Source organism: Nocardioides sp. Root122, from assembly GCF_001425025.1.
In the GTDB taxonomy this organism is placed as follows: Bacteria; Actinomycetota; Actinomycetes; order Propionibacteriales; family Nocardioidaceae; genus Nocardioides.
Genome location: NZ_LMDE01000004.1, coordinates 54,686 through 112,356 on the forward strand (window position 1 = coordinate 54,686; position 57,671 = coordinate 112,356).

The window sequence follows — 57,671 nt, forward strand, 5'->3', positions numbered from 1 at the left end:
CCGCTACCTCCACGTCTTCGTGCCGTGCCCGCTCGGCTGGGGCGCCGACTCCGCGGACACGGTGAGGCTCGCACGGCTCGCCAAGGAGACCGGCCTGTTCCCCGTCTTCGAGGCCGAGGGCGGGACCCTCACCGAGGTGTCCAGGATCCGCACGCAGGTGCCCGTCGAGGACTACCTCCGTCCCCAGCGGCGCTATGCCCACCTCTTCGGCGACCACCCGCGCCCGGACATCGTGGCGCGGCTCCAGGCGAAGGCGGACCGCAACATCGTGCGGTTCGGTCTGCTCCCGGAAGGGGACGAGTGATGGACAAGCCGTTCGCGATCACGCTCGACATCGGCACCAGCCGCGCCAACAAGACCGGCTCGTGGCGCACCGAACGAGCCGTCTACACCAACCGGATGCCGCCCTGCAACGACTCCTGCCCGGCCGGGGAGAACGTGCAGGCCTGGCTCTACGACGCCGAGGCGGGCGGCGAGGGGTACGAGCGCGCGTGGCGCACGATCATGGAGGACAACCCGTTCCCGGCCGTCATGGGCCGGGTCTGCTACCACCCGTGCGAGACCGCCTGCAACCGCGGCCAGCTCGACGAGGCCGTCGGGATCAACTCGGTCGAGCGCTTCGTGGGCGACGAGGCCATCCGCCAGGGCTGGACCGTCTCCGTGGACGTGGCACCGACCGGCAAGCGCGTCCTGGTCGTCGGCGCCGGCCCGTCGGGCCTGGCCGCGGCCTACCACCTGGCGCGGCGGGGCCACTCCGTGACGATCAAGGAAGCCGGGCCGATGGCCGGGGGGATGATGCGGTTCGGCATCCCGCGCTACCGGCTCGCCCGCGACGTCCTCGACGCCGAGGTGCAGCGCATCCTCGACCTGGGCGTCACCTTGGAGCTCGACACCAAGGTCTCCGACCTGGAGTCGCTGCGCCGGGACTACGACGCGGTCTTCCTCGCCGTGGGCGCCCAGCTGGGCAAGCGGGCCTACATCCCGGCGGGCGAGGCCGCCCACGTGCTCGACGCCGTGAGCATGCTGCGCGACCTCGAGGCGGGGGAGAAGCCGCTGCTCGGCCGGCGGGTCGCGGTGTACGGCGGTGGCAACACCGCGATGGACGCGGCGCGGACCGCGAAGCGGCTCGGCGCCTCCGAGGCCGTCGTGGTCTACCGCCGGACCCAGGACCGGATGCCGGCCCACGAGTCCGAGCTGCGAGAGGCCGAGGACGAGGGCGTGCTCTTCAAGTGGCTCACCACCATCAAGCAGGTTGACTCGGGCAGGCTGCTGGTCGAGCGGATGGAGCTCGACGACTCCGGCTTCCCGCAGCCGACCGGGGAGGTCGAGGAGCTCGACGCCGACTCGCTGGTCCTCGCGCTCGGCCAGGAGACGGACCTGACGCTGCTGGACGGCGTGCCCGGGCTGGTGGTCGAGGACGGCGTGGTCGCGGTCGGCGGCGACATGATGACGGGCTGCGCGGGCGTCTTCGCCGGCGGCGACATGGTGCCGTACGAGCGCTCGGTGACCGTCGCGGTCGGGCACGGCAAGCGGGCCGCGCGCCAGATCGACGCCTGGCTCTCCTCCGAGGCGCCCGAGCCCGCCGTGCGGCCGGCGCTGGCGACCTTCGACACCCTCAACACCTGGTACTACTCCGACGCGCCCCGCGCGCACCGTCCGGTGCTGGACCGGGCCCGCCGTGAGTCGACCTTCGACGAGGTCGTGCTCGGCCACGACGAGACCACGGCCCTGCTGGAGGCGCGGCGCTGCCTGTCGTGCGGCAACTGCTTCGAGTGCGACAACTGCTACGGCGTTTGCCCGGACAACGCCGTCATCAAGCTCGGGACCGGCGAGAAGTACCTGATCGACCTCGACTACTGCAAGGGGTGCGGTCTCTGCGTGGCGGAGTGCCCCTCCGGCGCGATCCAGATGGTGCCGGAGCAGATCTGAGCCTCCGGCTGCTTCGCCGCGTGGCGCCAGCGAACCCCTGACAAGTTGGGGCTCACGCGGTCGAGCCCCCCATCGTCGGCGACCAGTCGTCCCAGGCGGACCACCAGTGCTCGTCCCGGTCGAGCAGGGCCTCGACGTGGGCAGCGGCCGCAAGGACGTCGAGGACCGTCTGCGGCGAGATCCGCCCCTCCGTGCGCTGGTGGTGGAGGTCGGAGACGTCCTTCCAGCGTCGCTGGCCGTCGGGATCGATGACGAGGTCGAGCCCGTAGTCGTCGGTGTCGAAGTGCCCCGGGCCGCGCTTCACCGGTACCTCGAAGTTGACGTACCAGTGGCGGAACGCCCCGTTCGGCTCGAAGAACTTCCAGACGCTGTAGAGGTCGCCGGCGCGGTGGATCTGCAGGACGATCGGGCCGGACCACTCGGAGTGCCGGGCCCAGGGATGGACGCCGAAGGAGTGGGCGGGGAAGGTGAACGCGGAGCCCGGGTCGAGCCGGACCGCCAGCAGGTCGCCGTCGTCGTGGACCACGGTCACCGGCGACGTCATCCAGGTCGCGCCCTGGAGCACCTCGCGCCGCTCGACCACGTCACCGGCCCGGAACACGTTCATGCCCGGCAGCCTAGGGGGCGCGTCCAGCCTCAGGTGAAGGCGCTGACCCCGGTCTCCGCACGGCCGATGAGCAGCTTCTGGATCTGCGAGGTGCCTTCGTAGAGGGTCATCACGCGGGCGTCGCGGAGGTACTTCGCGACCGGGAAGTCGTCGACGTAGCCGGCCCCGCCGTGGACCTGGACCGCGTTGTTGGCAGCACGGACGGCGGCCTCGGAGGCGAAGAGCTTGGCCTTGGAGGCCGCCACGCCGTAGGGCTCGCCGCGGTCGATCAGGTCGGCGCAGCGCCAGGCCAGCAGGCGGGCGGCGTCGGCGTCCACGGACATGTCGGCGATCAGGTCCTGCACGAGCTGGAAGGCCGCGATGGGCCGGCCGAACTGCGTGCGCTGGGTGGCGTAGGCCACCGAGGCCTCGAGGCAGCCCTGCACGATGCCGACGCAGCTCGACGCGACCGCCAGCCGGCCCTTGTCGAGGGTTCCCATGGCGATCTTGAAGCCCTGCCCGACCTCGCCGAGCCGGGCGCCGTCCGGGACGCGTACGTCGTGGAGGAACAGCTCGGCGGTCGCCTGGCCGCGCAGGCCGAGCTTGCCGCGGATCTCGCGCGCCTCGAAGCCCGGGGTGTCGGTCGGCACCAGGAACGCCGTGATGCCACGCGGGCCGTCGTCGCTGGTGCGCGCGAAGACGAGGGCGACGTCGGCCCAGGTCCCGTTGGTGATGAAGAGCTTCTGGCCGTTGAGCACCCAGCCGGAGCCGTCGCGGGTCGCTCGCGAGGTGAGGTTGCCGGCGTCGGAGCCGGTGCCGGGCTCGGTGAGGCCGAAGCACCCGAGCTTCGTCGCGGTCGCGAGCTGCGGCAGCCACTCCTGCTTCTGCTCCTCGGTGCCGTGGACCAGGATCGACTTGCCGACCAGTCCGCTGCTCACCGAGACGATGCCGCGCAGCGCGGAGTCGGCCCGGCCGAGCTCCTCCATGGCGAGGGAGTAGGTGACGTAGTCGCCGCCCACCCCGCCGTGCTCCTCGGGGATGGTCAGGCCGAAGAAGCCGAGCTCTGCCATCTTCGGCACGATCGCGAGGTCGATCGACTCGTCGTGGTCCCACTGCATCCGGTGCGGCACCGCCTCGCGCTCGAGGAAGTCGCGGGCGAGGGAGCGGAAGGCCTGCTGGTCGTCGGTGAGCGAGAGGTCCATCAGCGCGGCCTCACGACAGCGCGTCGACGAGGTCGTGGTCGTCGACGCGGGACGCGAGCCGGGCCAGGTGGTGCCCGCGGTTGCCGAGCCACTGGTCGAGCACCTCGAGGTGGGCGGTGCCGACGCCGACGGCGTACTCGGCCGTCATGCCGATGCCGCCGTGCAGCTGGATCGCCTCCTGGCCGATGTGGCGGCCGGCGCGGCTGATCGTCAGGCCGACCCGGTCGGCGGCGTCGGCCACCGCGCCCGGGTCGCCACCGGCGATCGTCATCGTCGCCCAGTCGACCATGCTCTGTGCCAGCTCGAGCGAGACGTACATGTCCGCGGCGCGGAAGGTGAGCGCCTGGAACGTGTTGAGGGTGACGCCGAACTGCTTGCGGCTCTTCAGGTAGTCCGTGGTGGCGCGGACCTGGCTCTGCATGACGCCGAGCGCCTGGTTGGCGCCCATGATGCGGGTCAGGTCGCTGATGGTCGCGATGCTCGGGGCGAGGTCGCGGCCGGGCTCGCCGAGCGGCGTCGCGGCGGTGCCGTCGAGGCGGACGGTCGCGGCGCGCGTGAGGTCGGCGGCGACGTAGCCGGTGCGGTCGACGTCATCACCTGCGACGAGGAAGACGCCGGTGCCGCCGTCGGGCAGGGCCGCCGTCACGACGAGGTGGTCGGCACGCGCGCCACCGACGACCGGGTCGGCGACCCCGTCCAGGGTCCAGGCGTCGCCCGACACCGAGGCGCGTACGCCGTCCGTGCCCGACGACCAGCGCGCCCCGGGGGAGGTGTCGGCCGCGGCGAGCACGATCTCCCCGGAGCTGAGCCGGCCGAGCAGGTCGGCCTTCTGCTCGGGCGTGCCGACGGCCGCGACCAGCCCGCCGGCGTGCACGACGCTGGCGAGGTAGGGCTCGGGGGCCAGCACCCGGCCGAGCTCCTGGCACACGACGCCGATCTCGACCGGGCCGGCGCCCACGCCGCCGTCGTCCTCGCTGAACGGAAGACCCAGCACGCCCATGTCCGCCAGCCGGCCCCACAGGGCCTCGTCGAAGCCGGGGTCGTCGGCCACGGTGCGCCGCCGCGCCTCGTGGTCGGCGTACGTCGTCGCGAGGAGGCCGCGCACGGCCTCGCGGAGTGCCTGCTGCTCGTCGTCGTAGGTGAAGTCCATGGTCAGCTCCTCACAGTCCCAGGATCGTGCGGCTGATGATCTGGCGCTGGATCTCGTTGGACCCGCCGTAGATCGAGGCCTTGCGGAGGTTGAGGTAGGTCGGTGCGGCCCGTCGGGCCCAGCCGGCCTGGGGTGAGTCGTCGTCGGCGCGCGCGGCCAGCGACGCCGGTCCGGCCAGGTCGAGCGCGAGCTCGCTGACCGCCTGCTGCAGCTCGGTGCCGCGCAGCTTGAGCACCGACGAGGCGGGGTGCGGGGCACCGTCGGAGGAGTGCGCGACCACGCGGAGCGCGGTCAGCTCGAGGGCGAGCAGGTCGTTCTCCAGCTCCGCGATGCGCGCGCGCACCAGCGGGTCGTCGAGCAGGTCGCCTGCGTTGGCCTTGAGCGCGGACAGCGCCCGCTTGGTCGCACCGACCGGAGCCACGCCGACGCGCTCGTTGCCGAGCAGGAACTTGGCGATCGTCCAGCCGCCGTTGAGCTCACCGACCAGCAGGTCGCCAGGCACGCGGACGTCGGAGAACCACACCTCGTTGACCTCGTGGCCACCGTCGATGAGCTCGATCGGGCGCACCTCGACGCCGGGGGAGGTCATGTCGATGAGGAGCATCGAGATGCCGGCCTGCTTCTTCACCTCGGGGTCGGTGCGCACGAGCGTGAAGATCCAGTCGCCGTGCTGGCCGAGCGTGGTCCACGTCTTCTGCCCGTTCACGACCCAGTCGTCGCCGTCGCGGACCGCAGCGGTCCGCAGGCTCGCGAGGTCGGAGCCTGCGTCGGGCTCGGAGAACCCCTGCGACCACCAGATGTCGAGGTTGGCGGTGGCCGGGAGGAAGCGCTCCTTCTGCTCCTGCGTGCCGAAGTGCGCGATGACCGGGCCGATCATGGAGGCGTTGAACGCCAGCGGGATCGGCACGCCGGCGCGCTGCATCTCCTCGTGCCACAGGTGCCGCTGGAGGTCGGTCCAGTCCTGCCCACCCCACTCCGTCGGCCAGTGCGGCACGGCCAGGCCCTCGGCGTTGAGGGTGCGCTGCGCCTCGATGATCTGGTCCTTGGTGAGGTGGCGCCCCTCCAGCACGGTGTCCCGGATCTGCTGGGGGACCTTGGTGGTGAAGAACTCCCGCATGCGGTCGCGGAACTCGGCGTCGGTGGGGCTCAGCTCCAGCTGCATGTGACTCCTCGGCGGGGAACGGCGGGTGGATCCGGGTGACCTGGCGCCGACACCATCAGGCCGGCCGCACCATCATGGCGCGGCCGGCCTGATCACCACGAGAACGACGCGGCCGTGGGGCGTGTCAGCCGTTCGTGGCGTCGCTGTCCAGCACGAGCTGCGCGTTCTGCTCCTTGCCGTTGCTCGTCCACGTCACGCTGACCGTGTCGCCGGGACGGTAGGACCGGATCGTGGCGACCAGCGAGTTGGCGTCGGAGATGCGCTGGTCGTCGATCTTGGTGATCAGGTCTCCCGTGGTCAGCCCGGCCTTGTCGGCGGTCGACCCGGAGGTCACCTCGCGCACCACGGCGCCGGCCTCCTCGGGCGTCTGCGGGTTGCCGACCTGGATGCCGAGGCGGGCGTGGGTCGGGGTCTCGCCCTTCGCCATCTGGTCGACGATCGGCATGACCTCGTCGATCGGGATGGCAAAGCCCAGGCCGATCGACCCGGCCTCCCCGGAGGAGCCGTAGGGCGACTGGGAGGCCGCGGTCCGGATCGAGGAGTTGATCCCGATCACGGCGCCCGTCATGTCGACCAGCGGCCCACCGGAGTTGCCGGGGTTGATCGCCGCGTCGGTCTGGATGGCGGGGTACGTGGTGGAGTTGCCCTGGTCGTCGGAGCCCACGTTGACCGGTCGGTCGAGCGCGCTGACGATGCCGCTGGTCACGGTCGCGTCGAGGCCGAACGGCGACCCGATGGCGACGACGCCCTCGCCGACGCCCAGGTTGGCCGACTTGCCGATGGTGGCCGGCGTCAGCCCGGAGACGTCCTGGGCCTTGATGACGGCGGTGTSCGTGAGCGGGTCGGTGCCGAGGATCTCGGCGTCGGCGCTGGACCCGTCGGTGAAGGAGACCTTGAGCGAGCCGCCGCCCTCGGCCATCTCCACGACGTGGTTGTTGGTCAGGATGGTGCCGTCGGCGGTCAGGACGATGCCGGAGCCCGAGGCGCTGCCCTGGCTACCGGTGACGTCGATCTTCACCACGCTGGGCAGCACCTTCTGTGCGACCGACTCGACCGAGCCGTCCGCGGCGGGCGTCTGCGTCTGGCTGACCGTGGAGGTCGTCGGGGTCTGCGTGCTCGCCGCGCTGGAGGGATCGTCGTGGGTGGCGTCCCAGAAGGCCGCGCCGCCGACACCGGCACCTCCGCCGACGAGGAGCGAGGTGGCGACGACCGCGGCAGCCAGGCCCGTACGCCGCCGGCGCGGTGCCGGCTGCGGCGCCGGCGGGTCCTGGGTCCAGCCGTAGGGGTGGGGGCCGGCGGGCTGGTGCGCCGCGCCTCCGGGCTGCTGGGGGGTCTGTCCGTCGCTCATGTCCCCGAGCGTGCTCCGCGACCCTGTGGATGCCCTGAGAACCCGCTGGGAAGGTGCAGAGACCTCGCCGCACCTGGGCGCGGGGATGCCGGCGTGGATCATCGCGGCAGGCCCGGCAGGGCCAGCCACTGTGCCCACGACAGGTCGCGGCCGACGTAGCGGGGTCGGTCGAGCGGCCACTCGTCCTCGATCCAGCGCGGGACCAGCGCGTCGAGCGCCTGCTCGAGCTCGGTGCCGACGCACTCGTCGACGACCCACCACGAGATCTCGGCGTCCGCTCCCGGCTTCTCGGGCGGGTCGATGTAGACGCACCCGAGCAGGGCGGTCTCGTCGGTGTCGAAGAGGGCGTAGTTGAAGGACTCGTGCGTCTCCATCTCGGCGGCGTGGCGAGCCAGGTCGGCGCGGTCGGCCTCGGGCGTCATGTCCGCGGGCGGCCAGCCCCACGCGTCGCCGTAGATGCTCCAGAGCCGCTCACGCGAGCCCATCACCGCGACCATGTCGAGGTCCGTGTCGTCGGGGCTGATCGGCCGCAGGTGGTGGCCGAACGGCACCTCGACGCGTGTCGGGTGGCGGAAGTCGGCAGGCAGCCAGGTGGTGGCGGTCTCGTGGGACATGGGGTTCCTCCCGTGCGGTGTCGTGGGGTCAGCCGGCCAGTGCCGTGTCGGTGGCGAGGCGTCGGAGCGCGGCGAGCCCGCGGCTGGTGTTGGACTTCACGGTGCCGGCCGAGCAGCCGAGCGCCGCGGCGGTCTCGGCGACGCTGAGCCCTTCGTAGAACCTCAGCGTCACGGCGGCCCGCTGCTGGGCGGGCAGGGCCAGGACGAGGGACCACAGCCCCTCGTCGCCGTGCGGCGCGGCATCGGGCAGCCCGCGCGGCTCGGGCACTGCGTCGGTGGGCCGCTCGTCGCGGCGCCACGGCTGGCGCTGCCAGCTGACGTACTGCCGGGTGATGGTGCGGCGGACGTAGGCGTCGGCGGCGGCCTCCTCGCGCAGCTCGCCCCAGCGGGGGAGCACGCGCACCAGCGACGCCTGCAGCAGGTCCTCGGCGGTGTGCGGGTCCCCGGCCACCGCCCACGCCCAGCGGAGCAGTGCGGGCCGGCGCTCGGCGACGTACGACGCGAAGCAGCGGACGGTGTCGTCGTCCGGGTCCGCGACCACCCGCAGTGCCGCGCCCTGGGTCGTCACCTCAGGCCTCGCGGGCGGTGCGCAGCAGCCCGAGCGAGACCACGACCAGCCACACCGGGCCGGTCATGCCCGCCATGTACTGCAGCGGGCTGACCAGGAACAGCGCGGTGATCCCGCCCAGCACCAGGCTGGTGATGCCCAGCCACCGCGCGTAGGCGCCCTGCCTCGCGGCGCGCGCCAGTGCGAGACCGGCCAGGCCGGCGCCGCCCCACAGCCACGGGATGGTGCCGATCCAGTGGTTGAAGAACACCGCGCTCTCCGGCACCACGAGCCCCGGGTCCTCGCTGAGCGCGAAGGCGAACTCGGTGGTGAGCCCGGCGCCGAGCAGCTGGGCGGCGGCCACCAGGCCCAGGCCGGCAGCCGCGACGCTGGGCACCAGGCTGTCGGGACCGGTGCGCCTCTGCAGCTGGCGGTGCAGGCCCGCTGCGAAGACCACGAGCAGGACGCAGGACAGCATGGTCGCGGTGTGGAAGACGAGGATCTCCGGGACCTGGTCGGCGAGCCGCGCGGTGATGGCCTCGGGGTCGCCCGAGGCGTCCGGGCGGTAGACCGCGTCGACCATCCCGCTGGCGATGCCGCCGACGAGGCCGAGGACGCCGGCGGCGGTGCCCGCGAGCACCCAGCCGCGGCCCGCGGGTCGTTCGTGCGGGACGCCGGTCCCCGCGCTGGTCGTGGTGGGGTCGTACGTCGTGCTCATGGCGGCTCCTGCGGTGGTGGCCCGGGCGGGCGAGGTCTGCTGGCATCGGGTGGCACGGTCGTGTGCCGTGCCACCACCCTCGCCACGGGCGCAGGTCCACACCACGCACAGGCGCAGGTGTACGAGTGGTGTGCGGGTGCCGGCTCAGCCGTCCGCGGGCCGCGCACCCAGGAGGGCGGCGGCCTCGTCGGTGGTGAAGCCGCGTCCGGTGTCGAGGGCGTCGTCGTAGCGGTCCTGGCCCAGGTGGGCGCGGGCGTCCGTCGCGGCCGCCTCGATCGCCGTCGGGTCCGGCCGGTAGTAGCCGTAGCCGCGGGCGCCCAGGGCCTCGCGGATGGCCTGGGCAGCGCCCAGCAGGAGCGGCACGCGGGCGTGCTGCCCGGAGGCCGCCGCCAGCACGGCTCCGGCGTCGAGCAGGTAGGCCAGGTTGGCCTGGTCGCCGGTCTCCAGCGAGAGCCGCGTGCTCTCCTCGAGGTGGCGCCGCGCGGCGGCGTGGTCGCCCCGGCCGACCTCGACCTGGAAGAGGTTGTAGAGCGCGATGTAGGACGTGAGCCGGTCCTCGCGGCGACGCGCGGAGTCCAGGCCCGCCTCGATCCACCGCACCGCCTCGTCGGCGTCGCCGCTGAGCAGGGCGACGGTGCCGAGCCAGATGTGGGCGAGCGCCCAGGTCCACTCGACCTCGGCGCCTGCCGCCTCCGCGTGCACGATCGCCTCGTCGAACCACGTCCGGGCGGCCGGCAGGTCGCCGTCCACCAGCGCGACCAGGCCGTGCCCGGCGACCGCGTTGGACAGCGTCACCGGGTCGTCGGCCCCGTGCTCGTGAGCACGGTCCCACCACCCGGCGGCGCCGGCCACGTCGTCCATCGCGAACGCCATCGTCGCGGCGGCCAGCGCCGCGCGGCCGTGCACCTGCGTGGGGAGCCGGTCGGCGTGCTGGAGCACGCCCTCGGCGAAGCGGCGGCCGTGCTCGTGGTGACCGCGCAGCCACCAGTAGAGCCACAGCTCCCACGCCATCCAGGCAGGCGTCTCCACGTCGCCGTGGGCCAGCGACCGCTCGGCGGCCGCCGTGAGGTTGGCGTGCTCGAGGTCGATGCGGGCGAGGGCCTCGACCTGCCCGCCGTACTTGTAGCTCGAGCTGTTGTCCGTCGCCACGGCCAGGTAGTGGGCTGCGTGGGCGCGGGCGGCGTCCTCCCACTCGCCGGCCTCGCGCAGGAGGCCCCGTGCGTACTGGGCGACAGGTTCGAGCAGGCGCACCCGTCCGGATGCCTCGGCGACGACGAGCGAGTGCTCGACGAGCGACTCGAGGCTGGCCACCACGTCCTGCAGCCCCGTGCCGGCCCGGCCGGCGACCGCCTCGAGGTCGGGCAGGGTGGTGCCGCCCACGAAGACGCCCATCAGGCGCAGCAGCCGGCGCCCGTCCTCGTCGAGCAGGCCGTGGCTCCAGTCGAGGGTGGCGCGGATGGTGCGCTGGCGGGGCGGCAGGTCGCGCGGTCCGGCCTGCAGGGCGGTGTCGAGCCTCTCCAGCAGCGCGGTCGGGTCGAGCAGCCGGGAGCGGGCCGCCGCGAGCTCGAGCGCCAGCGGCAGGCCGGCGAGCCGCTCGCAGGTGGCGGCCACCGCGGCGGCGTCTCCCGGGTCGGCACCCCAGCCGGGGGCGACGCGCTGGGCGCGGTCGAGGAGGAGCCGTGCGGCGGGGGAGGGCGAGCCGTCGGGGAGGTCGTGCACCTCCAGCGGCTCGACGGCGTACTCGGTCTCCCCGCGCACCTTCAGCGGTGCCCGGCTCGTCGTCAGCACGGTCAGGTCCGGCAGCGCCTCGACCAGGGCGGCGACCGCCGGGGCGGCGTCGAGCACGTGCTCGGCGTTGTCGAGGACCAGCAGCAGGTGCTGACCGCGCAGCCGCTCGGCCACGTCCTGGGCGACCGGGCGGGACGGGTCGCGGGGTGCGTCGACCGCGTCGGCGATGGCCGGGAGCACCTGCTCGGCCTCGATCAGCGAGGCCAGCTCCACGAGCCGTACGCCGTCGGCGTAGCGCTGCCGCACGGCGGTCGCCGCGGCCAGGGCGAGGCGGGTCTTCCCCACGCCGCCGAGGCCGCTGAGGGTCACCAGCCGGCTGGTGCGGAGCAGGTCACCGACCCGGGCCACGTCGTCGTCACGACCCACGAGCGGGGTGGCGGGCACCGGCAGGTCGCGCGGCGCGAGCGTCTGCGCCGCGCCCGCCGACGCGCGGGCGGACCGCGGCCGCACGGCGGCCAGCAGCTCCGCGCGCCGGTCGTCGTCGAGGTCGAGCGCGGTGGCGAGCGAGCGGAGCGTGTGCGGGTAGGGGCGGGTGCGGGTCCCGCGCTCCAGCGCGCTGATCGCGTGGGGGCTCAGCCCGGCCCGCTCGGCGAGCTCCTCCTGGGAGAGCCCGGCGGCCTCGCGCAGGGCGCGCAGCAGCACGGCGAGCGTGCCCGTGCCGTCGGTCCCCACCGCACCTCCCGTGTTCCCCGCGCCGGAGTGTAGTGAGCCGCGCCCTGTGCGGTCTGCAAGAACGGAGGGGCGCCACGCGTGGAACGGGATGAAAGATCTTGCAGTCATTGCAAGACCTCTCAGCAGCGACCTACTGTGACTCACGCCACATCAGGTCGTGGCCCCTGTCGTCCCCTCGCACACCTCTCGGGAGTCCCCGTGCGCCGCACCCCTCGCCTGGCCCGTCCTGCCCACCCGCGCCGTCCCTCCGGACGCCGGGCCCTGCTCGCCCTGACCGGGCTGGCCACGCTCCTGGGCGGTCTCGTGCCGCTCGCACCGGCCCACGCGGACCACCGGGAGGACCCGCCGGCGTCCGTCACCGTGGTCGGCAGCCTGCAGAGCGAGCTGGGCTGCGCCGCGGACTGGACGCCCGACTGCCCCCAGTCGGGGCTCGCGCGCCAGGACGACGGCACCTGGGCGCTCGTCGCCGACGTCCCGGCGGGGTCCTATGCGCTCAAGGTGACGATCAACGGGTCGTGGGACGAGAACTACGGGGCAGGCGGCACTGCGGGCGGGGCCGACATCCCCCTGGTGCTGCAGCAACCCGCCCGCCTCCGGTTCTCCTACGACGACGCCTCCCACCGGATCGCCGTCGCCCCCGCCGACCAGCCCTCACCCCGGCCGACGGCGGAGGACCGCCGCCTGGCCACGACGTCGGTGCGCGCACCCCTGACCAGCGAGAACTTCTACTTCGTGATGGCCGACCGGTTCGCCAACGGCGACGCCTCCAACGACGCCGGCGGACTCGCGGGCGACCGCATGGCCACCGGGCTCGACCCGACCCACAAGGGCTTCTTCCACGGCGGCGACATCAAGGGCCTCTCCGATCGGCTGGACTACGTCGCCGGGCTCGGCACCACCGCCATCTGGCTCACCCCGAGCTTCAAGAACCGCCCCGTCCAGGGCACCGGGGACCAGGCGAGCGCCGGCTACCACGGCTACTGGGTCACCGACTTCACCCGCATCGACCCCCACTTCGGCACCAACGCCGAGCTGAAGGCGTTCATCGACAAGGCCCACGCACGCGGGATCAAGGTCTTCTTCGACATCATCACCAACCACACCGCCGACGTCATCGACTACGCGGAGGTCCAGCCGGGGGGACCGCACCCCTACATCAGCAAGGAGACCGAGCCGTTCCGGGACGCGTCCGACCAGCCGTTCGACGACCGCGACTTCGCCGGGGGCGACACCTTCCCGGAGCTCGACGCGGCGACGTCGTTCCCCTACACGCCGGTCTTCCGCACCGAGGCCGACCGGACGGTCAAGGTCCCGGCGTGGCTCAACGACCCGACGAACTACCACAACCGCGGCGACTCGACCTTCGCCGGTGAGTCCTCCACCTACGGCGACTTCTCCGGCCTGGACGACCTGTTCACCGAGCAGCCCGACGTGGTCGAGGGGATGACCGACATCTACGAGTCGTGGGTCGACTTCGGCATCGACGGCTTCCGCATCGACACCGTCAAGCACGTCAACCTCGAGTTCTGGCAGCAGTTCGCCCCGGCGATCCGCGACCACGCCGCCTCGATCGGGAACCCCGACTTCTTCGCCTTCGGTGAGGTGTACGACGCCGACCCGGCGTACCTGTCGACGTTCAGCACCGCGGGCCGGCTCGACGCCACGCTCGACTTCGGCTTCCAGGACGCCGGCACCGGCTTCGCCAAGGGCGGCGCGACGACCCGGCTGCGCGACTTCTTCGCCGGCGACGACTGGTACACCGACGCCGACTCCAACGCCTACGCGTCACCGACGTTCCTGGGCAACCACGACATGGGCCGCATCGGGACGTTCCTGAAGGGCACCGACTCCGTGCTCGAGCGCGACCGGCTCGCCCACGCGCTGATGTACCTCACCCGGGGCCAGCCGGTCGTCTACTACGGCGACGAGCAGGGTTTCGCCGGCGACGGGGGCGACCAGGACGCGCGCGAGGACATGTTCGCCAGCCGTGTCGACACCTACAACGACAACGACCTGATCGGCACCGACTCCACCACGGCGGTCGCCAACTACGACACCGCGCACCCGCTCTACCGGACCATCCGCGACCTCGCCCGGCTGCGACGCACCTACCCCGCGCTGGCCGACGGGGCTCAGCTCCACCGCTACGCGTCGAGCAGCGCGGGGGTCTACGCGTTCAGCCGGATCGACGCGGGGGAGCGGCGCGAGTTCCTCGTCGCCCTGAACAACGCCACGACCGCGAAGACGGTGACGGTCGCGACCGAGGAGCCGCGCGGCAGGTTCACCCGGGTCTGGCCGGCCGGCGGCGCGACGATGCGCGCGGACGAGGAGGCCCGCACCACCATCACCGTGCCGCCGCTGTCGGCCGTCGTGTGGCGCGCCGACCGCCGGATCCCGGGTCGCGGGACGGCGCCCGCCATCCACCTCGAGAAGCCGTCGGCAGGAGGCACGGTCGGAGGTCGCTCGCCGATCACGGTCGGCGTGCCCGACGGCGGCTTCAACCAGGTGACCGTGGCCTGGCGGCCCGTCGGCGCCACGCAGTGGACCGCGCTCGGCACCGACGACAATGCGCCCTACCGGGTGTTCCACGACGTCAGTGCGATGCCGAAGGGCTCGCTCCTGGAGTACCGCGCGGTGCTGCGCGACAGCAGCGGCAACCTGTCGGTCGCGTCGTCGTACGCCACGGTGGGCGACCCGGAGACCGAGCCGACCCCCGGCGGCGGCGGTGGCGGCGGGCCGGTGACGCAGCCCGGGGCCGTGTCGATGCCGGGCAGCCACAACAGCGAGATCGGCTGCCCGGGCGACTGGCAGCCCGACTGCGCCGAGGCGCAGATGTCGCTCGACGCCGACGACCTCGTGTGGCGTCGTACGGTCTCGCTGCCGGCCGGCACCTACGAGTACAAGGCGGCGATCGAGAAGGGCTGGGACGAGAACTACGGCGTCGGTGGCGTGCGCGGCGGAGGCAACATCCCGCTCGACCTGAGCACCCCGCGCGACGTGACGTTCTACTACGACCACGCCTCGCACTGGATCACCACCGACGCGGAGGACCCGATCGCGACGCTCGCGGGCAGCTTCCAGTCCGAGCTCGGCTGCCCGGCGGACTGGTCGCCGGGGTGCATGCGCAGCTGGCTCAAGGACCTCGACGGCGACGGGACCTACACCTTCACGGCCACCCTCCCGGCCGGGAGCTACGAGACCAAGGTCGCCCACGGCCTGTCGTGGGACGAGAGCTACGGGCAGGACGGCGCCCGCGACGGCGCCAACATCCCGTTCGACGTCCCCGCGGGAGGGGTGGAGGTGCTCTTCACTTACGACGTGACCACCCACCGGCTGCAGATCGCCACGCGTGCCGCCGGTGCGTCACCCGACCTGGCCAAGGCCAAGGCGCAGTGGCTGCGCCGCGACCTCGTGGCGTGGGACGTGCCCGACCCGGAGTCGCGCCGCTACCGCCTCCACTGGTCCACCGCCGGTGACCTGGCCGTCGACGCCGAGGCCGTCACCGGCGGCTCCTCGGTCCCGCTGACGTACGACCCCGACGGGCTGCCCGCCGACGTGCTGGCCGACTTCCCGCACCTCGCGGGCTACGAGGCGTTCCGGCTCGACCGTCGTGCGGCCCGCCGGGTGCGCGAGATCCTGACCGGCCAGCTCGCGGTCGCGTCGTACGACCGGGGTGGCGCGCTGCACGACGCGACCGGCGTGCAGGTCCCCGGCGTCCTCGACGACGTGTACGCCGGTGCCGCCCGTGCAGACCTCGGCGTGACCTGGCGCGGTGGCCGGCCGACCCTGGCGCTCTGGGCGCCCACGGCGCAGGCCGTCTCGGCCCGGGTGGCCGGACGGCAGGTGCCGATGGCGCGCCAGGACGACGGCACCTGGCAGGTCCGCGGTCCGGCGTCGTGGAGGGGCGCGCCCTACACCTACGACGTGACCGTGTGGGCGCCATCGGCCGGCTCCGTCGTGACCAACCGCGTCACCGACCCCTACTCGGTGGCCCTCACCGCGAACTCGCAGGCCTCGCTGGTCGTCGACCTCGAGGATCCGGCCCTGGCGCCGTCCGGCTGGTCGCGCACCCGCGCACCGGCGATCGCGCAGCCCGAGGACCGCAACGTCTACGAGCTGCACGTGCGCGACTTCTCCATCGGCGACGAGACGGTGCCGACCGCCGAGCGCGGCACCTACCTCGCCTTCACGCACCCCGAGACCGCCGGGATGCAGCACCTGCGCCGCCTGGCCGCAGCCGGGCTCAACACCGTGCACCTGCTGCCGGCCTTCGACATCGCCACGATCGAGGAGCGGCGATCCGCCCAGCAGGTCCCGGCGTGCGACCTCGCGTCACTGCCGCCCGACTCCACCGAGCAGCAGGCGTGCGTCGACGCGGTGCGCTCGCGCGACGGGTTCAACTGGGGCTACGACCCGCTGCACTACACGACACCGGAGGGGTCCTACGCCACCGACCCCGACGGCACGCGGCGCACCGTCGAGTTCCGCCGGATGGTCCAGGGCCTCAACACCGCGGGGCTGCAGGTCGTGATGGACGTGGTCTACAACCACACGGCCGCGTCCGGCCAGGACGACGGCTCGGTGCTCGACAAGGTGGTGCCCGGCTACTACCACCGCCTGTCCGCCACGGGTGCCGTGGAGAGCTCGACGTGCTGCTCCAACACCGCCTCCGAGCACCGGATGATGGAAAAGCTGATGATCGACTCCGTGCTCACGTGGGCACGTGAGTACAAGGTCAACGGCTTCCGCTTCGACCTGATGGGCCACCACTCGCTGGAGAACATGACCCGGCTCCGCGCGGCGCTCGACCGGCTCACCGTCAAGCGGGACGGCGTCGACGGGACGGGCATCTACCTCTACGGGGAGGGCTGGAACTTCGGCGAGGTCGCCGACGACGCCCGCTTCGTGCAGGCCACGCAGCTCAACCTGGCCGGGTCGGGCATCGGCTCGTTCAGCGACCGGCTGCGCGACGCCGTACGCGGTGGGGGTCCCTTCGACGAGGACCCGCGCGTCCAGGGCTTCGGCTCGGGGCTCTTCACCGACCCCAACGGCGCCGCGGTCAACGGCACCGCCGACGAGCAGCTGGCCGACCTCCTGCACGCGCAGGACCTGGTCAAGCTCGGGCTGGCCGGCAACCTGGCCGACTTCTCCTTCCGCGACTCCAGCGGGTCGGACGTCGTCGGGTCGGAGGTCGACTACAACGGCCAGCCGGCCGGCTACGCCGCGGACCCGGCCGAGACGGTCACCTACGTGGACGCCCACGACAACGAGACCCTCTTCGACTCGCTGGCCCTCAAGCTGCCCACCGGTACGTCGATGGCCGACCGCGTCCGGATGAACACGGTGTCGCTGTCGACGGTCGCGCTCTCCCAGGGCGTGGTGTTCTGGCACGCGGGCACCGACCTGCTCCGCTCGAAGAGCCTGGACCGCAACTCCTACGACTCCGGCGACTGGTTCAACCGGGTCGACTGGCAGCGCCGCGAGAACACCTTCGGCTCCGGGCTGCCGCCGCGCGCGGACAACGAGGCGAAGTGGTCGTTCATGCGGCCGCTGCTGGCGGACCCGGCGCTCGACCCGGGGCCGGCGGCGATGGACGCCGCGCACGCCAGGGCGCAGGACCTGCTGCGGATCCGGATGTCCTCACGGCTCTTCCGGCTCGGCTCGCTCCACGCCATCCAGGCCAAGGTGTCCTTCCTCGACGCCGAGCCGGGAGTCATCGCGATGCTGGTCGACGACACGGCCGGCACCGACGCCGACCCGGCGCGCGACGGCATCCTGGTGGTCGTCAACGCCAGCCCCGACGCGCAGACGGTCGGTGGCACCGGAGCCGGGTGGCGGCTGCACGGCGTGCAGGCGTCCGGCACCGACGACGTCGTGAGGGCCAGCACCGTCGCGGCCGACGCGGTGACCGTGCCGCCGCGCACCACGGCGGTCTTCGAGCGCTGAGGGACGACGAACGCCCCCGGCCATCGGCCGGGGGCGTTCGTCGACGGAGAGAAGTCAGCTCCAGCGCTCGGAGGCCGGGGTGAAGGTGAGCTCGCGGTCGCCGGTGTAGATCTGCTTCGGACGGGCGATCTTCTGGTCCTTGTCCTGCACCAGCTCGGCCCACTGCGCCAGCCAGCCCGGCGTACGGCCGATGGCGAACAACACCGTGAACATCTCCGGCGGGAACTGGAAGGCCTCGTAGATCAGGCCGGAGTAGAAGTCGACGTTGGGGTAGAGCTTGCGCGAGACGAAGTACTCGTCCTCGAGCGCGATCTTCTCCAGCTCGAGGGCGATGTCGAGGAGCGGGTTGGTCCCGGTGACCTCGAAGACGTCCTCGGCCGACTTCTTGATGATCTTGGCGCGCGGGTCGTAGTTCTTGTAGACCCGGTGGCCGAAGCCCATCAGGCGCTCGTTGCCGTCCTTGACGCCGTCGATGAACGCCGGGATGTTCTCCTTGCTGCCGATGCGCTTGAGCATCCGCAGGACCGCCTCGTTGGCGCCGCCGTGCAGCGGGCCGTAGAGGGCGCCCACGCCGGCCGACACGGCCGAGTAGGGGTCGACCTGCGAGGAGCCGACCGAGCGGACCGCGTTGGTCGAGCAGTTCTGCTCGTGGTCGGCGTGCAGGATGAACAGCACGTCGAGGGCCTTGACCAGGCGCTCGTCGGCCTCGAACTTCGACTCGCTCATCTTGAAGAGCATCGAGAGGAAGTTGGCGGTGTAGCCGAGGTCGTTGTCGGGGTAGACGTAGGGCTTGCCCTGCGCGTGCCGGAACGACCAGGCGCCGAGGGTCGGCATCTTGGCGATCATGCGCACGATCTGCATGTGCCGGTTGTCGGCGTCGCTGATGTTGCGGGCGTCGGGGTAGAACGTGGACAGCGCGCCGACCGAGGCCATCAGCATGCCCATCGGGTGGGCGTCGTAGCGGAAGCCCTGCATGAAGGTCTTCACGTTCTCGTGGACGAACGTGTGGTAGGTGATCTCGTGCACCCAGGAGTCGTACTGCTCCTTGGTCGGCAGCTCCCCGTGGATGAGGAGATAGGCCACCTCGAGGAAGTTCGACTTCTCGGCGAGCTGCTCGATCGGGTACCCGCGGTACTCGAGGATGCCCTTGTCGCCGTCGATGAAGGTCACCGACGAGCGGCACGAGGCGGTGTTGACGAATCCGGGGTCATAGGTGGCCAGCCCGGGCTCGTCCTCGGTCAGCCTGATCTGTCCCAGGTCCTTGGCGGCGATCGTGTTGTCGTTGATCGCGATGTCGTACGTCTGACCGGTCCGGTTGTCGGTGACAGTCAGGGAATCCTTGGCCGCAACGTCGGTCACGTCGGCTCCTGTTCATACGTCTTTGTACGTTCGTGGGGTCCCCTCAACTTAGTCCGGCCCTCGACGCGACCGCGAATCAGGTGTCCACGACGGGAGCCGTGAACGGCCCCGGTCGAGCCCTCAGCGACCGGCCACGCGGTTGGCCACCCGGGCGATCCGGCTGGTGCGCGGCAGGCCCGCGTCCTCGCGCCGGTCGGCGGCGCGGTAGAGCCGGTAGAGGGCGTGGACACCCGCCCAGCGCAGGGGTTCGGGCTCCCAGCGGCGTACGGCGTGGCCGGTCCACGGCAGGGCGGTCAGGTCGGTGTCGCGACCCAGCACGAGGTCGCGCAGCGTGCGCCCGGCGAGGTTGGTCGCGGTGAGCCCCGAACCGACGTAGCCGCCCGCGTGGCCGAGGCCGGTCGCGGCGTCGTACGACACGCTCGCGCTCCAGTCGCGGGGGACGCCCAGGACGCCGCACCACGCGTGGTCGAGGCCGATGCCGGCCAGGGACGGGAACAAGGAGGTGAGGGTCGAGCGCAGCGACTCGACCGTCCAGTCCTGGGTGCGACCGTCGACGTCGGTGCGCGACCCGAAGCGGTAGGGGACACCCCGCCCGCCGAGCGCGATCCGCCCGTCGGCGGTGCGCTGGGCGTAGCAGTAGGCGTGCGCCTCGTCGCCGAGCAGCTCCTGCCCGCTCCACCCCACCTCGCGCCACTGCGCCGCGGTGAGCGGCTCGGTCACCACGATCGCGGAGTTCATCGGCAGCCAGTCGCGGCGGTGGCCGGCGAGGCCGGCGGTGAAGCCCTCGAGGCAGCGCAGCACGACGGGCGCACGGACGGTGCCGCGCTCGGTGACCGCGGCGCCCGGCTCGACGCGTACGACGCGGGTGGCCTCGTGGATGCGCACGCCCCGCTCCCGCACGACGCGGGCCACGCCGCCGACGAGCCGGGCCGGCTGGACCCGTGCGCAGTCGGGGTCGTAGTGGCCCGCGACGGCGCCGGCGACCCGGATCCGCTGCGCCACCGCGTCGGCGTCGAGCTCGCCGCCGAGACGCTCGGCCTGGGCCTGCGACCGTGCGACCGTGAGCACGCCGCTGCGCACGATGTCGGCCTCGATGCCCTCGCGCGCCGCGATCCCGACCACCTCGTCGACCGTCGCCCTCAGTGCGGCACGCAGCCGCGCGACGCCGTCCTCGCCCGCCACCTCGGCGTACGTCCTGGCGCTGCCGGCGAGCTCGGACGACAGCCAGCCGCCGTTGCGCCCGGACGCCCCGAACCCGGCGAACTCCGCCTCGAGCACGCGGATGTCCAGGGTGGGGTCGGCCTCGTGGAGGTGGTAGGCCGTCCAGAGGCCGGTCAGCCCGCCTCCGACGATCGCCACGTCGCAGGTCGCGTCGCCGTCCAGCCGGTCGGTGGGGGAGGGCAGCCCGACCTGCTGCCACCAGAAGGAGACGCCGCCGTTGCGCACGCCGTCATTGTGGCGCCCTGGGTGGTGGTGGCGTTTTGACGCTCACGCTCGGCGCGCCGTAATCTTGCTGGTCGCGACTCCTGCCGCGCCCACTCCTCCTCGTCACGGGGAGGGAGCGGGGTGCAGATCCGGACGTCATCCCCACCCTGAGCCAGCCTCGGGCCGGGAGCGAACCGGGCCGTGTTCGTCAGAAGCCGCAGCTCCACCCCTTGCCCTCGTCCGAGGGCCGGGACCAACGAACCAGAACGGGACACCGCCGTGCGCACGTACAGCCCCAAGCCCGCTGACATCCAGCGTGAGTGGCTCGTCATCGACGCCACCGACGTGGTCCTGGGCCGCCTCGCCGTCCAGACCGCCAACCTCCTCCGCGGCAAGCACAAGCCGACCTTTGCTCCTCACATGGACATGGGCGACTTCGTCATCATCGTGAACGCCTCCAAGGTGTCGCTGTCGGGGACCAAGAAGACCACCAAGATGGCCTACCGCCACTCCGGCTACCCGGGCGGCCTCTCGGCCACCCCGTTCGGCGAGCTCCTCGAGAAGGACCCGCGCAAGGCCATCGAGAACGCGGTGTGGGGCATGCTCCCCAAGAACAAGCTCGGTCGCCAGATGCTGAAGAAGCTGAAGGTCTACGGAGGCCCCGACCACCCGCACCTGGCCCAGCAGGCCACTCCCTTCGAGATCTCCCAGATCTCCCAGTGACGACTGAGGACTCACAGATGACTGAGAACACCACCGAGGTCGAGGAGACCTTCGAGACCGACGCCGAGGGCGTTGCCTACACCTCCGAGAGCGACGCCTCCGCGGACACCCCGGCTCGCCCGGCGACCATCGCCCCCGGAGCGGCCACCGGCCGTCGCAAGGAGGCCGTCGCCCGCGTGCGCATCGTCCCCGGCACCGGCGAGTGGACCATCAACGGTCGATCGATGGACAGCTACTTCCCCAACAAGCTGCACCAGCAGATCGCGAACGAGCCGTTCGTGGAGCTGCAGCTCGAGGGTCGCTTCGACGTGATCGCCCGCATCCACGGCGGCGGCATCGCCGGTCAGGCCGGCGCCCTGCGCCTCGGCGTGGCCCGCTCCCTCAACGGGATCGACACCGAGGCCAACCGCCCGGCGCTGAAGAAGGCCGGCCTGCTCACCCGCGACGCCCGCGTTGTCGAGCGCAAGAAGGCTGGTCTCAAGAAGGCCCGCAAGGCTTCGCAGTTCAGCAAGCGCTGATCCGCACCTGCACCACGAGGCCCGCACCGTCGTCCGACGGTGCGGGCCTCGTCGCGTGTGGGGCACGTCGCCCCGTCCTCGGTTCCGTCGTGACCGCGCCCGGGCCGTAGGCTCACCGACCATGACGCGACTCTTCGGCACGGACGGTGTACGGGGCCTGGCGAACGCCTCTCTGACGGCGGAGCTGGCCCTGGACCTGTCGGTCTGTGCAGCACACGTCCTGGCCGACCGCGGCGAGTTCGAGGGGCACCGCCCGCTCGCCGTCGTGGGCCGCGACACCCGCATCTCGGGGCAGTTCCTCGAGGCCGCGGTCGTCGCGGGCCTCGCCTCCGCGGGAGTCGACGTGCTCCTGGTCGGCGTGCTGCCGACGCCGGGCGTGGCCTACATGACCGACCGGCTCGGCGCCGACCTCGGCGTGATGCTCTCGGCCTCGCACAACCCGATGCCCGACAACGGCATCAAGTTCCTGGCCCGCGGCGGCCACAAGCTCGACGACGCGATCGAGATCGCCATCGAGCGCCGCATGGGTGAGCCGTGGGAGCGTCCGACCGGCGGTGCCGTCGGCCGGGTGAAGGTCTACGAGAGTGCGGTCGAGGAGTACGCCGCCCACCTCGAGAGCACGATCACCCACCCGCTGGTGGGCCTGAAGGTCGTGCTCGACTGCGCCGAAGGCGCCGCCCACGCGGCCGGCCCGCGGGCCCTGGAGGACGCCGGCGCGACCGTCATCGCGATCCACGCCGACCCCGACGGCCTCAACATCAACGACAACTGCGGCTCGACGCACCTCGGCTCGCTTCAGGCGGCGGTGAAGGAGCACGGCGCCCACGCCGGCTTCGCCCTCGACGGCGACGCCGACCGCTGCCTGGCCGTCGACGCCGACGGCATCGTCGTCGACGGCGACCAGATCCTGGCGATCCTGTCGCTGTCCCTGCTCGAGCAGGGACGCCTGGCCAAGGACACCGTCGTGGCGACCGTGATGAGCAACCTGGGCTTCGTGCAGGCGCTGCGCGCCCACGACGTCGGCGTGCGCCAGACGAAGGTGGGCGACCGCTACGTCCTCGAGGCGATGAAGGTCTCCGGCTACAACCTCGGCGGCGAGCAGTCCGGCCACGTCATCCTCAGCGACCACGCCACCACCGGTGACGGCATCCTGACCACCCTCCACGTCATGGAGCGGATGGCCACCACCGGGAAGTCGCTGGCCGAGCTGGCGGCAGTGATGACCCGACTGCCGCAGGTGCTGATCAACGTCCCGGGCGTGGACAAGTCGCGCGCCGACGAGGACGCCGTCCTGGCCGCGGCCGTCGCCGAGGAGGAGGCCGTCCTCGGCGACCGCGGGCGGATCCTGCTGCGCCCCTCGGGCACCGAGCCGATCGTGCGCGTGATGGTCGAGGCACCGACCCACGACGAGGCCCAGGGCGTCGCCTCCCGCCTCGCTGCCGTGGTCACCAGCCAGCTCGCTCTCTAGCGCAGGGCTGACAGCCGCTCCGCGGCCCGCCGGGCGGCGACGGCGCGCTCAGGGACCGAGCACGCGTAGGAGCGCCCGGCCTCCTGCAGGGAGGCGATCTCGGCCTCCAGCACCGCGAGCTCCTCGGCGTCGCTGAGCACGCGACGCGCGGCCTCGGTCACGCCGACCCCTACCGGAGCGTCCTCGAGCGCGCCGGCCGTCGCGTCGGTCGGGACCGCCTCGGCGTTCTCCAGCGCGGCGAGCGCCGTGCGCAGGGTGGACACGGTCTCGGCGTCACGCGCCTTGCGAGCTTCGAGGAGCGCCGTACGCAGCCGGGTGCGCAGCGGGGAGTCGGTGGTCATGGCCGGAGCCTGCCAAGCCGGCCTCGATCCCGCACCCGGATATCTGAGGACACCGTGGACGTCCCCGGACCTCCTCACGGTCACCCCGTCCTCAGATATCCGTGTGCGGCTGGCGAGGGCGCGCGGCTACCGTCGCTGCGTGGTCGACATCGAGCAGATCAACCCCCGCAACCAGGCGGCGCTGCGCGCGTGGTGGGAGGTCGGGCACGCCGCGACGGCCTACCGCCCCGGCAAGCCGTGGCCGGTCTGGGAGCAGAGCCGGGTCGCGCTGCCCGCCGACAACCCCGAGCGTGGCATCACCCTCATCGGGGCCATCGACGGCCGCGAGATGGTCGGGGCCGGGTTGCTCACCCGCACGCTGCGCGACAACCTCCACTCCGCCATGGCGTTCGCCTACACCCGCCCCGACCGCGTGCGCGAGGGCATCGGCCGCCGCCTCGTCGAGGAGCTCGAGGTCGTCGCCGCGGGCGACGGCCGCACGACGGTGCAGAGCGAGGCCTACCTCCCGCCCGGCGGCTCCGGCGTCCCCGAGGCCTTCGCCGCCGCGATGGGGTACGACGTCGCCAGCCGCGAGTCGATCAAGGAGCTGACGCTCGGCGACTACCTCGCCCGCCGCGAGGCACTCGCCGCGGAGGCCCCGGTGCCCGACGGCTACCGGGTCATCACCTACGACACCGTCTGTCCCGAGGAGCACCTCGAGTCCTTCGGCCGGCTCCTCGGGATGCTGATGACGGAGGTGCCGCTCGGCGAGCTCGACCTCGAGGACTCGGAGTGGGGCCCGGAACGGATCCGCGACGCCGAGCAGCGGCAGGTGGCGATCGGCCGGCACGTGCAGACGGCCATGGCGCTCGCCCCCGACGGCTCGGTGGCCGGGGTGTCCGACGTGCGCGTCGACGACAGCGACCCGACGTACGGGCAGGTCGGGATCACGCTCGTGGACCCGGTGCACCGCGGACGCCGGCTGGGGCTCGCGCTGAAGGTCGCCACCCACGACCTCGCTGTGGCGGCGTACCCCGAGCTGGTGAGCGTCGACACCTCCAACGCCGAGGTCAACACGTGGATGAACGCGGTCAACGACGCGCTGGGCTACCGGACGATCGAGACGCTGCTGGAGCTGCAGAAGAAGCTGTGATCAGCGGGCGTCGAGCGCGGCGTCGTAGCCCTCGCGGGAGGCCAGGATCTGCGTGAGGTGGCTCTCGGCCCAGTCGGTGAGCATCGCGATCGGCGCGGTCAGGGACGTGCCGAGGGCGGTGAGCTCGTAGTCCACGCGCGGCGGCACCTGGGCGTGGACCGTGCGGGTGAGCAGGCCGTCGCGCTCCATCGCGCGCAGCGTCTGCGTGAGCACCTTCGGCGCGACACCGCCGATGCGGGTGCGCACCTCGGTGAAGCGCAGCGGCCCGTCCTCGAGCGCGCCGATGACGAGGACCGTCCACTTGTCGCCGATGCGGTCGAGCACGACCCGGGTGGGGCAGTCGGGGTCGAAGGCGTTGCCGCGATCCATGGTTACCACAGGGTACTCATATCACGTTGAAGTCATCAGTTACCAATGGTTACCGTCGAATCCGACATGCAGGACCCACCACCCACGAAGGACTCCCCATGAAGATCGCAGTGTTCGGCGCCACCGGCATGGTCGGCTCACGCATCGCCCGCGAGGCCGAGGCTCGCGGCCACGCGGTCACCGCGCTGAGCCGCTCGACCGGCGCCGACATGGCCGACGCCGCCGCGGTGCGCAAGGCCGCCGCCGCTCACGATGTCGTCGTCTCCGCCACCGGCCCGAGCCGCACCGGCGAGTCGCACGAGCCCTGGCTCGCCTCGGTCGCCACCCTCATCGACAACGCCGCTGACGCGCGCGTCCTGTTCGTCGGCGGTGCCGGCTCGCTGCTCACCCCCGATGGCACCCGGCTGCTGGACACCGACGGGTTCCCCGAGGAGTACAAGGCCGAGGCCTCCTCCGGTGCCGCCGCCCTCGAGCAGTTCCGCGCGGCCCCCGACTCCCTCGACTGGACCTTCCTGAGCCCGTCGCCGGTCATCGCACCGGGCGAGCGCACCGGCAGCTATGCCACCGCGCTCGACACGCCGGCAGGCGACTTCGTCTCGGCCGAGGACTACGCCGCCGCGCTGGTGGACGAGATCGAGGAGCCGCAGCACCGCCGCGAGCGCTTCACCGTCGCCAGCGTCTGACCAAGCCGGGGCGTCCGGACACGGGGGCTGTCGACCCCTCACATTCCGCCGGCCGGTGCCGACAGGAGGAGTGGACCGTGCGGGCGGCAAGCCGCCCGTACGGCCCACCCAGTCCAGCCCCCGACGCCCCGGAAGACACAGCCATGCAGCGTCTGCTCCTCGGTTCCGCCACCCTGCTCACCTCCCTCGCGATCACGATGCCCGCCACCGCTACGACGCCCCACGCCGACGGCAACGTGCCGGGCCCGGGCGTCGTCGCCGGAAAGGCCGAGGCGAGGAAGGCCACTGTGGAGAAGGCCAGGGTGAAGAGGGCGAAGAAGGCGACCGAGGCCTCCGACCTGCTCGTGGGCAACGGCAGGGCCAACCGCATCAGCGGCTGGTCCGGCAACGACACCATCAAGGGCAAGGGCGGCAACGACCTCCTCGCGGGCAATGCCGACCAGGACACCCTCTACGGCGACGGCGGCAACGACACGCTGCGCGGCGAGCAGGGCAACGACGTCCTCTGGGGTGGCCCCGGCCGCGACCTGATCGACGGCCACGAGGGCGACGACGTCCTCCACGGCGAGGCAGGCGACGACACCCTCAACGCCGGGACGGGGGACGACCTCGTCCACGGCGAGGACGGCAACGACACCATCAGCGGGCACCAGGGCGACGACCAGATCTGGGGCGGAGCCGGTGACGACCTCATCGACGCCTACTGGGACGACGACGTCGTCCACGGCGAGGACGGCCGCGACACCATCAACGGCTCCGAGGGCGACGACGTCATCTACGGCGGCCCCGGCGACGACAACCTCCCCGACCGGTCGGGCAAGGTCGGCCCCGGCGGCAAGCACGGACCCGGCGGACTCTTCGGTGGCCCCGGCAACGACCACGTCTACGGCGAGGACGGCAACGACTTCGTCTCCGGCCACGACGGCGACGACGTCCTCGACGCCGGCACCGGCGACGACCAGGTGTCGGGCGGCAGCGGCAACGACGTCCTCGTCGACGGCACCGGCGACGACGTCATCAAGGGCGACGAGGGCGACGACGTCCTCTTCCTCGGCGAGGGCGCGGACAAGGTCTGGCCCGAGGAGGGCAACGACGTCGTCTACCTCTTCGCCGACGGACAGCCCGACGTGGTCCGCTGCGACGACATGGACACCGCCGCCCAGAGCGCCAACGCCGGTCTCGCCGACCAGGTGCTCTACATCGGCCCCCGGGACCCCCTCGACGTCATCTGGGACTCCTGCGAGACCGTGCAGTCCATCGCCTACCTGCCGGTCGGGTGGCCCTACGGTCCGGTCGGCGGCGTCTCGGGCTGAGGTCGTCGGGGCGCGGCCCGGCTCAGAGCTTGCGGAGGCGGACGTACCTCACCGAGTGGTCGGCGTCCTTGCGGAGCACGAGGTTGGCCCGTGAGCGCGTCGGGGCGACGTTCTGGACGAGGTTGGGCTCGTTGATCGAGTCCCAGATCCGGGTCGCCTGGTCGACGGCCTCGTCGTGGGACAGCGCGGCGTACTTGCGGAAGTACGACGCCGGGTCGCGGAACGCGGTCTCGCGCAGCCGCAGGAAGCGGTCGACGTACCAGCGCTTGATGTCGGCGAGGGCGGCGTCGACGTAGACGGAGAAGTCGAAGAAGTCGCTCACCGCCAGGCCGGTGCGGCCGTCGTCGCGCACCCGCGCCGGCTGGAGCACGTTGAGGCCCTCGACGATGACGATGTCGGGGCGCTTGACGACCACCTTCTCGTCCGGGAGGACGTCGTAGACGAGGTGGGAGTAGATCGGCGCCTCGACCTCGTCGCGACCGGACTTGATGTCGATGACGAACTTCAGCAGCGCCTTGCGGTCGTAGGACTCGGGGAAGCCCTTGCGGTGCAGGATCCCGCGGCGCTCGAGCTCGGCGTTGGGCAGCAGGAAGCCGTCGGTGGTCACCAGGGCGACGTTGGGGTGCTCGGGCCAGTGGGCGAGCATCTGCTGGAGCACGCGGGCGGTGGTGGACTTGCCCACCGCCACGGACCCGGCGAGGCCGATCACGAACGGCGTGCGCGGCGGGGTGACGCGGTGCAGGAACTCCTCCTGCTCGCGGTGGAGTCGCGAGTTGGCGGCGACGTAGAGGCTGAGCAGCCGCGAGAGCGGGAGGTAGACCTGCTCGATCTCGCGCAGGTCGAGCGCGTCGCCGAGGCCGCGCAGGCGCACGATCTCCTCGGGGGTCAAGACGGTCTCCGCGGTGCCGGCGAGCTGGGCCCAGGCGGCCCGCTCGAGCTCGACGTAGGGCGAGACCTCACCGGAGGAGCTGCTCGACGAGCTGACGGAGGGGCTGCCCGAGGAGCTGCCGTGGGAGGGCGACGGGACCTCGGACATGGGTGCGATTGTGGCACCGCGCCGGGGCGCGGCCGTGCAGCGGCCTGCCGATAGACTAACCGGCCATGTGCGGAATCGTCGGGTACGTGGGTGCCAAGCCGGCTGAAGGTGTCGTCATCGAGGGCCTGCGGCGCCTGGAGTACCGGGGATACGACTCCGCCGGGATCGCCCTCGTCGACGGCGGCGCGATCGTCGGCGACAAGCGCGCCGGCAAGCTCGCCAACCTCGAGAAGGCGATCGCCGAGGCCCCGCTGCCGTCCGTCACCACCGGCATCGGCCACACCCGCTGGGCCACCCACGGCGCCCCCACCGACCGCAACGCCCACCCCCACGTCGGCCGCGCCCGCCGCGTCGCGCTGGTGCACAACGGCATCATCGAGAACTTCGCCGAGCTGCGCGCCCGGCTGGAGTCCCAGGGCGTGGAGATGACCTCCGACACCGACACCGAGGTCGCCGCCCACCTGCTCGAGGAGCAGCTCGAGACCGGCGTCGACCTCACCGAGGCCATGCAGAACGTCTGCCGCGGCCTGCACGGCGCCTTCACCCTGGTCGCCGTGGACGCCCAGGACCCCGACCGCGTCGTGGCCGCACGCCGCAACAGCCCGCTCGTGGTGGGTATCGGCGAGGGGGAGAACTTCCTCGGCTCCGACGTCGCCGCCTTCATCGAGCACACCCGCGAGGCGATGGAGCTCGGCCAGGACCAGGTCGTCACCATCACCCGTGACGGCGTGAGCGTCTCCGGCTTCGACGGCTCGCCCGCCGAGGGCACCCGCTACCACGTCGACTGGGACCTGTCGGCCGCCGAGAAGGACGGCCACGACTGGTTCATGCGCAAGGAGATCTTCGAGCAGCCGCGCGCCGTCGCCGACTCGCTGCTGGGGCGCCGCGGCACCGACGGGCTGCTGCAGCTCGACGAGATGCGCCTGTCCGACCAGGACCTCCGCGAGATCGACAAGATCATCATCATCGCCGCCGGCACGTCCTTCTACGCCGGCATGGTCGCCAAGTACGCCATCGAGCACTGGTGCCGCATCCCCGTCGAGGTCGAGCTGGCCAGCGAGTTCCGCTATCGCGACCCGATCCTCACCGCGTCCACGTTGGTGGTCGCGATCAGCCAGTCGGGGGAGACCGCCGACACGCTGCAGGCCATCCGCCACGCGCGCGTCCAGCGCTCCAAGGTGCTCGCGATCTGCAACACCAACGGCTCGACCATCCCGCGCGAGTCCGACGGCGTGATCTACACCCACGCCGGTCCCGAGATCGGCGTCGCCTCGACGAAGGGCTTCCTGACCCAGCTCGTCGCCTGCTACCTCCTCGCGCTCTACCTCGCGCAGGTCAAGGGCACCCGCTACGGCGACGAGATCTCGCAGGTCATGGACCAGCTCGACGAGATGCCGGGCCACATCGAGACGATGCTCGGCCGCGCCGAGCAGGTCTACGCCCTCGCCCGCGACCACGTCGGCAACCGGTCGGTCCTCTTCCTGGGCCGCCACGCCGGCTACCCCGTGGCCCTGGAAGGGGCGCTCAAGCTCAAGGAGATCGCCTACCTCCACGCCGAGGGCTTCGCGGCCGGCGAGCTCAAGCACGGCCCCATCGCGCTGGTCGAGGAGGGCCTGCCGATCTTCTGCGTGGTGCCACCCCGCGGTCGCGACCAGCTCCACGACAAGATGCTCAGCGGCATCCAGGAGGTGCGTGCCCGCGGCGCCCGCACGCTGTGCCTGGCCGAGGAGGGCGACAGCACCATCGAGCCCTACGCCGACGTGCTGATCCCGCTCCCGCAGGTGCCGGTGCTGCTGCAGCCGCTGGTCGCGGTCGTCCCGCTCCAGCTCTTCGCCTGCGAGCTGGCCTCGCAGCTGGGCCACGACGTGGACCAGCCGCGCAACCTCGCCAAGTCCGTCACGGTCGAGTAGGACCCACCCCACGAGAACGCGCTCCGCTTGCCTTCTCGCGGGGACCCCGGAAAGGAGCAGCGCATGCCGGTCATCGGTGTCGGCATCGACGTGGTCGACATCGACCGCTTCGTGCAGTCCCTGGAGCGCACCCCCGCCCTGCGCGGGCGGCTCTTCACCGAGCTGGAGGCCGGCCGGCCGCCGGCCTCCCTCGCTGCCCGCTTCGCGGCCAAGGAGGCGATGGCCAAGGCCCTCGGCGCCCCGACCGGGATGGCCTGGCACGACGCCGAGATCGTCTCCGAGGACACCGGCCGCCCCCGCTTCGAGATCCGCGGCACCGTGGCCGCGCGGGCCGAGGCGCTCGGCGTGGCCCACGTCCACGTCTCGCTCTCCCACGACGCCGGGATCGCCTCGGCCGTCGTGGTCCTGGAGGGCTGAGGCGATGCTGCGCGCCCACACCGTCGAGCAGGTACGCCGTGCGGAGCAGGAGGCGATGGCGTCCCTGCCCGAGGGGGCGCTGATGCAACGCGCGGCCGCCGGCCTGTCGGCTGCGGTGGTCGACCTGCTCGACGGGGCCTACGGCCGCCGGGTGCTGCTGCTCGTCGGGGCGGGCGACAACGGCGGTGACGCCCTCTGGGCCGGGGCCCGCCTGGCTGGCCGGGGTGCAGGCGTGGAGGCGCTGCTGCTCTCGGAGCACGCCCACGAGGACGGCCTGGCGGCCCTGGTCGCCGCCGGTGGCCGGGCGACCCGCGAGCTCGACGAGCTGACGCACCCCGAGGTCGTGGTGGACGGCATCGTCGGCATCGGCGGTCGTCCCGGCCTGCGACCGGACGCGGTCGCCGCGCTCGAGCGCTTCGCCGGGGCGCCCGTGGTGGCGGTCGACGTGCCGTCCGGCGTCGACGTCGACACCGGTGAGGTCGACGGCCCGCACGTGCGAGCCGACCTCACCGTCACCTTCGGCACCCACAAGGTCGCGCACCTCGTCGATCCCGCCAGCACCGCCTCCGGTGCCCTGCACCTCGTGGACCTCGGCCTCGACCTGCCCGAGGCGGCCGTCGAGGCGCTCCAGCCAGCGGACGTCCGCGGCCTGCTGCCTCGCCCCGGCCCGGTGGCGCAGAAGTACACCCGCGGCGTCGTCGGCGTCCGCGCCGGCTCGGGCACCTACCCCGGCGCCGCCCTGCTCGCCGTGGCCGGGGCGAACTCCGGCCTGGCCGGCATGGTCCGCTACGTCGGTCCACCGGCCGTCGCCGACCGGGTGCGCGCGGCTCACCCCGAGGTCGTGGGGGAGGGCCGGGTGCAGGCCTGGGTCGTCGGGCCGGGTGGCGGGGACGACGCGGCCGACATGCTCGCGGCCGCGCGTGCCGACGACGTACCCGTGGTGGTGGACGCCGACGCGCTGCGCCACGTGGACGGCCCTCTGTCCGGTGCGGTGCTGACTCCGCACGCCGGCGAGCTGGCCGCGATGCTCGACGTCGCACGCGAGGAGGTCGAGGCGCGGCCGCTCGAGCACGCCCGCGCAGCCGCCCGGCGGTGGGACTGCGTCGTCCTGCTCAAGGGGCACCACACCCTCGTCGCCGACCCGTCGGGTCGGGTCCGGGTGACCACCACCGGCGTCCCGTGGCTGGCCACCGCCGGCGCCGGCGACGTGCTCGCCGGGGTGATCGGGGCCCTGCTCGCCGCCGGGCTCACGCCCTTCGACGCTGCGTCGGTGGGGTCGTGGCTGCACGGCGCCGCGGCCACCGAGGCGGCGGACGGCGGGCCGCTCACGGCGAGCCGGGTCGCTGTCCAGGTCCCGCGGACCGTGCGCGACACGCTGGCTGCCCCGACGTCGAGGTCTCTGGGATGATCGGTCCCGTGTCCGATCCCGTGCCGCACCGCGCCGAGATCGTCGTCGACGTCGCTGCCATCCGCCACAACGTGGGGATCCTCAAGGACCTCGTGTCCGTGGACGCGCCCGTCCTGCTGATGGCGGTGGTCAAGGCCGACGGCTACGGCCACGGCATGGTCGAGTCGGCTGCGGCCGCGCGCGACGGCGGCGCCGACTGGCTGGGCGTCGCGACGATCGACGAGGCGCTCGCGCTGCGCGCCGCCGGCGATCGGGGTCCGCTGCTGTGCTGGCTCAGCGCACCGGGTGAGGACTTCGCGGCCGCCGTGGCCGCCGGGGTCGAGCTCACTGCCTACTCCGTCGCCGAGCTCGACGAGATCGCAGCTGTGGGCGGCGCGCGCGTGCAGCTCAAGGTCGACACCGGGCTCTCCCGCGGCGGCGCCGCCCGCGCGGACTGGGAGCACCTCTTCGCCGCCGCCGCCGCCCACGAGGCCGGGGGGCGGGTGCGCGTCACCGGCATCTGGTCGCACCTCGCGGCCAGCGACGAGCCCGCCCACCCCGCCAACGACGCCCAGGAGACCGCCTTCCGCGAGGCGCTCAGGCTCGCCGAGCGGGCCGGTCTGGACCCCGAGGTCGCCCACCTCGCGAACTCGGCGGCGACGATCCTGCGCCCGTCGTCGCACTTCGACCTGGTGCGGTGCGGCATCGCGTCCTACGGCCTCGACCCCGCCCCCGGCGTCAGCCCGAGGCTGGGCCTGCGGCCCGCGATGACGGTCCGCGCCCGGCTCGTGATGAGCAAAGCGATCCACGCAGGTGACGGTGTCTCCTACGGCCACACCTGGGTCGCCGACCGCGACACGAGCATCGGCGTCGTGCCCGCCGGCTACGGCGAGGGCATCCCGCGCGCCGCCGGCAACACCGCTTCGGTCTGGGTCGAGGACTCGTTGCGCCCGATCCGCGGGCGGGTCTGCATGGACCAGCTCGTGGTCGACCTGCACGGCGAGCTCCCGCCACCGGGCACGGAGGTCGTCCTCTTCGGCCCCGGCGACCGTGGGGAGCCGACCGCCCAGGACTGGGCCGACGCCGTGGGCACCATCAGCTATGAGGTCGTGACCCGGGTCGGCGGCCGGCTGGCCCGCCGGCACGTGGACAGCGAAACCGAGTACGACACCGAGGACGACACCGAGCAGGACACCGAGGGGAGCTCCCGTTGAGCGTGAAGGGCCGCATCTTCGGCTCCGTCGTGGGTGCAGCCGGACTGGCCGCAGCTGCCGGTGCCGTCGGCATCGCCCGGCAGAACCGCATCATCGGCAACCGTGCCGCGGGTGAGGAGGTCGCCTTCGGTGAGCTGCACAGCGCTCCCTTCGTGGTGGTCGCCGACGACGCGGTCGACCTCCACGTCGAGATCGACGAGCCGGCCGACTTCGGCGGCGCGGCCTCCACCGACGACGACCTGACCATCGTCTTCGTGCACGGCTACTCCCTCAACCTCGACTGCTGGCACTTCCAGCGCGCGGCCTACCGCGGGCAGGTCCGCACGGTCTTCTACGACCAGCGCAGCCACGGACGGTCGGCCCGGTCCGACGAGGACCACTGCACGATCGAGCAGCTCGGGCACGACCTCCACCGGGTCATCGAGGACACCGTCCCCGGGCGCTGCGTGGTGGTCGGGCACTCGATGGGCGGGATGAGCGTGATCTCCCTCGCCGAGCACTACCCGGAGCTGTTCGGCGACAAGGTCGTCGGGGCGGCTCTGATCTCCACCACCGCAGGCGGTCTGGACCCGGGGCGCATCCTGTTCCCGATGCTGCCCCTCGGGCTCGGCGGGCGCTTCGTGGGCCGAGCCGTGCGCACCCTCGACATCGGCCACCGCGTCGTCGACCTCGCCCGCGGCTGGGGCCACGCGCTCGCCGACGTGTTCACCGACCGCTACGCCTTCGGCGACGACGTACCCGCCAGCATGGTCGAGTTCGTCTACTCGATGCTCAACGCGACGCCGTTCGCCGTGGTCGCCGACTTCTACCCGGCCTTCGCCACCCTCGACCACTTCGAGCACCTCGCCCCGCTGGGCACGGTGCCCACGGCGGTCATCTGCGGCACCGAGGACAAGATCACCGGTATCGGGCACAGCCGCAAGCTGCACAGCAGGATCCCCGGGTCCAGCCTCCTCGAGTGCGAGGGCGCCGGCCACATGGTGCTGCTGGAACGGCACAAGGAGGTCACCGCCGAGCTCGACGACCTGCTCTCCCTCGCCCAGGGGCAGGCCCAGCGGTGAGTGTCGTCGTACGCCGGGTCGGCCCGGAGGCGGCCCCCGATGTGCTGGCCGTGGTGCGCGAGGCCTTCGGTGCCCGCCCGCCGCTCGACCCGCCGGCCGACGCCCTCGGCGAGGACGAGGCCTCGATCGCCCGGCTGCTGTCGGTGCGCGGAGGACTGCTCGCCACCCTCGACGGCGAGGCCGTCGGGTGCGTCGTGCTCGACGTCCGCGACGACGTGATGGTGCTGCGGCGCTTCGGCGTGACGCCGCAGGCCCAGGGCCGGGGCGTCGCCACCGCCCTCGTGGAGGCGGCCGTCGACGCCGCCACGGGTCGCTCGGCGGTCGTGGTGGTCGCCCGCGAGGAGCTGCCCGGCACCGTCGGCTTCTGGGAGCGCCACGACTTCGTCGTCACGGGCCGGTCCAGTCCCTACGTCGAGCTCTCGCTCTGGCTCGGGACCACGTTCGACGCCCCCGACGCGGAGACCATGCGTACGCTCGGTCAGCGCGTCGGCACCAGCCTGGTCGCCGGCGACCTCGTCGTGCTGACCGGCGAGCTGGGCGCCGGCAAGACCACCTTCACCCAGGGACTGGGGGAGGGCCTCCAGGTGCGTGGGGGCGTCACGTCCCCGACCTTCGTCATCGCGCGCGTCCACCCCTCCCTCGTCGGCGGGCCCGACCTCGTGCACGTCGACGCCTACCGGCTCGGCGGTCTCGACGAGCTGGACGACCTCGACCTGGACACCTCGCTCGACTCCGCCGTCACCGTCGTGGAGTGGGGGGCCGGGCTGGCCGAGGGTCTCGCCGACTCCCGCCTGGAGGTCGTCATCGAGCGCACCGTCGGCCACGCGCCGGCCGACGACGAGCTCGACCCCCGCCGCGTTTCCCTGCGCTGGATCGTCGGGAAGTAACCTCGTCGCCGTGCTCCTCGCCTTCGACACCGCCACGCCGCTGGTGACCGTCGCCCTCCACGACGGTGACCGGGTCGTCGTCGAGCACTCCTCCGAGCAGCCGATGAAGCACGGCGAGCACCTCGCGCCGCTGATCGCGCGGGCGCTGGAGGATGCCGGCATCGTCCGCCAGGACCTCACCGCGATCGCCGTCGGCGTCGGTCCCGGCCCGTTCACCGGGCTCCGCGTCGGCATCGTGACTGCGCGCACCCTCGGCTTCGTGCTCGACCTCCCGGTCTACGGCGTGTGCTCCCTCGACGCGATCGCGCTCGAGGCCGCCGGCACCGGTGCCGCCACCGGCAGCTTCCTGGTCGCCACCGACGCCCGGCGCAAGGAGGTCTACCTCGCCTCCTACGACGCCGACGGCGGCCGTGTCGAGGGCCCGGTGGTCACCCGGCCGGCCGACGTCGCGACGACCGCCGAAGTGGCCGGGGCAGGACCCGGCCTCTACCCTGAGGCGTTCCCCCACGCGATCGCCCCCGACCGGCCCAGTGCCGGCTGGCTGGCCCACGGCGTGAGTGCCGAGCTGGTGGAGCTGCTCGACCCCGAACCCCTCTACCTCCGACGACCCGACGCGGTCGCCGGCGCACCCAGAAAGACCGTGTCGTGATCCGTCCCGCCACCCTGGCCGACCTGCCGGCCCTCACCGCTCTCGAGCAGGAGCTGTTCGGGGTCGACGCCTGGAACGAGTCGCTCCTGCGCCAGGAGATCGAGGGCCCGGGCCGACGCTTCCTGGTGGCCGAGGACCTGTCCGGCTACGCCGTGACGATGACCGCCGGTGACATCGTCGACCTGCTGCGCATCGCCGTACGCCCCGAGTCGCGACGCTCCGGCATCGCGTCCCGGCTGCTCGACGAGGCGCTCGTCGACACCGACGGCGCCTCGCGGATGCTGCTGGAGGTGAGCGTGCGCAACTCCGAGGCCCTCGGCTTCTACGTCGCTCGCCAGTTCAGCGTGATCGACGTCCGTCCGCACTACTACCGCGACGGCTCGGAGGCGCTGGTCATGTGCCGCTGGCTGCCCGGCGCCGCCCGCCCCCGGACCGCCACCTCGCATGACTGACGAACCGCTGGTCCTCGGCATCGAGACCTCCTGCGACGAGACCGGGGTCGGGATCGTCCGCGGTCGCACGCTCCTCGCCGACACCGTCGCCAGCAGCGTCGAGGAGCACGCCCGTTTCGGCGGCGTGGTGCCCGAGGTGGCCAGCCGGGCACACCTCGAGGCGATGGTGCCGACCATCGAGCGCGCCGCGGAGACCGCGGGGATCGCGCTGAGCGACATCGACGCCGTGGCCGTCACCAGCGGTCCCGGCCTCGCGGGAGCGTTGCTCGTCGGGGTGGCCAGCGCCAAGGCGCTCGCGCTCGGGCTGGGCAAGCCGATCTACGGCGTCAACCACCTGGCTGCGCACGTCGCCGTCGACCAGCTCGAGCACGGTCCCCTCCCCGAGCCGTGCCTGGCCATGCTGGTGTCCGGCGGCCACTCCAGCCTGCTTGAGGTCACCGACGTGACCGTGGGCGTCGAGCCGATGGGCGCGACGATCGACGACGCGGCGGGGGAGGCCTTCGACAAGGTGGCCCGACTCCTCGGCCTGCCGTTCCCCGGCGGACCGCACATCGACAAGGCCGCTCGCAGCGGCAACAGCGTGGCGATCGACTTCCCGCGCGGGCTCACCGGTCGCCGTGACCTCGAGCGGCACCGCTTCGACTTCTCCTTCTCGGGCCTCAAGACGGCCGTCGCGCGCTGGGTGGAGGCCCAGCAGCGCGAGGGCGTCCCGATCGACGTCAACGACGTCGCCGCCTCCTTCCAGGAGGCCGTGTGCGACGTGCTGACCCGCAAGGCGATCGACGCCGCCTCCAGCCGCGGCATCGAGGACATCCTCATCGGTGGTGGCGTGGCCGCCAACAGCCGGCTGCGGGCCATGGCCGAGGAGCGCGCGACGTCGAAGGGCATCCGGGTCCGGGTGCCGCGCCCGGGCCTGTGCACCGACAACGGCGCGATGGTCGCCGCGCTGGGCTCCGAGCTCGTCGCGCGCGGACGTACGCCGTCGCTGCTGGACCTGCCGGCCGACTCCTCGCAGCCGATCACCACCGTCGTCGCCTGACCCCGGCCCGACCCCGCCTGGGGCGACCCGCCTGAGGCGACCCGTTCGGGCCGGGACATGACGAGGTCCCCGCCCGAGAGCGGGGACCTGCATCATCACGCTGTGGGCGAGGTGCCCCCCCAGCCGAAGAACCTCAGCCGAAGAACCTCAGGCGAGGAACCTCAGTCGAGGACGCCGGGTGCGACGTCGTCGTCGCCGAGCCAGTCCTGGTCGTAGACGAGGCTGTCGCGCTCTTCTGCCGTCTCACGCTCGCCCTTGCGGCCGCCGCGTCCGCCGGCACCCTGGCCGCCGGCACGGGCGCCACTCGTGCCCCGGCTGCCGGACCGTGAGCCCGAGCCCGTGGAGGAGCCGCGGGCGCCGCTCGCGCCCGCACGGCCACCGGCGCTGCCGCGACCCGACGTGCTGCCCGCCGAGGCCCCCCGGGCGGGGGCGGAGCCGGCGCTGCGGGACGCGGGGGAGGAACCGGCCGCGCGGGACAGCGAGCCCGCGCTCGCGGCGCGACCCGTGGACCCGATCGGCCGGACCGGGCTGGCGCCCCGCGCGGGCGAGGTGGGCACCGCGCCGGGACGCACGGCGCCAGCGGCCAGGCCGCCGGCGCCGCCGGCCGCACCGAACGCCGCCGCCGACGTGGCGCCGGACGCGCCACCCGCGCCGCCGCTCGCAGCGGGAGCGGAGACCTGTGCGCCGGTCGGCTGGTAGGTCACGCCGTTCTGCGAGGTGCCGGTGACGGTCGTGCTCGGGTGCTCGGTGTGCACCGGCGTCGTCGTGGTCGGCGTCGTCGTGGTGGTCGTGGTGGTCGGCGTGGTGGTGGTCGTGGTCGTCGTCGTGTTGGTGGTGTTGTTCGTGTTGTTGTTGTTGTTCCCGTTCTCGTTCCCGTTCTCGTTCCCGTTGTTCCCGTTCCACTCGGTGAGCACGGCGTTGTTGTCCTTGCCGCCGCCGTTGCCACCGCCTCCGGTGACGGGCGGCGCCTGGGTGCCGGGAAGGTAGGGGCCGTCGGGGCCGGACGGGACGTCCGGCGGCGGCTCGGTCGGGTCCTGCTGACCGTGGATCTCCTTCATCGGCGGGATGGCGCCGAGGAAGGCCGCGTCGAGCTCCTTGGTGAGCGCGAGCGACTTGGCCTCCTGCTTGTCGTACTGGCTCTGCCAGGCGCTGCGCTCGTTCTGGCGGGCCTGCGAGGCGTCGGCCTGGGCCTGGATCTCCTCCGGGGTCTTCTCGACGCCCGGGGTGCCGGGGGGTGCCTGGTAGGGCGACGGCTTCGGGCCGAGGTCGGCGAGCGAGTCGCGCGCGTCGCGGGTGTCGGCGATCTGCTGCCCGACCTGTCGGAGTGCCTCGCCGGCAGCGCGCAGCTGGGTGGACTTGGTCAGCATGGAGCCGGACGACTCCTCCATGGCGGCGCGCAGCGCGGGGCCGGTGAGCGTCTGCTCGCCGATGCGCAGCTCGGCCTGGGCGGCGGCCTGCTTGAGGGCCTCACCCAGCTCCTGGAGGTCGTCGGCCTTCCTCGCCCAGTCGCGACCAGCGTTCTTGATCACGCCTTCCGTGGCGGAGTCGAGGTACTGGTCGAGGACGAGTCGACGGGGTCCCTTGGTCACGTGTCAGTCCTCGTTCCCGGTCGGCAGCGTGCAGGTGTTGCTGGGGCTGAAGGTGGGCGCGGCGACGCACTCGGTCGAGGCCTCGATGAGGTTCATCGTGGCGGCCGTCTGCTCGGTCGTGCGCTCCATGTCCTTGCTGAACTCCTCGACGGAGGTGCCCATGCCGCGCAGTCCGGCGGCGACCTTCTTCAGCTCCTCGGCGACGGCCTTGTGGGCCATCTCGGCGTTGGTGCCGAGGCGGTAGCCGCCGGTGTAGGAGTCGCCGAACAACGCGCTCTCGACCGGCGCGATCGGGTCGGACTCCACCCCCGTGGCGGCCTTGTCGAAGGACGACATCAACGAGGAGATGGTCTCGGGGTCGATGTTCAGCCCCACCATCGTCTGGTTGAGCAGTTCCCTGTCTTCGAGCGGCAGCATGCTCTGTCCTTTCCCCCTGGTCACAGAACGAAACCACTCTAGGACGACGATCTGGCTCCGTCTGCATCTCGGGTCACAGCTAGGCTCCGGGCATGACTTCTCGGGGACCACGTCGTCGTCGCCTGGCCGCCTGCGCGGGCCTCGCGGTGCTCACGCTGACGGCCGGCTGCACGTCCGGATCGGGCTCGGCCGCGGACGACCCCGGCGACGGTGGCTCGACCTCGTCCGCCTCGACCTCGTCGGCGCCGGTCCCGGTGCCCACGTCGTCCGCGCCCGTGGTCGAGGCCGCCGACGGCGGTCGGATCAAGGTCCCCGGCGCGAGCATGCACGCCCTGTCGACCTACAAGCACCTCAACGACTTCGGGATCGTCCAGGGCTGGAACGACGGCCAGAGCGCGGTGACCTTCGCGCCGAGCCTGACCCGGGCGACGTCGCTCGACGCCTTCGCCAAGGAGTGGATCCGCGAGCACGGCGGCCCGAAGGTGCAGAAGCGCCAGGAGGATGCCGTCGCCGGTGGCAAGTACAGCGCCTGGCACGTCGTGGACACCACCTCCGACAAGTCCGAGATCGCCCACCGTTTCGGGATCATGTTCCTCGACTCGGCCTGGCTGATCGACATCACGATCTACGTCCCCGGCGTGCCGGACACGCTGACCGAGGACGAGCAGCAGGCCGTCATCGACAGCCTGCTGGCCTCCTTCAAGACCGACCTGGACTGAGGCCCGGACCGAGGGCCCGGACTAGCGGACCTCGGCGACGGACAGCCCCGACACCCCCGCGCTCGGGATGTCCACCCGCTCGACCGTGCCGTCCAGTCCCAGCCGGACGATCGAGTAGTCGTCGCCGCCGGTCATCACCCGCACGACGAGCGTGTCGTCGTCCTCCCACGCCATCTGGGACCAGATCCCGACCACCTGCGTGCGGGCTCCGGCCACCTCGAAGTCGACGACGGGCTCGCCGGTGGTGGCGTCGAGGACAGCGAGGGTGGGGGAGCCGTTGCCGTCCGCGTCGGGTGCGGTGCCGACGAGGTGGCCGCCGTCCGGGCTGAAGCTGCCGAGGCGGTAGTCGCAGGTGTCCCAGAGCGTGGTGCCCGTGCGTGCCACGCCGTCCACGACGCCCCAGCACGACCCGTCCGCCTTGATCTCGGTGAGCCCTGCGACGAGGCCGGTCGTGGACGAGGCAGCGTCCGCCTGCACGAGGCCCGGCACCGCGACCGGGGCTCCGCCGCCGGCGACGAACGTCCGGGTGGGACCGGTGTTGTCGTACTGCCGCACCGCGACCTCGTCCTGCGAGACGAACCCGACGGGCTCGACGCGGTGGTCCTGCGGAGCGGGCGGGAACGTGGTGTAGACCCACTCCGTCTTCCCGGCGGGGTCGGCGACGATGACCCGCCACCGCGAGCCGTCGTACTCCGACCAGGAGATCCGCTGGCCGTCCGCGCTCACGACGAGGCCACCGGTCGGGCCGGCGAAGTCCTCCACCTCGCGCGCGGCGCTGAGGAACTGGATCGTGCCGGCGCCCTCGTCCATCGCCACGCCGACCCACCCGTCGAGGTAGGGCGTGATGGTCGAGAAGGGTCCAGGCAGGGTGACGGTGCCGTCCTGGGTGATCAGGCTGGGGGCGTCGACGTCGACCAGCGGCACGGAGGTGGAGTCGACCACCTCGGCGCTGCGGGGGTCGATCAGCACCGTGCCGGTGACGGTGGGAGCCGGCGGCGTGGTGGCTGGCGGCACGTCGCTGCGCTGGGCGGGACCGCTGACGCCGAGCCCGACCGGGATCGCGATGGCCAGCACGGCGGCGACGGCCGCGCCGGCGGCGACGCGTCGGCGGAGCTGGATGCGCCCGGCGCGACGGCGTACGTCGGTCACGGTGAGGGGTGCGTGCTGCAGCGGGTCGACGCGCCGGTGCAGCGCGTCGTGGACGCGGTCCTCGAGGGGAGTGGTGTTCATCGGGCGTCGTCTCCGGACTCGTGGGGGGTGAGCGACTGCGGGGCACGGGCACGCAAGCCGGCCAGGGCCCGGCTGGCCTGCGACTTGACCGTCCCGACGGAGATGCCGAGCACGTCGGCGATCTCGGCCTCGCTGAGCTGCTCGTAGTAGCGCAGCACGATGACCGAGCGCTGCCTCGGCGGCAGGGTCTGCACGAAGGACCAGAGCACGCCGCCCATCCCGTCGTCGTACTCGTCGAGGACGCCGGTGTCGGGGATCGTGTCGGTCGAGTGCTCGCGGCGCTTCCACGCCCGGCGCCACAGCGAGTTGTGCTCGTTGACCATCACCCGGCGGACGTAGCCGTCGAGGGCGCCGTGGTCGCGGACCTTCTCCCAGGACAGGTAGAGCTTGGCGAAGGCGTTCTGCAGGAGGTCCTCGGCGCCGGCGTGGTCGCCGACGAGGAGGTACGCCGTCCGGTACAGGGCGGCCTGGCGCGCGGACATGTACGCCGAGAACTCGGCGTCCTTGGCGGACCGACGGTCCTGCGCGGCCATGTCGACAAGTGTCGTGCTCACCCTTCACCCCCGTCCTTGATTCGTGTGGTGTGTCCTGGTCGAGCTGCAGTGAGGACGCAAACGCCCGCCCCGGGGTTGCATCTGTTTGGAGGGAGTTGGAAGGCTCCTCGGCAAACGTTCGTCACGACGAGCCGCAGCAGACGACAGGAGTCAGCAGATGCAGCAGGTCCGGGCCGTGGTCGCCCTCGCCAAGGGGGAGCCCGTACAGCTCACCACCATCAACGTCCCCGACCCGGGGCCGGGCGAGGCGCTCGTGCAGGTGCAGGCCTGCGGTGTCTGCCACACCGACCTGCACTACCGCGAGGGCGGGATCAACGACGACTTCCCCTTCCTGCTCGGCCACGAGGCCGCGGGCATCGTGGAGGCGGTCGGTCCCGACGTCACGTCGGTGGCGCCGGGTGACTTCGTGGTGCTCAACTGGCGCGCGGTCTGCGGCGACTGCCGGGCGTGCGACCGCGGCGAGCCGTGGTACTGCTTCGCGACCCACAACGCGACCCAGAAGATGACCCTGGCCGAGGGCGACCTGGCCGGGACCGAGCTCTCCCCGGCGCTGGGCATCGGCGCCTTCGCGGAGAAGACCCTCGTGGCGGCCGGCCAGTGCACCAAGGTCGACCCGTCGGCGCGTCCCGCGGCGGTGGGGCTGCTGGGCTGCGGGGTGATGGCCGGGCTCGGCGCCGCGATCAACACGGGCAACGTCGGGCGCGGCTCGACCGTCGCGGTCATCGGCTGCGGCGGCGTCGGCGCAGCCGCCATCGCCGGTGCGGCGCTGGCGGGTGCCTCGAAGATCATCGCGGTCGACCTCGACGACCGGAAGCTCGAGACGGCCAGGAAGCTCGGGGCCACGCACACCGTGAACTCCTCCGAGGTGGACGCCGTCGAGGCGATCCGCTCCCTCACGCCGCCGCCGGACGGCACCGGCCACGAGGGTGGCGCGGACGTCGTCATCGACGCGGTCGGGCGCCCGGAGACGTGGAAGCAGGCCTTCTACGCCCGCGACCTGGCCGGCACGGTCGTGCTGGTCGGCGTACCCACACCGGACATGACGGTGCCCGACATCCCGCTCATCGACGTCTTCGGCCGTGGTGGCTCGCTGAAGTCGTCCTGGTACGGCGACTGCCTGCCCTCGCGCGACTTCCCGATGCTCGTCGACCTCTACCAGCAGGGTCGGCTCGACCTCGACGCCTTCGTGACCGAGGAGATCGGCATCGAGGACGTCGAGGCGGCCTTCGACAAGATGCACGAGGGCTCGGTCCTGCGCTCGGTGGTGGTTCTGTGACCGCGCGGGTCGACCACGCCGTCGTCTCCGGCACCTTCTCCCTGGACGGGGAGACCCACCAGGTCGACAACAACGTCTGGGTGATCGGTGACGACGAGCAGTGCCTGGTCATCGATGCACCGCACGACGTCGACGCGATCCTGGAGGTGGTCGCCGGTCGCACCGTGAAGGCCATCGTGTGCACGCACGCCCACGACGACCACGTCCGCGTCGCGCCGGCGCTGCGCGTGGCGACGGGAGCCCCGATCCTGCTGCACCCCGACGACCGCCCGCTGTGGGAGCTGACCCACGGCGGTGACGAGGAGGGTGCCGAGCTCTGGGACGTCGACCTCAGCGACGGACAGACCCTCACCATCGGCGGCGCCGCGGTGACGGTGATCCACACACCCGGGCACGCGCCCGGTGCGGTGTGCCTCTACGTCCACGACCTCGGCTGCGTCTTCACCGGCGACACCCTCTTCGAGGGAGGGCCGGGGGCGACCGGGCGGTCCTACAGCGACTCGGAGCTGATCAAGGAGTCGATCCGCGCGCGGCTCTTCAACCTCGCCGACGAGACGGTCGTCCACACGGGTCACGGGCCGGACACCACGATCGGGGCCGAGAAGGCCAACGTCTGATCGCTCCGCTCTGCACTTCGGCCGGCCCCGGTGACGTCGGTCGCGCCGGCTGTCCCCGGTCTCACGCGGACAGCCGGCCGAGCGGCGGACGAGGCCTCGTCGGCGGCTGCGGGCGGTCCGCCAGCGCCTGGCGGCGGCGTTCATCCCGCAGCTCGTCGAGGTGGTGGGCCTCCGCGACCAGCTGGTGCCGCGCCGGGTGGTCGACCGGCGTGCCGCGCACGCGGCGGAAGACGTGTCGCCAGCGGCGTTGGTGGTAGCGCACCGCAGGCACCTCCCACCGCCTCGACCGCGCCTGCCACCGCAGGTCCTGCGCCGTCATCATCGCGTCACGCGGCATCCACCACCCGGTGACCCTGAGGTCGACGTGCGCCGGGTAGCGGCGACGTGCCCGGTCCCGTGCGCCGTCGTCGCGCATCGGCTCGACCTCCTTGCCGGTCCTCGCGTCGTGGAGGTGCACGCGCAGCCGGGCCAGCCGCAGCATCTCCACCAACATGGAGGCGCGCGGACTCGTCCGCCTCGTCTCCCACCTGGCCACCTGCGACTGCGAGACGCCGAGCAGCGCGGCCAGCCCGCGCTGCGAGACGTCGAGGATCCGACGGACGCGACGCACGAACCCGGGGACCTCCCCGTCGAACGGCCCCATCAGGTAGTGGTCCACCTCGTCGTCGGTCCACTCCGCCATCTCGGCCGGATCGACCCTCGTCCGCGTGATCGCCATGCCTCGCCTCCTGTCCTCGCTGTCGTCCTCCGATCCCATCCCCGCCCACCGACAACCGCCCGGAGCTCCTCCACAGCCCCACTCCGTCCACAACCCCGCCCGCCCCGTCCCGGTCCGCACGGCCCCTGCCGGGCTCCTGCCGGGCCAGCGCCGTCCTCCGCCGCGGGCACCCGACCGGTCCACCTGACGCCCGCCGTCTCGGCCCCTCCCACCGGTCCACCTGCCGCCACTGGCACCTGAGTCGCTCAGCGACTCAGCTGCCAGGGCGGCGGCCGGCAGCTGGCGCGGCGACGTCCGTGGGACGTGAGTCGCTCAGCGACTCAGCTGCCAGTGCGCCGTGGGAGGGGAGCACCGGGGGCCCGGCCGGGGGCAGGGCGGCCCCGGAAGGCGGGGGCGGGGAGGCGAGGAGCCGCCTTCGGAAACGGGGAGGCGGGGCAGTGGGCGGCGCGGCTACGGTCGGGGGATGAGCAGCGAGCCGTTCGTGCCGGCCGGCTTCGAGCCGCCACGGTCCATGGTCACCGACGACGTCCGGCTGGAGCCGCTCGGTCCCCAGCACAACGAGTCGGACCTGGCCGCCTGGTCCTCGAGCATCGAGCACATCCGCGCCACCAAGGGCTACCCCGACGGCGGCTGGCCACCCGCGCACGGGATGTCGCCTGAGGCCAACCTCGCGGACCTCACCCGGCACGCGGCGGACTTCGAGGCACGCAAGGGCTTCACCTTCACCGTGCTCGACCCGTCGAGCGGCGACGTCATCGGCTGCGTCTACCTCTACCCGACGAGGTCGCCGGAGCACGACGTGCAGGTGCAGTCGTGGGTCAGCGCGGAGCGGGCGGAGCTCGACGAGCCGCTTGCGGACGCGGTTGCCGCGTGGCTCGCCGCCGCCTGGCCGTGGGAGCGCCCGGACCGGCACGGACGGTGAGGCGGGACCGACCGGCGTCGTGCCACGATGACCCGATGCGGACGAGGCCGGCGAGGGTGGCGACGGGCGCGCCCTCCCGGGCGGTCGGCCTGCTCGCGAGCCTCGCCCTCGCGGCGTCGCTCGCGGCCTGCGACGGAGGAGACGCCGGGTCTGATGGGGAACCGGGCGCCGACGAGGCTGCGGCCAGCGGGACGCCCACCGTGCCACCCACGCCCTCCGAGGAGCTCGGGCTCAGTGAGGGCTGGGGGCCGGACCGGGCCGAGCTCGACCGGGCGGCGGAGCTCGTACGGAAGATGCCGCTGCCGTCGCTGGCCGGGCAGACCATCGTCGCGCAGTGGAGCGGCACCGCCGCGCCCGTCGAGATGGTCCGACGGCTCCACCTCGGGGGTGTCATCGCCTTCGACTCCAACATCGCCTCCGCCGACCAGATCCAGGCGGTCAACACCCGGCTGACCCGTCGTGTGGGCCGCACGTGGCCGCTGTTCCTCGGCGTCGACCAGGAGGGCGGGGTCGTAGAGCGGCTGCGGGGCGCCGCCACCCGCTTCCCCACGTTCATGAGCGCGGGCGCCGCCGGTGACGTCGCACTGACCCAGCGGGCGTACGCCGCCAGCGGAGCCGAGCTGCGCGGGCTCGGCTTCACCGTCGACTTCGCTCCCGATGCCGACGTCACCTCCGGTCCCGGGGACCCGACGATCGGGTCGCGGGCGGCGTCGTCGTACCCCAGCACGGTGGCCGAGCACGTCGTCGCTGCCGCGAACGGGTTCGCCGCGTCCGGCGTGCTGCCCGTCGTCAAGCACTTCCCGGGGCACGGCTCCGTCCCGGCGGACAGCCACCTCACGCTGCCGGTGCAGGCCAAGACGCTCGAGGACCTCGAGGCGACGGACCTGGTGCCGTTCCGCAGCGCGGTCGAGGAGGGCCTGCCCGCCGTGATGGTCGGTCACCTCGACGTCCGTGCCGTCGACCCGCGCGTGCCGTCGTCGCTGTCGCGCAAGGTGGTCACCGGCCTGCTCCGCCAGGACCTCGGCTTCGGCGGCCTGGTCGTCACCGACGCGCTCGACATGGCCGGTGTCACGCGCGGTCGCGACGCCGGACGTACGGCGGTGCAGGCGCTGCGCGCCGGCGCGGACGTGCTCCTGATGCCCCCGTCCCCGGCGGTCGCCCGCTCTGCGGTCGTGCGTGCGGTGCACTCCGGCGCGCTTCCGCGGCGGAGGCTGGAACAGGCGGCCGCGCGGCAGGTCGCCCTGCTCATGCACCTCGCCGGTGGGACCGGCGCAGCGATCGGCTCGGCACGGGGCGCGTCACGCGACCTGTCGGCGGCCGCGGTGACCGTGGTCGCGGGCCAGTGCTCGGGTCGGCTGGTGGGGGAGCAGGTGCACGCCTACGGCGACCCCGGGGCGGTCGCGGTGTTCGCGGCCGCTGCCGGTCGGGCCGGCCTCGGCGTTCTCCTGCGCAAGGCCACCCCGACGCGACTGGCCAGGGCGGTCCCCAAGCCCGAGCGCCGCAAGCGCGAGCGTCGCAAGGCGTACAGGAAGCGGACGCGCGCCTGGCGCAAGGTGGAGGCTCGCCGCGAGGCGCGGCTCGCCGCCTGGATCGCCCGCGAGGACGCGCGGCTCGCGGCCGGCACGCCCGTCGGGTTCACCGGGTTCCACGACGCACCGGTCGACGGGTCCGTCGCCGTCGCCACGGACAGCCCCTGGGTGCTGGGCCGGGTCTCCGCGCCCACGCGCATCGCGACCTTCGGTGACACCCCGGCGTCGATGGACGTCCTGGTCGAGGTGTTGCTCGGACAGGCACCGGCCCCCGGCCGGCTCCCGGTCCGGGTCGGCGGCGTCGAGCGGAGCGGCTGCCGGTCCTGAGGACGGAGTGGCGTCAGCGGGTCAGAACGGCTCGACGAGCAGCGCCGTGCCGTGACCGGCGGCCCGGGTCAGCACCAGCGTCGCCTCGTTGTCGCCCGCGAGCGACAGCCGCTTGCGGAGCTCCTCCGGCACGACCTGCACGCCCCGCTTCTTGATCGTCAGCCGGCCGACGCGCCGCTCGTGGAGGGCGGCCTTGAGCTGCTTCTCGCGGTAGGGGAGGTGCTCGACCACGCGGTAGCCGCGCGCGAACGGCGTGCGGAACGACGCGTCGCTGGTGACGTAGGCGATGTGGGGGTCGACGAGCCCGCCGCCGACGCCGGCGGCCACGGCCGTGACCAGGCCGGCGCGGATGACCGCGCCGTCCGGCTCGTAGAGGAAGGCGCCGACGGGACGCACCTGGGACGCGTCCTCGTCCGGCGCGGGCAGGTCGTCGTCGGTGAGGGTGGCCAGGCCGCCCTCGCCGATGACGGTCGCACGCCGGTCGGTGGTGGACAGGTCGGGCGACCAGAGGACCGCCTCCTTGACCTCGCCGGCGTCGCTGACCCACTCCGCCTCGACGCCCGGCGGCACGAGGTCGTGGCCGATGCCGGGGGCGACCTTCACCAGCGAGCGGCGTCGGAGCAGGTCGAGCACCCACGGCCACGGCGGCGTCCACCCCTCGACGTCGAAGACGCGACCCCGGCCGCCGCGCCGCGCCGGGTCGGCGAAGGCCGCGTCGAAGCCCGAGGGGTCGACGGTGGTCGCGTCCCCGGCCTGCACGGCGCCCGGCAGCGTGAGGGCCGTCAGGTTCGCCTGCGCCATCGCGACCCGGACCGGGTCCTGGTCGACGCCGGCGGCGATCAGCCCGGCTCGCGCGAAGGCGAGCAGGTCGCCCCCGATCCCGCAGCCCAGGTCGATCACGCTGCCGCCAGGGATCGCGGCCGCCAGCCGGGCCGCCCGGTGGTCGGCGACGCGTGACCGCGTGGCCTGCTCGAGCGCGTCGGGGGTGAAGAACATCAACCGGGCGTCGTCGCCGAACTTCGCCACGCCACGCTCGCGCAGGTGCGCCTGCGTCGTGGCGGCGGCGGCCTTCTCGGCGTCGGGCTCGAGACGGCGTACGAGGCTCGCGACCCGCACCGGGTCGCCGGGATGCTCGGCCCAGGCCCGCGCAGCGTGGTCCAGCAGGCGCCCGCCCTCGGTCGTCTGCAGCCACGCCAGCGTCTCGATCTCCACGCGTGCATCCTGTCAGGTGGCGGAGTGTGGCCTGCGCTAGCACTCGGTTGGGGAGAGTGCTAGCGTCTGTTCTGGCACTCTCGACCCGAGAGCGCCAATGCTCGCGAGCCTGGCACGACCCCCGCGACGGCGTGCCGCCGGACCGTGAGCCCACGTCCTGGGAGCCCAGACGATTGGATCTGGTCTCCTGAAGAATCTCGTGAAGAGAAAGTGGAGGTTGATCCGAAGTGTCGGTCAACATCAAGCCCCTCGAGGACCGCATCGTCGTCCAGACGCTCGAAGCCGAGCAGACCACCGCCTCCGGCCTGGTCATCCCGGACACCGCCAAGGAGAAGCCCCAGGAGGGCGAGGTCGTGGCGATCGGTCCCGGTCGTGTCGACGACAACGGCAACCGCGTCCCGATCGACGTCGCGGTGGGTGACAAGGTCATCTACAGCAAGTACGGCGGCACCGAGGTCAAGTACGCCGGCCAGGAGTACCTCATCCTGAGCGCGCGCGACGTCCTCGCGGTCGTTTCCTGATCCCCTTCGCCCGGAACGTCATGGCCGCGGGGTCGCTGCGGCGACCACCGGCCATGACGTCCGGGCGAACCCCTTTCACCCGTTCCTAGGAGCACACCCAGATGCCCAAGATCCTGGAGTTCGACGAGAACGCCCGCCGCGCCCTCGAGCGCGGCGTCGACGCCCTCGCCAACGCCGTCAAGGTGACGCTCGGCCCCAAGGGCCGCTACGTCGTCCTCGACAAGAAGTGGGGCGCCCCCACGATCACCAACGACGGTGTGACCGTCGCGCGTGAGATCGAGCTCGACGACCCGTTCGAGAACCTCGGTGCCCAGCTCACCAAGGAGGTGGCCACCAAGACCAACGACGTCGCCGGTGACGGCACCACCACTGCCACCGTGCTGGCCCAGGCCATGGTCCACGAGGGCCTGCGTGCCGTCGCGGCCGGCGCCAACCCGATGGGGCTCAAGCGCGGCATGGACGCCGCCGCCGAGGCCGTCGGCGACGCGCTGCGCGAGGCCGCCCGCGAGGTCGAGTCCCGCGAGGACATGGCGTCCGTCGCCACGATCTCCAGCCGGGACAGCCACATCGGCGACCTGCTCGCCGAGGCCTTCGACAAGGTCGGCAAGGACGGCGTGATCACGGTCGAGGAGTCCAACACCATGGGCACCGAGCTCGAGTTCACCGAGGGCATGCAGTTCGACAAGGGCTACATCTCGGCCTACTTCGTCACCGACCCGGAGTCGATGGAGGCCGTCCTGGACGACCCCTACATCCTCCTCCACCAGGGCAAGATCTCCTCGATCCAGGAGCTCCTCCCGGTGCTCGAGAAGGTCATCGCGACCGGCAAGCCGCTCTTCATCCTCGCCGAGGACGTCGACGGCGAGGCGCTCTCGACCCTGGTCGTGAACAAGATCCGCGGCACCTTCAACGTCGCCGCGGTGAAGGCCCCGGCCTTCGGTGACCGTCGCAAGGCGATGATGCAGGACATCGCGATCCTGACCGGCGGTCAGGTCGTCGCCCCCGAGGTCGGCCTCAAGCTCGACCAGGTCGGCCTCGAGGTCCTGGGCCAGGCGCGTCGTGTGGTCATCACCAAGGACCACACCACGATCGTCGAGGGTGCGGGCGACAGCTCGGCCGTCGAGGGTCGCGTCAACCAGATCAAGGCCGAGATCGAGAACACCGACTCCGACTGGGACCGCGAGAAGCTCCAGGAGCGCCTCGCCAAGCTGGCCGGCGGTGTCTGCGTGATCAAGGTCGGCGCCGCCACCGAGGTGGAGCTGAAGGAGAAGAAGCACCGCATCGAGGACGCCGTCTCCGCGACGCGCGCCGCGATCGAGGAGGGCATCGTCCCCGGCGGTGGCTCGGCGCTGATCCACGCCGTCTCGGTGCTCGACGACAACCTCGGCCTCACCGGTGACGAGGCTGCCGGCGTGCGCGTGGTCCGCAAGGCGGCCGACGAGCCGCTGCGCTGGATCGCCGAGAACGGTGGCGTGAACGGCTACGTCGTGACCGCCAAGGTCCGCGAGCTGGGCGTCGGCAACGGCTACAACGCCGCCGACGACACCTACGGCGACCTGGTCGCCCAGGGCGTCCTCGACCCGGTCAAGGTCACCCGCTCGGCCCTGGTCAACGCCACGTCGATCGCCGCCATGCTGCTCACGACCGAGACGCTGGTCGTCGACAAGCCCGAGGACGAGGAGCCCGCGGCCGCTGGCGGCCACGGGCACGGTCACGGTCACTGACCGACCCCGCTCCGCACGACAGGCCCGCACCGGACTCCGGTGCGGGCCTGTCGCATGTGGTCAGGCGGAAACGACCTCACGACCCCCAGATCGTCCGGTAGGGCGTGCTGCAGTCGACGTCGACGTCGATCGGGTCGACCGAGTTGAGGTGGTAGATCCGATAGCGGCCGCAGGCCGTGCGGACGAACTCGTACTTGCTGATCAGCGAGCGCTCGATGGGCCGGGTGCCGAGCTCGCTCCAGGCCGTGATGTGGGTCGCCTCGACGAACCAGGTGGGCGGGTTGCTGCCGGTCAGCACGCGCCGCAGCTCCTCGAGGTCCGGGTCGAGCGTGCGCATCGGCAGGGACCAGAGATACGGGTATGGCGACTCGGCGCGGCTCGCCCACTGGATGTCGGCCCGGCCGCCGTAGACGAGCACCCGGTCGCCCGGCCGCGCGGCCGCGGCGATCGCCTCGCCGGTGCGGACCTCCACCGGCACCCGGCCCACCGCCCATGCCGCGGTCCAGGCGACGAGGGACAGCACGCTCGAGGTCGCCACGACAGCCACGACGGCGGGGGACACCCGGTGCCGCGACAGCCCGAGGTGGTCGTGGGCGACGAGGGCGGCGAGCGCCAGGGAGAGCGGCGGGACCAGGACGAAGAGGTAGGGCAGCCAGAAGCTGCCGCTGAAGGCCACGCCCAGCAGGTCGACGGTGACCATGGCCAGGATCGCGACGACAGGCACCGCGTCGTGGCGCACGAGGCTCGGCACCCGCACCAGGAAGCAGACGAGCAGGAGCAGCATCCCGACACCCACGAAGACGACCACCAGAACTCCGATGCGGCTCTGCGCTCCCTCCGAGTTCTGCGAGGCGATGACGCGGCTGGCGTCGGAGCGGAAGGAGACCGAGGTGTACCAGAGCGTCTGCAGCCGCGACCCCGAGGCGAGCGTCCAGGCCACCACCACCGCGACAGGTACGGCGCCGCCGGCGACCGCGGCGAGGGCGAACCTCCCGGCCGTGCGCCCGGGGAGGTGCCGGGCGGCGGCGGAGCCGAGGAGAAGCACCGCACCGAAGACGATCCCGCCCAGGATGCTCTGCTTGAAGCCCACCGCGAGCACGGCCAGGCAGCCCGCCCAGAAGGCGTCGGCGGCGGCGAGGCGTCGTACGGCCCGCAACGACAGCCAGCACGACGCCAGCACCAGCGGGATGCCGAGCACCTCGCCCTTCGCCGCGACCGGGTCGATCTGGGCGTTGCTGACCAGTGCCGCGGTCCCGACGGCGACCCAGCCCGCCAGGCGTCGTACGGCGACCGGGTCGACGACGCCGGCGCGGAGGGCCGTCTCGCGGGTCGCCGCCGCCGACGCGAGGACCAGCAGCGCGCAGGCGAGCGCGCCGACCAGCCGGTGGGTGTAGGCGCCGCCCACCCAGTCGGTGGCCTGCACCAGCCAGATGACGGGCGGCGGCCGGTCCACCCAGTAGCGGCCGTAGAGGGAGTCGGGCTCGGGGTGCAGGCTGCGGGCGACGAGGAGGAAGCCGGCCTCGTCGGGCCGCAGCGGCCAGAGCAGGCCGGGGAAGCGGGCCACGAAGGCGGCGATCGCGGCGATCCAGACGGTGCGCCCCCACCGCGTCGTCCCCAGCGCCATGCCGACACCCTCTCAGAGCACCCACGGGCCGCCCGTAGAATGTGGGCGTGGAGATCCCCGAGAAGTTCGCTGCGCTGGGCCTCACCTACGACGACGTGCTGCTGCTGCCGGGCGAGTCCGACCTCGCCCCGAGCGACATCGACACCACGACGCGGCTCACGCGGGAGATCTCGATCCGCGTGCCGTTGATCAGTGCGGCGATGGACACCGTCACCGAGTCGCGGATGGCGATCGCGATGGCCCGCGAGGGCGGCATCGGCGTGCTGCACCGCAACCTCTCCATCGAGGACCAGGCCCGCCAGGTCGACCTGGTCAAGCGCACGCAGACGGGCATCATCTCCAACCCGGTGACCATCGGTCCCGACGCGACGCTCGAGGAGCTCGACCGGCTCTGCGGCGAGTACCGCGTCTCCGGCCTCCCGGTCGTCGACCTCGACAACCACCTGCTCGGCATCATCACCAACCGCGACCTGCGCTTCACCCCCGTCGCGGAGTGGGCGACCACCAAGGTCGACGAGGTGATGACGAGGGAGGGCCTGATCACGGGCACCGTCGGCATCTCGCGTGACGACGCCACCGCGCTGCTCCGCGCCCACAAGCGCGAGCGGCTCCCGCTGGTCGACGAGCAGGGTCGTCTGGGTGGCCTCATCACGGTCAAGGACTTCGTCAAGGGCGAGCAGTTCCCGCACGCCTCCTACGACGCCGACGGACGGCTGCTCGTCGGCGCAGCCATCGGCTACTTCGGTGACGCGTGGGAGCGCGCGACCACGCTGATCGACGCGGGCGTCGACGTGCTGGTGGCCGACACCGCCCACGGCCACGTGCACCTCCTGCTCGACATGGTCCGCCGGCTCAAGACGGACCCGGCGACCCGGCACGTGCAGGTCATCGGCGGCAACGTCGCGACCCGCGAGGGCGCGCAGGCGTTCGTCGACGCGGGCGCCGACGCGGTGAAGGTCGGCGTGGGCCCCGGCTCGATCTGCACCACCCGCGTCGTCACCGGGGTCGGCGTGCCCCAGGTGACCGCGGTCTACGAGGCGTCCCTCGCCACGAAGCCTGCTGGCGTGCCCCTCATCGCCGATGGCGGCATGAAGCACTCCGGCGAGATCGCCAAGGCGCTGGTCGCCGGCGCCGACTCGGTCATGGTCGGCTCGATGCTGGCCGGCTGCGAGGAGTCGCCCGGCGACGTGGTCTTCGTCAACGGCAAGCAGTTCAAGTCCTACCGCGGCATGGGCTCGCTCGGCGCGATGAGCAGCCGCGGCAAGAAGTCCTACTCCAAGGACCGCTACTTCCAGGCCGAGGTGGCCAGCGACGACAAGATCGTGCCCGAGGGCATCGAGGGCCAGGTCGCCTACCGCGGCCCGCTCTCCGCGGTGGCCCACCAGCTCGTGGGTGGGCTCAACCAGTCCATGTTCTACGTCGGTGCGCGCACCATCCCCGAGCTGCAGGACAAGGGCCGCTTCGTGCGGATCACGTCCGCCTCGCTCAAGGAGAGCCACCCGCACGGCGTGCAGATGACTGTCGAGGCGCCCAACTACAGCGGCTCCTGACCTGCTACTTACGACTCTTCCCCCACCCCGCGGTAGCGCCTACGTTGGCGAGGGTCAGGGGATCGGGCCCCGCGACGGTGTGATCCATCGACCACGATGTGCTCGATCCTGATTTCTCTCGGGAGGAGCGCTTCAGTGCGCAGAAACATCCTGGTCGCGTCCGGCTGTGCCGGGCTGCTGGCCGTCGTCACCCCAGCCCTGTCCACCGCCGCACCAGCCGGTGACGACAGCGTCACGCCGTCGCAGCAGACGGCCCTGGACCTGGGCTTCCAGGTCGCGCCCAAGGAGGACGGCGTCGCCTCGCTCACGGCGAACGTCAACCCCAACCCCTACCTCGCGAACCTGCCGTCCATCACCGACGCCAACTACTTCGCCTGGAACAAGCTCATGCACGAGAAGGCCGAGCAGCGGGCCACGTCGAAGCGGCTCGCGGCCAACCGCCGCGAGGCCCTCGGTGCCGGGCGCAAGGGCGTCGCGGCGCGAGCCGTCCTGACGCCGTTCGTCCACGACGAGGAGGAGCCCGACGGCACCGCAGGGTCCAACGACTCCCACCTCGATGCCGAGCCGATCCCCGAGTTCGGCACCGCGGCCGCCCGGATGCCGGCCGTCCGGATCCTCGGCAGCCTGGCCGCGCCGCCGACGAGCACGCCGCGCACCGTGACGACCACCGAGGACCAGGGTGCGATCCCGCTGGCCACGCCGACCGCGATCGCGGGCACCGGTTCCACCGTGACGAGCTCGGTGCTGGGCGACGGGCCGCACGGTCCCGCCCCGGCCGGCGACGACACCAACGACTTCGACTTCTACGCCGTCGAGGTCGGGGCCGGGATGACGCTGACCGCCCACACCGAGGGCAGCGCCACCACCACCGACACGATCCTCGTCGTCTACGGCGCGGACGGCACGCCCCTCGCGGCCGACGACGACAGCGGCACCGGGGTGCTCAGCAGCCTCTCCTACAAGCCCGCCGAGCCCGGCACCTACTACGTGATGGTCGGCGGCTACGCCCTCGACCCGCTGCCGGCCGACCCGTTCGACTCCGGCAGCGGCGCCGGCGGTGCCGACATCGGCAACTACCGCGTCTCGATCGCCAGCCAGAAGCTCGACGCCGACTTCTACTCCGTGCGGCTGCGGCCCGGTGACACCATCGGCTCGACCGGGACGGGCGCTGCCACCGGCCTGACCGTGCGTACGCCGTCGGGCGAGGAGCGGGTGGGTGGCGTCGGCACCGACGCGACCTTCCTCTACCCGCCGACCTCCCCGCTCCCGGGCGGCGGCAACACCGCGATCGCCTACGTCGCCGAGGAGGCCGGCTGGTACTCCGTGCAGGTCTCCGGCGCCACCGGTGCCTACGACGTCCTCGTCGAGGGCTACCGTCCCGGCACCCAGGGCGACCGCGGCCGCCGGCAGACGGTGCTGCTCGACTTCGCACCCGGTCGCGTCAACACCGGCACCTGGGGCGGCCCCGGCCAGCGCAACGTCTCGCCCTTCGCCGCGTTCGTCCCGCAGTGGGGCATCCCGCGTGCGGACGCCCGCAAGGTGGAGAACCGCATCGTGAACCTGGTGCGGCGCAACATCCAGGCCGAGCTGGCGGGCACCAACTTGGCGGTCAACGTCGACGTGCTCAACGCCCGGACCAACCCGGAGCTGATCGGGCAGGAGAACGTCTCGCGCATCTACGTCGCGGGCACGATCGCCGAGACCGGCATCAGCACCATCGGCATCGCCCAGTACATCGACCCGGGCAACTACGGCCACCAGGACGAGGCGATCGTGCTCCTCGACGTGCTCAGCGCGGCGGCGGGTCCGGCGTCCTCGCTCAACACCTACCTCAACGCCAGCAGTGACCGGATCGGGTTCGTGTCGAGCGCGGTGGCCAACGTGACGGCCCACGAGATCGGCCACACGATCGGCAGCTACCACACCGACAACGCCGACGAGATCCACAACATGATGGACTCCGGCGGCGCCAACTTCGGGCAGAACCTCTACGGCGTCGGCCCTGACAACGTCGGTGGCACCGCGGACGACGAGAACATCCAGTTCGTGACCGACACCTACTCGCCCGCCGAGGGCTTCACGGGGTCGGAGAACACCGAGAACGTCTCGTCCTGGGCCTACGCAGGCCGCTGACCGGCGTCCGTCACCTCACGACGGCGGCGCGGTCACCCGTTCGGGGTGGCCGCGCCGTCGTACGGCCGGGGGTGTGGGCAGGCGCCGGTCAGGGCGTGAAGCCGCCACGGGTCGGTGAGGTGTCGCCGCTGACGGCCGAGGCCGGTCGCGTCAGGAGCCGGGACTCCGGCACGCGCCGGGCGCCGAGGGAGACCACGAAGACGCCGCCGTTGCGCCGGGTGACCAGGCCCGGTGACCGGGTCGGGTCGCCGGCGGAGCGCAGCCGCGCTGCCAGCCGGGAGCGCTGCCCCTCGACCGCGGCGCGCACGCGCAGGGTGCCGTGCCCGTCGACGGCGGCGACCACCAGCCGGCCGGCGACCTCGTCGACCGCGGGGGAGGAGTAGGGCGACCACTCGCCGGGGAGGGTGGCAGCCCGGCCCCAGCGCGCGCCTCGGAGGGTGCGGACGGTGATGCGGCCATCGGTGGTGACCTGGTGGAGTCGCGCGGTGCCGTCGGCGGCGAGCGTGAACGCAGGGGTCGAGGTGACGGAGCCGGTGGGTCCGGACAGCCGCGCCAGGCGGCCCTTCTCCAGCCCGGTGGCGTACGTCGCCCCGCCGGAGCCCACGGCCACCAGCCAGGTGCGGCCGGCGCCGTCGGTGCCGAGCACCGGCGCGGTGTGGGTGGCCCACGAGCCCGGCCGGCCGACGCGGGCGGGTCGGCTCCACCGGCCCCGCTCGGTGAACCGGCGAGTTACCAGGGTGCCCTCGGGGGAGACCGCCGCCACGACGGGGCGACCGGTGCGGGACAGGACGAGCGCCGGGCTCGAGGTCGGCGCCGCGGCGCCCACCGGCCGCAGCGCGAACCGCGCGCCGCGGACGGTGCCCGCCAGGACCGACCCGGTGCGGGTGGTCGCCGCGACCCAGGGACGTCCGCGGCGGTCCAGCGTGAGCGCGGGCGCCACGACCGGCGAGAAGCCGCCGCGCAGGCCCACGATGCGCGCCGGGCGACCGGGGCGGGCGACGCGGAGGGTGCCGCCGTCGTCGACGCGGGCGGTCCACGACTCGCCCAGCCCGTCCGGGACGGAGACCACCGGACGGTCCGAGCCGACCAGCGGGGAGGGCGCGACGTCGTCGAGGTGGAGGTAGCGGAAGTCGCCCACAGGGACGGTCCGGGTGCCGTAGCCACCCGGCAGCGAGTGGTTGTACTCCTCGATGGTCACCGTGCCGGGCCCGATCGCCGAGACCCAGGCCACGTGCCCGACCCGGCCGGCGTCGGTCTGCGCCACGGCGCCGATCGCCGGGACCGAGTCGACGCGGTAGCCGAGGGCGCGGGCGGCGTCGTCCCAGTGCTCGGCGTTGCCCCAGTGCTGCCCCCCGAAGGAGTTGCTGAAGCCCGCCATGCCGTTGCGCTCCTGCATCCGCCACGCGACGAAGCTGGTGCAGTTGCGCCACACGAAGCCCCACGGGTCGCCGAGGGAGCCGTTGATCGACCAGACCCACTTCGTGCACGTCGGCCGTGGGCCACGCGGGTCGTAGAGGTGGCCGCTGAGGGGATCGAGCACCGGCTCCGGAGGAGGCGGCGGCGTCACGACGGCGGGAGCGGGGTCGCCGGCCTTGTCGCCCGTCGCGCCCCCGTCCTCGTCGCCTGCGGCGTCGCCCGCCTGGGGGGCCGGGGTCGGGGTGGGCGTCGGCGCCGGCTCGACGATCGGCTCCTGCGGCACGATCGGGCACTGGCCCTGCCACGCCCACGGGTAGTCGTCCTCGGCGTGCGCGGTCGTCGCGGCCAGGCTCAGCAGGCCGCCGGCCAGGCAGACGGTTGCGAGCGTGCGCGCGATCGTTCGCTGCGGCCGCACGGGCCGCTTCCCCAGGTTCCCCACAGTTTTACCGTAGGAACGGCGTGTCGGCGGCGTGGCGTTATGGCGAATCTGTTCACGAGATGTTGCCCAGGCGCCCTCTCGGTCGGCCCTGTCCTCCCGCGGCGCCGGC

49 protein-coding genes (1 of these 49 cut by a window edge) are annotated in these 57,671 nt (G+C 72.7%); 27 read left to right on the forward strand and 22 right to left on the reverse strand.

Going from position 1 to position 57,671, the window contains the following annotated elements; genetic code table 11:
* Nucleotides 1–304 carry the 3' end of a thiamine pyrophosphate-dependent enzyme gene (locus ASC64_RS06000; protein WP_056906637.1) on the forward strand. Its footprint begins 698 nt before the window's first position, so 304 of the gene's 1,002 nt are visible here — the last part of the coding sequence; its start codon lies beyond the left edge, outside the window; its stop codon occupies nt 302–304.
* Nucleotides 304–1,929: an NAD(P)-binding protein gene (locus ASC64_RS06005; protein WP_200937479.1), complete on the forward strand. Its 1,626-nt coding sequence runs from the start codon at nt 304–306 to the stop codon at nt 1,927–1,929. Before ASC64_RS06000 ends, ASC64_RS06005 begins: the two co-directional genes overlap by 1 nt.
* 52 nt (nt 1,930–1,981) lie before the next feature.
* On the opposite strand, the gene ASC64_RS06010 is transcribed toward ASC64_RS06005, so the two are convergent.
* The 9 genes from ASC64_RS06010 to ASC64_RS06050 form a co-directional block, all read right to left on the reverse strand.
* Nucleotides 1,982–2,536 (reverse strand): DUF402 domain-containing protein, encoded by a 555-nt coding sequence (locus tag ASC64_RS06010; RefSeq protein ID WP_056906639.1) that lies wholly within the window; start codon nt 2,534–2,536, stop codon nt 1,982–1,984.
* Between the two features lie 29 nt (nt 2,537–2,565).
* Nucleotides 2,566–3,717, reverse strand: coding sequence for an acyl-CoA dehydrogenase family protein (locus ASC64_RS06015; protein WP_056906640.1), 1,152 nt, complete (start codon nt 3,715–3,717; stop codon nt 2,566–2,568).
* Nucleotides 3,718–3,727: 10 nt separating this feature from the next.
* Nucleotides 3,728–4,867 carry an acyl-CoA dehydrogenase family protein gene (locus ASC64_RS06020; RefSeq protein ID WP_056906641.1) on the reverse strand — a complete coding sequence of 380 codons (1,140 nt, stop codon included), beginning with the start codon at nt 4,865–4,867 and terminating at the stop codon, nt 3,728–3,730.
* Between the two features lie 10 nt (nt 4,868–4,877).
* A complete protein-coding gene (locus ASC64_RS06025; protein WP_056906642.1) occupies nt 4,878–6,029 on the reverse strand; it encodes an acyl-CoA dehydrogenase family protein in 1,152 nt (383 codons plus the stop codon).
* A gap of 124 nt (nt 6,030–6,153) precedes the next feature.
* Complete coding sequence (locus ASC64_RS06030; RefSeq protein ID WP_082550241.1) at nt 6,154–7,377, reverse strand: S1C family serine protease; 1,224 nt, start codon at nt 7,375–7,377, stop codon at nt 6,154–6,156.
* Nucleotides 7,378–7,475: 98 nt separating this feature from the next.
* Nucleotides 7,476–7,991 carry a GNAT family N-acetyltransferase gene (locus ASC64_RS06035; RefSeq protein WP_056906643.1) on the reverse strand — a complete coding sequence of 172 codons (516 nt, stop codon included), beginning with the start codon at nt 7,989–7,991 and terminating at the stop codon, nt 7,476–7,478.
* A 28-nt stretch (nt 7,992–8,019) separates the two neighbouring features.
* Nucleotides 8,020–8,559: a SigE family RNA polymerase sigma factor gene (locus ASC64_RS06040; RefSeq protein WP_235563551.1), complete on the reverse strand. Its 540-nt coding sequence runs from the start codon at nt 8,557–8,559 to the stop codon at nt 8,020–8,022.
* 1 nt (nt 8,560) lies between these two features.
* On the reverse strand, nt 8,561–9,256 hold the full coding sequence (locus ASC64_RS06045; protein ID WP_056906644.1) for a hypothetical protein: 696 nt from the start codon (nt 9,254–9,256) through the stop codon (nt 8,561–8,563).
* 144 nt (nt 9,257–9,400) lie between these two features.
* A complete protein-coding gene (locus ASC64_RS06050) occupies nt 9,401–11,716 on the reverse strand; it encodes an ATP-binding protein (protein ID WP_056906645.1) in 2,316 nt (771 codons plus the stop codon).
* A gap of 198 nt (nt 11,717–11,914) precedes the next feature.
* Between ASC64_RS06050 and pulA the strand changes: the two genes are divergently transcribed.
* A complete protein-coding gene (gene pulA, locus ASC64_RS06055; RefSeq protein ID WP_235563552.1) occupies nt 11,915–17,662 on the forward strand; it encodes a pullulanase-type alpha-1,6-glucosidase in 5,748 nt (1,915 codons plus the stop codon).
* Between the two features lie 54 nt (nt 17,663–17,716).
* Here the strand turns inward: pulA and ASC64_RS06060 are convergent, their stop codons facing one another.
* Together ASC64_RS06060 and ASC64_RS06065 are read right to left on the reverse strand one after the other, a co-directional pair.
* Complete coding sequence (locus tag ASC64_RS06060; protein WP_056906646.1) at nt 17,717–19,021, reverse strand: citrate synthase; 1,305 nt, start codon at nt 19,019–19,021, stop codon at nt 17,717–17,719.
* Nucleotides 19,022–19,141: 120 nt separating this feature from the next.
* Nucleotides 19,142–20,467, reverse strand: a complete 1,326-nt coding sequence (locus ASC64_RS06065; protein WP_056906647.1) for an NAD(P)/FAD-dependent oxidoreductase — start codon at nt 20,465–20,467, stop codon at nt 19,142–19,144.
* Nucleotides 20,468–20,725: 258 nt separating this feature from the next.
* Between ASC64_RS06065 and rplM the strand changes: the two genes are divergently transcribed.
* From rplM to glmM, 3 genes are all read left to right on the forward strand, one after another.
* Nucleotides 20,726–21,169 carry a 50S ribosomal protein L13 gene (gene rplM / locus ASC64_RS06070; protein WP_056906648.1) on the forward strand — a complete coding sequence of 148 codons (444 nt, stop codon included), beginning with the start codon at nt 20,726–20,728 and terminating at the stop codon, nt 21,167–21,169.
* The gene (gene rpsI / locus ASC64_RS06075; RefSeq protein ID WP_200937480.1) at nt 21,166–21,687 is read left to right on the forward strand and encodes a 30S ribosomal protein S9; all 522 of its coding nucleotides are present in this window, start codon (nt 21,166–21,168) and stop codon (nt 21,685–21,687) included. Before rplM ends, rpsI begins: the two co-directional genes overlap by 4 nt.
* A gap of 121 nt (nt 21,688–21,808) precedes the next feature.
* Nucleotides 21,809–23,155 carry a phosphoglucosamine mutase gene (gene glmM / locus ASC64_RS06080; RefSeq protein ID WP_056906650.1) on the forward strand — a complete coding sequence of 449 codons (1,347 nt, stop codon included), beginning with the start codon at nt 21,809–21,811 and terminating at the stop codon, nt 23,153–23,155.
* Here glmM and ASC64_RS06085 read toward each other — a convergent pair.
* The gene (locus ASC64_RS06085) at nt 23,152–23,496 is read right to left on the reverse strand and encodes a hypothetical protein (protein WP_056906651.1); all 345 of its coding nucleotides are present in this window, start codon (nt 23,494–23,496) and stop codon (nt 23,152–23,154) included. The genes glmM and ASC64_RS06085 overlap by 4 nt on opposite strands.
* Nucleotides 23,497–23,635: 139 nt before the next feature.
* Between ASC64_RS06085 and ASC64_RS06090 the strand changes: the two genes are divergently transcribed.
* Nucleotides 23,636–24,628 carry a hypothetical protein gene (locus ASC64_RS06090; RefSeq protein WP_156385051.1) on the forward strand — a complete coding sequence of 331 codons (993 nt, stop codon included), beginning with the start codon at nt 23,636–23,638 and terminating at the stop codon, nt 24,626–24,628.
* On the opposite strand, the gene ASC64_RS06095 is transcribed toward ASC64_RS06090, so the two are convergent.
* Nucleotides 24,629–24,997, reverse strand: coding sequence for a winged helix-turn-helix transcriptional regulator (locus ASC64_RS06095; RefSeq protein ID WP_056906653.1), 369 nt, complete (start codon nt 24,995–24,997; stop codon nt 24,629–24,631).
* A gap of 98 nt (nt 24,998–25,095) precedes the next feature.
* Here ASC64_RS06095 and ASC64_RS06100 point away from each other — a divergent pair, with 98 nt between their 5' ends.
* Together ASC64_RS06100 and ASC64_RS06105 are read left to right on the forward strand one after the other, a co-directional pair.
* The gene (locus ASC64_RS06100) at nt 25,096–25,680 is read left to right on the forward strand and encodes an NAD(P)-dependent oxidoreductase (protein WP_056906654.1); all 585 of its coding nucleotides are present in this window, start codon (nt 25,096–25,098) and stop codon (nt 25,678–25,680) included.
* 143 nt (nt 25,681–25,823) lie between these two features.
* Nucleotides 25,824–26,993, forward strand: a complete 1,170-nt coding sequence (locus tag ASC64_RS06105; RefSeq protein ID WP_056906655.1) for a calcium-binding protein — start codon at nt 25,824–25,826, stop codon at nt 26,991–26,993.
* A 22-nt stretch (nt 26,994–27,015) separates the two neighbouring features.
* Here the strand turns inward: ASC64_RS06105 and coaA are convergent, their stop codons facing one another.
* Entirely contained in the window at nt 27,016–28,029 is a 1,014-nt protein-coding gene (gene coaA / locus ASC64_RS06110; protein ID WP_056906656.1) for a type I pantothenate kinase, read from the reverse strand.
* Nucleotides 28,030–28,094: 65 nt separating this feature from the next.
* Between coaA and glmS the strand changes: the two genes are divergently transcribed.
* The 9 genes from glmS to tsaD all read left to right on the forward strand — a co-directional run bounded on the left by glmS (nt 28,095) and on the right by tsaD (nt 37,045).
* Nucleotides 28,095–29,939, forward strand: coding sequence for a glutamine--fructose-6-phosphate transaminase (isomerizing) (glmS, locus tag ASC64_RS06115; protein WP_056906657.1), 1,845 nt, complete (start codon nt 28,095–28,097; stop codon nt 29,937–29,939).
* Between the two features lie 63 nt (nt 29,940–30,002).
* Nucleotides 30,003–30,356: a holo-ACP synthase gene (locus ASC64_RS06120; RefSeq protein ID WP_056906658.1), complete on the forward strand. Its 354-nt coding sequence runs from the start codon at nt 30,003–30,005 to the stop codon at nt 30,354–30,356.
* A gap of 4 nt (nt 30,357–30,360) precedes the next feature.
* Nucleotides 30,361–31,764, forward strand: coding sequence for an NAD(P)H-hydrate epimerase (locus ASC64_RS06125; RefSeq protein ID WP_056906659.1), 1,404 nt, complete (start codon nt 30,361–30,363; stop codon nt 31,762–31,764).
* A gap of 8 nt (nt 31,765–31,772) precedes the next feature.
* Nucleotides 31,773–32,957 (forward strand): alanine racemase, encoded by a 1,185-nt coding sequence (gene alr, locus ASC64_RS06130; RefSeq protein WP_235563553.1) that lies wholly within the window; start codon nt 31,773–31,775, stop codon nt 32,955–32,957.
* 2 nt (nt 32,958–32,959) lie between these two features.
* Nucleotides 32,960–34,018: an alpha/beta fold hydrolase gene (locus ASC64_RS06135; RefSeq protein WP_235563556.1), complete on the forward strand. Its 1,059-nt coding sequence runs from the start codon at nt 32,960–32,962 to the stop codon at nt 34,016–34,018.
* On the forward strand, nt 34,015–34,905 hold the full coding sequence (tsaE, locus tag ASC64_RS21565; protein ID WP_082550243.1) for a tRNA (adenosine(37)-N6)-threonylcarbamoyltransferase complex ATPase subunit type 1 TsaE: 891 nt from the start codon (nt 34,015–34,017) through the stop codon (nt 34,903–34,905). The genes ASC64_RS06135 and tsaE overlap by 4 nt, the downstream gene beginning before the upstream one ends.
* 10 nt (nt 34,906–34,915) lie before the next feature.
* Nucleotides 34,916–35,554: a tRNA (adenosine(37)-N6)-threonylcarbamoyltransferase complex dimerization subunit type 1 TsaB gene (tsaB, locus tag ASC64_RS06145; RefSeq protein ID WP_056906662.1), complete on the forward strand. Its 639-nt coding sequence runs from the start codon at nt 34,916–34,918 to the stop codon at nt 35,552–35,554.
* Nucleotides 35,551–36,006: a GNAT family N-acetyltransferase gene (locus tag ASC64_RS06150; RefSeq protein ID WP_056906663.1), complete on the forward strand. Its 456-nt coding sequence runs from the start codon at nt 35,551–35,553 to the stop codon at nt 36,004–36,006. The genes tsaB and ASC64_RS06150 overlap by 4 nt, the downstream gene beginning before the upstream one ends.
* Nucleotides 35,999–37,045, forward strand: a complete 1,047-nt coding sequence (gene tsaD / locus ASC64_RS06155) for a tRNA (adenosine(37)-N6)-threonylcarbamoyltransferase complex transferase subunit TsaD (RefSeq protein ID WP_056906664.1) — start codon at nt 35,999–36,001, stop codon at nt 37,043–37,045. Before ASC64_RS06150 ends, tsaD begins: the two co-directional genes overlap by 8 nt.
* Nucleotides 37,046–37,206: 161 nt before the next feature.
* On the opposite strand, the gene ASC64_RS06160 is transcribed toward tsaD, so the two are convergent.
* Both ASC64_RS06160 and ASC64_RS06165 read right to left on the reverse strand, forming a co-directional pair.
* Nucleotides 37,207–38,634 (reverse strand): hypothetical protein, encoded by a 1,428-nt coding sequence (locus ASC64_RS06160; RefSeq protein WP_056906665.1) that lies wholly within the window; start codon nt 38,632–38,634, stop codon nt 37,207–37,209.
* Between the two features lie 3 nt (nt 38,635–38,637).
* The gene (locus ASC64_RS06165) at nt 38,638–39,051 is read right to left on the reverse strand and encodes a hypothetical protein (RefSeq protein ID WP_056906666.1); all 414 of its coding nucleotides are present in this window, start codon (nt 39,049–39,051) and stop codon (nt 38,638–38,640) included.
* A gap of 92 nt (nt 39,052–39,143) precedes the next feature.
* On the opposite strand from ASC64_RS06165, the gene ASC64_RS06170 reads away from it, so the two are divergent.
* On the forward strand, nt 39,144–39,770 hold the full coding sequence (locus ASC64_RS06170; RefSeq protein ID WP_156385052.1) for a hypothetical protein: 627 nt from the start codon (nt 39,144–39,146) through the stop codon (nt 39,768–39,770).
* Between the two features lie 21 nt (nt 39,771–39,791).
* Here ASC64_RS06170 and ASC64_RS06175 read toward each other — a convergent pair whose 3' ends face one another.
* Complete coding sequence (locus ASC64_RS06175; protein WP_056906668.1) at nt 39,792–41,000, reverse strand: hypothetical protein; 1,209 nt, start codon at nt 40,998–41,000, stop codon at nt 39,792–39,794.
* On the reverse strand, nt 40,997–41,554 hold the full coding sequence (locus ASC64_RS06180; protein WP_235563554.1) for a SigE family RNA polymerase sigma factor: 558 nt from the start codon (nt 41,552–41,554) through the stop codon (nt 40,997–40,999). Before ASC64_RS06180 ends, ASC64_RS06175 begins: the two co-directional genes overlap by 4 nt.
* Nucleotides 41,555–41,711: 157 nt before the next feature.
* Between ASC64_RS06180 and ASC64_RS06185 the strand changes: the two genes are divergently transcribed.
* Together ASC64_RS06185 and ASC64_RS06190 are read left to right on the forward strand one after the other, a co-directional pair.
* Nucleotides 41,712–42,830, forward strand: coding sequence for an S-(hydroxymethyl)mycothiol dehydrogenase (locus ASC64_RS06185; RefSeq protein WP_056906670.1), 1,119 nt, complete (start codon nt 41,712–41,714; stop codon nt 42,828–42,830).
* The gene (locus tag ASC64_RS06190; RefSeq protein ID WP_056906671.1) at nt 42,827–43,447 is read left to right on the forward strand and encodes an MBL fold metallo-hydrolase; all 621 of its coding nucleotides are present in this window, start codon (nt 42,827–42,829) and stop codon (nt 43,445–43,447) included. The genes ASC64_RS06185 and ASC64_RS06190 overlap by 4 nt, the downstream gene beginning before the upstream one ends.
* 61 nt (nt 43,448–43,508) lie before the next feature.
* Here the strand turns inward: ASC64_RS06190 and ASC64_RS06195 are convergent, their stop codons facing one another.
* Nucleotides 43,509–44,165, reverse strand: a complete 657-nt coding sequence (locus tag ASC64_RS06195; protein ID WP_056906672.1) for a helix-turn-helix domain-containing protein — start codon at nt 44,163–44,165, stop codon at nt 43,509–43,511.
* 463 nt (nt 44,166–44,628) lie between these two features.
* Between ASC64_RS06195 and ASC64_RS06200 the strand changes: the two genes are divergently transcribed.
* Complete coding sequence (locus ASC64_RS06200; protein ID WP_056906673.1) at nt 44,629–45,087, forward strand: GNAT family N-acetyltransferase; 459 nt, start codon at nt 44,629–44,631, stop codon at nt 45,085–45,087.
* Between the two features lie 35 nt (nt 45,088–45,122).
* Nucleotides 45,123–46,943 (forward strand): glycoside hydrolase family 3 protein, encoded by a 1,821-nt coding sequence (locus ASC64_RS06205; RefSeq protein WP_082550246.1) that lies wholly within the window; start codon nt 45,123–45,125, stop codon nt 46,941–46,943.
* 21 nt (nt 46,944–46,964) lie between these two features.
* Here the strand turns inward: ASC64_RS06205 and ASC64_RS06210 are convergent, their stop codons facing one another.
* Nucleotides 46,965–48,155, reverse strand: a complete 1,191-nt coding sequence (locus ASC64_RS06210) for a class I SAM-dependent methyltransferase (RefSeq protein ID WP_056906675.1) — start codon at nt 48,153–48,155, stop codon at nt 46,965–46,967.
* Between the two features lie 227 nt (nt 48,156–48,382).
* Here ASC64_RS06210 and groES point away from each other — a divergent pair, with 227 nt between their 5' ends.
* Nucleotides 48,383–48,676 (forward strand): co-chaperone GroES, encoded by a 294-nt coding sequence (gene groES / locus ASC64_RS06215; RefSeq protein WP_056906676.1) that lies wholly within the window; start codon nt 48,383–48,385, stop codon nt 48,674–48,676.
* Nucleotides 48,677–48,777: 101 nt separating this feature from the next.
* Nucleotides 48,778–50,400: a chaperonin GroEL gene (groL, locus tag ASC64_RS06220; RefSeq protein ID WP_056906677.1), complete on the forward strand. Its 1,623-nt coding sequence runs from the start codon at nt 48,778–48,780 to the stop codon at nt 50,398–50,400.
* A 76-nt stretch (nt 50,401–50,476) separates the two neighbouring features.
* Here groL and ASC64_RS06225 read toward each other — a convergent pair whose 3' ends face one another.
* Nucleotides 50,477–52,024, reverse strand: a complete 1,548-nt coding sequence (locus tag ASC64_RS06225) for a hypothetical protein (protein ID WP_056906678.1) — start codon at nt 52,022–52,024, stop codon at nt 50,477–50,479.
* Between the two features lie 47 nt (nt 52,025–52,071).
* On the opposite strand from ASC64_RS06225, the gene guaB reads away from it, so the two are divergent.
* Both guaB and ASC64_RS06235 read left to right on the forward strand, forming a co-directional pair.
* Nucleotides 52,072–53,574 carry an IMP dehydrogenase gene (gene guaB, locus ASC64_RS06230; RefSeq protein WP_056906679.1) on the forward strand — a complete coding sequence of 501 codons (1,503 nt, stop codon included), beginning with the start codon at nt 52,072–52,074 and terminating at the stop codon, nt 53,572–53,574.
* A gap of 135 nt (nt 53,575–53,709) precedes the next feature.
* Complete coding sequence (locus ASC64_RS06235) at nt 53,710–55,707, forward strand: PPC domain-containing protein (RefSeq protein ID WP_056906680.1); 1,998 nt, start codon at nt 53,710–53,712, stop codon at nt 55,705–55,707.
* An 88-nt stretch (nt 55,708–55,795) separates the two neighbouring features.
* Here ASC64_RS06235 and ASC64_RS21945 read toward each other — a convergent pair whose 3' ends face one another.
* Entirely contained in the window at nt 55,796–57,538 is a 1,743-nt protein-coding gene (locus ASC64_RS21945; protein WP_056906681.1) for a CHAP domain-containing protein, read from the reverse strand.
* Between the last annotated feature and the right edge of the window lie 133 nt (nt 57,539–57,671).

Excerpts from the sequence above, each read along its gene's own strand:
- ASC64_RS06005 (WP_200937479.1), top strand. The coding sequence starts at position 304 with ATGGACAAGCCGTTCGCGATCACGCTCGACATCGGCACCAGCCGCGCC.
- ASC64_RS06010 (WP_056906639.1), bottom strand. The coding sequence starts at position 2,536 with ATGAACGTGTTCCGGGCCGGTGACGTGGTCGAGCGGCGCGAGGTGCTC.
- ASC64_RS06015 (WP_056906640.1), bottom strand. The coding sequence starts at position 3,717 with ATGGACCTCTCGCTCACCGACGACCAGCAGGCCTTCCGCTCCCTCGCC.
- ASC64_RS06020 (WP_056906641.1), bottom strand. The coding sequence starts at position 4,867 with ATGGACTTCACCTACGACGACGAGCAGCAGGCACTCCGCGAGGCCGTG.
- ASC64_RS06025 (WP_056906642.1), bottom strand. The coding sequence starts at position 6,029 with ATGCAGCTGGAGCTGAGCCCCACCGACGCCGAGTTCCGCGACCGCATG.
- ASC64_RS06035 (WP_056906643.1), bottom strand. The coding sequence starts at position 7,991 with ATGTCCCACGAGACCGCCACCACCTGGCTGCCTGCCGACTTCCGCCAC.
- ASC64_RS06045 (WP_056906644.1), bottom strand. The coding sequence starts at position 9,256 with ATGAGCACGACGTACGACCCCACCACGACCAGCGCGGGGACCGGCGTC.
- glmM (WP_056906650.1), top strand. The coding sequence starts at position 21,809 with ATGACGCGACTCTTCGGCACGGACGGTGTACGGGGCCTGGCGAACGCC.
- ASC64_RS06085 (WP_056906651.1), bottom strand. The coding sequence starts at position 23,496 with ATGACCACCGACTCCCCGCTGCGCACCCGGCTGCGTACGGCGCTCCTC.
- ASC64_RS06095 (WP_056906653.1), bottom strand. The coding sequence starts at position 24,997 with ATGGATCGCGGCAACGCCTTCGACCCCGACTGCCCCACCCGGGTCGTG.
- ASC64_RS06100 (WP_056906654.1), top strand. The coding sequence starts at position 25,096 with ATGAAGATCGCAGTGTTCGGCGCCACCGGCATGGTCGGCTCACGCATC.
- ASC64_RS06105 (WP_056906655.1), top strand. The coding sequence starts at position 25,824 with ATGCAGCGTCTGCTCCTCGGTTCCGCCACCCTGCTCACCTCCCTCGCG.
- coaA (WP_056906656.1), bottom strand. The coding sequence starts at position 28,029 with ATGTCCGAGGTCCCGTCGCCCTCCCACGGCAGCTCCTCGGGCAGCCCC.
- glmS (WP_056906657.1), top strand. The coding sequence starts at position 28,095 with ATGTGCGGAATCGTCGGGTACGTGGGTGCCAAGCCGGCTGAAGGTGTC.
- ASC64_RS06120 (WP_056906658.1), top strand. The coding sequence starts at position 30,003 with ATGCCGGTCATCGGTGTCGGCATCGACGTGGTCGACATCGACCGCTTC.
- ASC64_RS06125 (WP_056906659.1), top strand. The coding sequence starts at position 30,361 with ATGCTGCGCGCCCACACCGTCGAGCAGGTACGCCGTGCGGAGCAGGAG.
- tsaD (WP_056906664.1), top strand. The coding sequence starts at position 35,999 with ATGACTGACGAACCGCTGGTCCTCGGCATCGAGACCTCCTGCGACGAG.
- ASC64_RS06165 (WP_056906666.1), bottom strand. The coding sequence starts at position 39,051 with ATGCTGCCGCTCGAAGACAGGGAACTGCTCAACCAGACGATGGTGGGG.
- ASC64_RS06170 (WP_156385052.1), top strand. The coding sequence starts at position 39,144 with ATGACTTCTCGGGGACCACGTCGTCGTCGCCTGGCCGCCTGCGCGGGC.
- ASC64_RS06175 (WP_056906668.1), bottom strand. The coding sequence starts at position 41,000 with ATGAACACCACTCCCCTCGAGGACCGCGTCCACGACGCGCTGCACCGG.
- ASC64_RS06185 (WP_056906670.1), top strand. The coding sequence starts at position 41,712 with ATGCAGCAGGTCCGGGCCGTGGTCGCCCTCGCCAAGGGGGAGCCCGTA.
- ASC64_RS06195 (WP_056906672.1), bottom strand. The coding sequence starts at position 44,165 with ATGGCGATCACGCGGACGAGGGTCGATCCGGCCGAGATGGCGGAGTGG.
- ASC64_RS06200 (WP_056906673.1), top strand. The coding sequence starts at position 44,629 with ATGAGCAGCGAGCCGTTCGTGCCGGCCGGCTTCGAGCCGCCACGGTCC.
- ASC64_RS06205 (WP_082550246.1), top strand. The coding sequence starts at position 45,123 with ATGCGGACGAGGCCGGCGAGGGTGGCGACGGGCGCGCCCTCCCGGGCG.
- groL (WP_056906677.1), top strand. The coding sequence starts at position 48,778 with ATGCCCAAGATCCTGGAGTTCGACGAGAACGCCCGCCGCGCCCTCGAG.
- ASC64_RS06225 (WP_056906678.1), bottom strand. The coding sequence starts at position 52,024 with ATGGCGCTGGGGACGACGCGGTGGGGGCGCACCGTCTGGATCGCCGCG.